The organism is Microcoleus sp. F4-D5, assembly GCF_036704885.1.
Taxonomy (GTDB): domain Bacteria; phylum Cyanobacteriota; class Cyanobacteriia; order Cyanobacteriales; family Microcoleaceae; genus Microcoleus.
The window spans coordinates 115,344-169,751 of the sequence record NZ_JAUBSX010000004.1; the positions used below are offsets into that span (position 1 = coordinate 115,344).

Below are 54,408 nucleotides of genomic sequence, written 5' to 3' on the forward strand. Positions count from 1 at the left end.
TGCTCGTTTGCGAGGATACCAGCCCGTATACTTGAGGTACGTGTAATTGATAGGCAAACAGTCTCAGATAAGGAGTGACAACACTCGGAATCTCTTCGGGCAGTTCCGGCAACTGTTCGGGTTGAGTATCGACAAGAAGTCGATCGCGCTTGACCAAGTAGCGACCAGCGATCAGATCGCCTGGCCTACACCCTTTGATCCCTTCACCTAAAGCCCATAAGTAGTGTTTTGCCACAGAGTTTTGCATAAGGGTTCCTGACGCCTTTGGGCAAGCGTGCTGATCTGAACTATTTTAGCGCTTGAACCTCGACGGGTTGATACGTGGCGATTATTTGACACCCCCGCTTTCTCAACAGACGGGGATTCTTAAGACTTCGCCGTCCTAATATCCTGATTTTTCAGGTTCCTAGGCTCACAACGTTTGCACTCTTGTGTGCGGAGTGATATCTCCTGACAATGTTTTAGGCGTGACTTTCCCCCAGTCCAGGGGTAGGTTTTAATGTCTTGTACTGACACAAACAGTTTACCATTTTGTTGACGGCCGGATGAATCTTGCGATGAGCTTTCAGGGTTAGACGATCGCGCGACGCCGAAGTCCTCGGCTTGAAAGCACCTTGTTTTCAGCATATTCATGATAGTGGCCATTTCCGAAGAAATCGCCGCTTGAGAGCGAATAGAGATTTTAGACTAACTATAATGGTAGGATGCAGGTACGTAGAAATCACCTCAGCCAGTAGGTATAAATAAATATCAATTCTCGGTTTTCTCGCGCAAGGCGATCCGTGCCTCGTACCCTAGTTTCGCAATAGAAGTTAAATTTAACCTTACCCAAAGACGGATACAAGCCCCCAGGTTCATCTGTGGAGTCAATCTACAATTTACAATCTAACCTCTAACATCTACTGACGGATGTCAGCCCCCGACACGAGTCGTGGAGAGCAAAAAAATTAGATATTAGTGCCAGCCCGCAGATTCATCTGTGGAGTCAATCTAAAATCTCAAATCTAAAATCGACTGACCGGCCTCTGCAAGCTGTTGAGTTTTTAACCATGCCCCCACATGAGTCCAGCGCCTTTCCTAAGAATTTGTCCGATCCGAAGCTGCTGCCTGGAGTTGAGGTAGACGAAATGCTGACTAGGATTAAGCATTCTCACGGTCATTACTACAAAATGATGAATCTGGAGGTTTGGGCGCTCGTGGAAACCTTGGATGGGCTGTTTCCCGGCGCTTGGGGTCAGTTTATGACTAACCGCCAAATAGCAGTCAAACAGTTTTTGGAGCGCGATCGCCATCCTACTAATTTTGCGGCGGTTGATAAAGGGGATGCGGGGGATGCGGGGGATGAGCAAGAAGGAGGAAGGCCCTTGGACTCCTTTCCCTTCGGCTACCGTCAGGGCGAGAGGCTAGGCTCATCACAAGTCGCTCAGGGTAAAAAGAACGAAGAAGCCACGAGTCAGGAGTCAGGGAATCAGGAGTCAGAAGTCAGAAATAAGCAGGAAGAAGAATAAAACCCGATTTTCTAGATTCTCCCGATTTTCCCCCTCTGAACCTTTCGTTGGTATCGAAGTCCAGAACCTTCTCAATTCCCCGGAAGACGGGAGAGGAAATAGAACACTCTTGTCCCCCCTTAATTAAGAGGGGGGCTAGGGGGGATCGAAACTCAGCTACAAGCGACATTTATGATGGGTTTCAATCTTAAGTTGACACAAATGCCGATCGCCCGATCGCCCTTACAGGTGAACTTTGGAATCAACTTGAGGCAATCCCATGCTGTAGTTAACAGCCCGGCCGTTGAGATTGTAGCTGATTTGGCCTTTTTGGAGGAGCGATCGTACCAAGTGCTCCAACTCCGAACCGATGCGGCGGAGGTTGTACTCGGTCAAATCTTCGCCCTCGTAAGCGTCTACGAGTTGGTCGAATTTGGCATATACCTGTTTGACTGACTCGTCGTTCCAGTTAAGTTCGTTATCTGGGTCAATGTCGAGGGTCAAAAGGTCGTTGCTGGGTACGAGTTCGTTATCTTCGAGGATGGCGGTGTATATACGAATATGGCGGGTTGTTGACTTAAGCTGCATGAGTTCTTATGTGTAAAGATTTTTTGCTGAATTAATTGTAATGGCTGGGAGATGCGCGGGGAGGGCGGGCGATCGTCAATTTCTCGGAAGCCCGAAATATTTTAGTTGTGCGGCCGTCCAATTTTTGTAATATTCAGTTTTCTCTAAAGCATCGGAAGCTGGCTTCAGCTTAGAATTTACTTGAACGGTGAAGCCCGGATACGGCATCCTCCTAGTATGAAGCCCGTCAATATTAAAATCTTCTTCGGGATGAGCGTGAAAAGCCAGCAAGCCCAACTCTGAAATCCGATCGTTCAGTTTGTCTGTCAATTCTTTAGTTTGTGGCGCACTAATTTCTGTTTTTTCTGGATGAATTACTACCATTATTTCAAATTCAGAATTGTAAAATTCATAAATTGATTTCATGATAGCAGAATCTCCATTAAACTCAGTCAGCGCTGAAAACCGCTCGATTTTGAATAAAATTTGATTGGCCAAGCGTGCTTTTTTAGTGAAGGGACAAATCGGTAAATCGCTGAAAACTGGATGCGGTAACTCCACAAAATCCGTCATCCATCTGAGGGTAGATTCTATAATTTCCGTGGTAGATTTATTCATCGAAAATCTATGTATTTGATATTTCACAGTAATCATACTCTATTTGTATGGAGGGCGATGAACACCATTGGTGTCAATTTAACGATATTTCCCTCAGTCCGGCAGGGGTTTAAACCCCTGCCTCATAGCAAAAGTCCTCGCTATGAGGACTGAAGAACTCATTAGTCCTCATAGCGAGGACTTTTGCTAAAAGCCCCCTGGAATTCATTCCCTGGCGGACTTTCGGTTAAATTCACACCAATACATTGCCCACCTTGCTTTTTAATATTGGCGATCGAATTTATTCGTGAATTGTGCCATCTGGCATAATTGCGCCTGCGAGTTTTGCATTGTCCAGATTTGCTCCAACCATATTAGCTTTTTTGAGGTTAGTTTTTTCTAAGTTTGCATAGCTCAAATTTGCACCACACAAGTTGCCAGAAGTTAAGTCTGCTTCACTTAAGTTTCCTCCATGTAGGTTAACCCCAGAGAGATTAAACCCACTCAAGTTTTGCCCGCTCAGATTAACGCTCTGTAAGTTTACCCCAATCAAATTTACCCCTGTGAGGTTAGCACCATCCAAGTTTGCTCCAGTCAAATTTGCCCCACTTAAGTTAACGCTACTTAAGTTAACACCACTGAGGTTTGCATAACTTAGATTTGTGCCAGTCAAATTTACCCCACTCAAATTCATGCCACTAAGGTTAACTCCTTGAAGGTTTACCCCAGTCAAACTTACCCCTGTTAAGTTTACGCCACTGAGGGTTGCACCCTGAAGGTTGACTTTAGTTACCTTCGCTTGACTCAAGTCGGCTCCTGTTAAGTTAGCGCCACCTAGACTTGCTTGAGTTAAGTTAGCTCTAGTGAGGTTTGCTACAGTCAAATTGGCCCGATCCAACTTTGCTTCGCTTAAGTTGGCTTGACTCAAATTAGCCTGAATTAATCTTGCATCATACAAGATTGTCTTGGTTAAGTTAGCTCCCCTTAAATTAACTTCTATCAAATCAGCGCTTTGCAAGTTTGTTGAGTTCAAATTTGCCTCTTGCAAGTTAGATCCAATCAAATTTACCCTAGTCAAGTTGGCATTCGCTAGATTGGCACTGCTCAGGTTTGCTTGACTTAGACTGACATTAGAGTCGAGAGTTTTGCCACTTAGATTGACTCCCGCTAGGTTAATCCCTGTAAAGTCGCGTTCTCCGTCTTCATACCGTTTCCAAAATTCCTCAGCAGTAACAGCGGCTTCTTGACTTTTTTGACTAGAATCATCAGTTATTTGGTCAGCATCAGATTCCGTAGTATCCGCATTTACAGGAGTAGCAGCAGGCTGTTCTACCGCTTCGGTAGATGCTGGAATCGGTGTCTCCTCGATCGCCTCTTCGCGCAATAACCGATCGACCCGATCGCTAAACCGCCTCACAACCTCAGCATCATCAACCTTCTCACCAGCATTCGAGCTTTTCAGGGTCGCATTCTCAACATAATACTTATCTACAAAACTTTGCAACCCAGCATTATATCCCTGTCCTACCGCTTGAAACCTCCATTCGCCATTCTTCTTATACAAGCGTCCAAATTCTAAAGCCGTTTCTTGAGAAAAAATCTGATTTAAATTGTACCGAACCAATTCGGTAAGATTATCTGAATTGTAAAGTCTAATAAAAGCATTTGTAACTTGACTAAAACTTTGATTCTTTTCCTGTCCCTCGTGAATAGTCACCACAAACACAATTTCCTGAATCGCCGAATTTATTTTACTCAAATCCAGATAAACAGTCTCATCATCTCCCTCAATTTTTCCATTCCTGCTGTCTCCCGAATGTCGCACCGCACCGTCCGGCGATGTCAGATTGTTGTAAAATACAAAATACTTTTCCTCGGGAATGCGACCGTCCGCCGCTAACATAAAAACAGATGCGTCAATGTCGCAGTTTTGTGCTGTCTGGCTGACTTCCCAACCCAGGGCGATCGCAATTTTACTAAAATTAGGAGTTTCTTTAGAAAGATTGAACCTTTCACCCTTAGTTAATTCGATACTCATATGCGATAATTTCCTTACCTCATAAATGGTATTAATTCTCTCATCTATGTTAACCCGATCGCAAATTGGATTTTATCTCGAAGATATCGAAACCCCCATTGGCAGAACCGTCAATTTAACTCTTACCGGACTCATTCTTTTATCTTCCGCCAGCTTCATCGCCGAAACTTACCCGATTTCGGAATCTGTTAGAATTAATTTCCAAACTCTCGATACTGTTCTTTTAATTATTTTTGCAGTTGAGTATTTATTGCGGCTGTGGTGTGCCGAAAATCGAGTAAAATTTATTTTTAGTTTTTTTTCTATTATTGATTTGCTGGCAATATTACCATTTTTACTGGGATTTGTCAACGTTAGTTTTATCCGAATTTTTCGCTGGTTTAGAATTCTCCGACTCGTCCGCTTTCTGGAATTGAAAATTTCTATTTTCCGCATCAGCAGCGAAGATGGGGCGATTTTTGCTCGGATTTTGTTTACTTTGCTGGCAATAATTTTTGTTTATTCTGGTTTGATTTATCAAGTCGAACATCCGACAAATCCCGAAAATTTTGGTACTTTTTTGGATGCTGTTTATTTCTCGGTTGTCACGATGACGACTGTGGGATTTGGCGATGTTACTCCGATTTCAGAATCCGGTCGTTTTCTGACTATTTTGATGATTTTGACGGGAATTGCTCTGATTCCTTGGCAATTGGGGGATTTGATTAAACAATTAGTTAAAAGTGCCAATCAAGTAGAAGCTGTTTGTAAAGGTTGCGGTTGGTCTGTACACGATGCTAATGCTAGATTTTGTAAAATGTGCGGCACTCAGTTAAATAATGGTTGAGTGTTGAGTGTTGAGTGTTGACTTTTTTAAGCTAAGGGTAACAAAATTTCAAATTCAGTGCCGCTGCCTAATTCCGATCGCATTCTGAATGCACCGCCGTGTTTGCCAGTCACGATTTGATAGCTAACTGCTAAACTGGTTTCTTTGAGGGCGCGTTTTTCGGTAGAGAATGATTCTATGATTTTTTTGTACTTGCTAGGTGACATTCCTGGCCCGTTATCTGATATGCAAATCGAAACCCAGCGAACATGAAGTTTGTCTAAATCGCTCGCAGGTTCGGGACAGCAGACTTTAGTTGTGATTTCAATTTGAGGCTGGCGATCGAAGTCTCTGAGTCCTCCACCTTTAAACTCTTTCGCCAATTCTTGACCGACGGCTTCGTTAATTAATGTATGAATAGCATTGGTCAAGATATTCATAAATACTTGGTTTAGTTGTCCTGCATAGCACGGCACTGGTGGCAGGTAGCCGTAGTTTTTCACTACTTTGATTTCCCTGGTCAAACGACTTTTGAGCAGCAAAAGTATGCTGTCTATGTTGGCGTGCAAGTCGCTGGGTTTGGGATAAATATCGTCGATGTGGCAGAAGTTTTGCAAACTGGTGGCCAACTTGCTCAAACGTTCGGCTCCCGATTTGATGCTGGCAACAGTTCGGAGGAAATCGCTTTGCAAAAAGTCATAGTCGATCTCTTCCTTGAGCCGTGCTATTTCCGGCGGGGGTTCGGTACAGTATGCGTCGTAAACTGAGAGCAACTCCATCAAGTTTTTGCTGTAGTCGCTTACGTAGGTTAAATTCCCCCAGATAAAGCCTACCGGATCTAAAATTTCGTGGGCTACTCCGTTGACTAAACGCCCTAAACTAGCCATTTTTTCGCTTTGAATCATTTGAGTTTGGGCTCTTTCGTAGCGGACTTGAGTTTCGATGCCGCGAATTTGCCAGTAGGCGATGTTTAGCGCGTGAGGGTCTAAGAGGCGGTAAGATTGGGAGTCTATTTGGACTACGATTGGTTCTGACTGCAATTCGGGCGATCGACGCAGAGCTTGTGGAGCTGCTGCCAAAATGGTTGTACTCTCTGGAACTAATAATATTTCGACGCGAGCATAACTGTAGAAAACTTTCAGCGGGAGGTGCAAAAATAGCTCGGGGCCTTGAGGTTTGAGCAAATATTCCAGCAGTTGCCTGCGGGATATCATGCCGGCAAACTCTCCTCCTTCCATCAAGACGACTCCCGGCACTAGGGGATGCTGTTCAAAAATTTCGGCAACTGCGATCGCCAAGCAGCTCGATTTAACCTGAAAGTCATACAGGGGCAAATCCCAGAGAGTAGACTCTAGGGAAAGGTCTTGATGGCTGCCTTCGGAGAGTGAAGGGCCAAGGAGTTTGGAACTGAATTTATGTGCCACTGGAACTTTTAGTTGCCGAAACGCTGAGAAAGTGAAACGATCGCGTACTACTAAGCTAGCCTATGATTTCACCGCAGGAGCCAACAGCCGAAAATATTTTTGAGTGAATCATGTTTTGGGAACTATTGGTAGGAGAATTTCAAATTCGGTGTTTTTACCGGGTTGCGATCGCAATGAAAGTTTGCCGCCGTGTTTTTCTGTGACGATTTGATGGCAGATAGCCAGCCCCATACCGCTGCCTTTACCTGCTGGTTTAGTGGTAAAAAAGGTGTCAAATATGTGCTGGTGATTTTCTGGGGGAATGCCGGGCCCGTTATCGGCAATCCAAATTGCAGCCCGCGTGCCGTCTTCGGTTTCTACGACTTTAGTGGTAATTTTGATTTGGGGCTGCCAGTTGTCCAGGCACTGGGTTTTTATTTCTCGATCGGCTGCGTACTCTGTCAGGGCGTCTAGAGCGTTAACTAACAAATTCAAAAAAACCTGACTCAACTGACCTGAGTAGCCGCTAACTAGCGGCAGTTCGCCGTAATTTTTTACAACTTCTATGCTATTTTTAAAGCGGTTTTTCAAAATTAACAGCGTCATCTCCACGCATTCGTGAATGTCTGTCTCCACTGGCTTGGTCTCGTCCATGTGAGAAAAGTGGTGCAGCCCGTTAACTATTTTTAGCAATTGCGAGGCTCCCAACTCCATCCCTTCTAAGGTGACAGGCAAATCTTCTTGTAAAAAATCAAATTCAATTTCTTCTTTGAAGGCATCTATTCGGGGACAAGGTTCTGAATATTCTTCTTCATAAACCGACATTAGCTGAAGCAAGTGTTCAAAATAGGAAAGCAGAAAAGTCAAATTTCCCCAAATACAGTTCAGCGGATTTCTAATTTCGTGGGCTACTTCGGCTACAATCCTCCCCAAACTCGCCATTTTTTCTGTTTGGATGAGTTTTGCTTGGGTTTGTTTTTGGAGCAACTTATTTGTTAATTGGTGAATTCTTGATTGAGCGACCATTAATTGGTGTACGTCTAACAGTTTGTAGATCTGGGGTGCTATTTCCACTACTACGGGTTCGTAAACTAATTCTGCTGACCTGTAAAGAGATTCCTGAGCTGCTTCTACTATTAATTTACTGCCGGGAACCACTAGCAGATCTTGTTTGGAAAACCTGTACAATACCTCTATCGGTCGCTTGAAAAACATTTCTAATCCGTAGCGACGGTTAATTTTTTCAAAAAATTGCCGCCTGGATATTATGCCGACAAAATTACCCCGATCGGTCAAAATGACGCCGGGCAGCATGGAATTTCCTTCAAAAGCCTGGGCTACTTCTTTTGCCTGTTGAGTTAATTCAATTTGGCAGGTGTAGAGTGGCAGGTCTAGGAGAGTTGATTCTAAGGAGATATTCCAAGTACAAATCTCAGGTATATGCAACACTGATAACTCCGAGCTAGTCTCACGCACAGCAAACATAGATGAAACCCCTGTTAAATGTTGTATTGATGGATAACTTAAGTTGCTATTAATTGGTAACGGGTAATTGCTAACGGGTAGTTGCTAATTTGTTAAATTACAACAGCACCCGATCGGAAAACCCGATCGCACTAGCATTGTCTCCTAAAAATTTTGTTTCTAAATCAATGTTAAACGATCTAAGCTTTTGTGGAACTTACGGAGCACCCGCTGTAAACTTTTTACCATCATATACCCTGCGATCGCCTGTTTGGGGAAAATTTTTAACATTGATCGGGGATTTTTGTAATCTATTATACCATTTTTCTGGTGTTAGAAGGGAATTGGAGAAGACCTCGCGGGTTTCAGTGAATATACGGGCCTGGTTCGAGGGTTCGACGGCCCGGATTGGCGATGGTCGAAGTGACTTGAGGCCCGAACGGTCATTCGATTTTAGATTTTAGATTTTAGATGCAAGGATTGACTTGCGCGAGATAAATTCGGGGGATGCAAGGATTTTAGATTTTAGATGCAAGGATTGACTTGCACGAGATAAATCACGTGGCGGGTACCACCTTTGAAATTCTTGGTCAAGACTGGCGCGGAGGCAAAAATCAGCAGATTGTACAGCAGAAGGAAGTTCGGCAACGGATTCGCAACGGCCGATGTAACGGATGGAAGGCTTTAGTTATCGTCGCCAGAGAAGGAAGAAACAATTTTCGGCAAGAGTTTGGGTCGTTAAAAACGTCTTAACCGTCGGGCGCGCTTGCTATACGACTCAAAAGAAATGCAGCTTTAGGCAACTTCCCAACCTCGATGGTCGTCAGTTTTTTGCAATCTGCAATCTGCAATCTCCAATCTCACATCTCAAATCGTCTTAGGGTTCCACCTCCGGCCAGAGACGTTCTAGCTGATACCGCCAAGCGGCGAGAGTCTGTTCGCGAGACTCTCGCCCGAGTTCCATTTCGCCCATCAATCCCTCTGCGTAGAAACGGTCTAAAGTCTGAAGGGTAGTTTCGACAGACTGTCCCTGCATCTTCGCAGCTTTGATAATTTGACGGATGCGGCTTTCTATCAAACCGCCGAAAAAGTCGGACAAACCTCGGTCTTGCAAAGCCAGCAGTCTGGCGATGGCGGCCGAGAAATCGGCGACGGCGAGTGTGGCACAACTGTGCTGAAATACTGCCCACAAAACGTTTTGATGTATGGCGTAGCGAGTTTCGAGGGTGGTGTCAAAGTTAGCTTCTAGCAGTTTATCGAAAAATGGTTGAGCTTCCTGGGCATCGGCGATCGGCAGCAAAATCCGCAGCCAAGTGCCGTCTTCTGAAAGGAGGACTAACAGGCGAAATTTGGGGGTTTCTACTTGCCAAGAAGTCGCAGCAGGCATCTCAACACTGTCACCAAATAAGTCTTTAAGGGTATTGCTAATTTCTTCTGGAGTCATGATGATTTTAGATTTTAGATTTTAGATTAGTCACCAGTCATTAGTCAGCAGTGCGATCTCAAATCTCAAATTGATTTATGGTAGCCAGCGGGGGTGATAGCCGGCAAAGGGAAGTTCTTCTGGCTGCAGTTTTGCGGGAGAACCGTCTGTGGGTATTTCTACTAAGGGTAGCAGCCAGAGGCGGCTGGTGGCGATCGACTGTCCGCCCGAGTTGCGGGGACTGTCTGCCGCTGAGGGTTTTGCTGCTGTGACTGATTGGTCGAAAATTAATGCCAGCCCGTCGGGAGATAAACTGATTTGGGTATCTAATTGGTTGGGCAAAACCAGCAGCGGTTTGATGGTTCCTACCAAACGAGTGCCGTCTTTTTTAAGGTCGATGGCGGCGATGAAAGGTTGTTCTTTGTAGGTTTCTGTGGTGAGGCGTTGGGTTAACAAACAGTAGAGACGCTGAACTTGGTTGTCTTTGTCTTTGCGGGGGTCAAAATAAACGCCGATAATGCTGCCGGGAATTCGCAATATTTCTTGTTCTGCACCTTGGTTGTCTAAGATGAAAAGCGATCGAGTAAAGTCGCTGTTGTATTTAACATATGCGGCGGCGGAGTTGTCGCGGGCCATGCCCAATACTTGTTCGTATTTTGGCAAAAATTCTACTGGGTCTGCTTCTGGTTTGAGGGGGACGATCGCTAATCCTTGTTTTTGAGATATTACCATCGATTTGCTGTCGGGGCGAATCAGAAAATCTCCACCTTGTTGATTTTCCAAGGGTCGGGGAGGCAATTTTTCTTCCAAAATCCAAGGACTGAAATCGCCGGGATTGCGGCGGTTGACGCGCTGGATAACTATGATTTTTCCGTCGGCTGAGAGGTCGAATTTGAGGTTTTGGTAATCTTTGGCATCTAATAGTTTGTCCAGCCTACCTGCTGGCTGGGGCGGCTGGGATTTTACTCCTGGAGATTGAGGGTTGAGACCGGTTGTGACGGTAAATAGTTCTTGATTTAGGGTGCCGCCACTGCGGGCGATCGATCGATCTGTGGCTGAGAATAAAATGCGATCGCTGTCGGGATACGGTTTAAAATCGGTAACGACTAAATCTTTGGGAGTCAGCGGTATCGGTTTTGAGTCGCTGCTGGTGAGATTTACGAGCATTAATCTGCTTTCTGTTTCCCCTTGGACGCCGATGTAAGCAAAAGCTCGATCGCGGCTGCGAAAGGAACTGCTAAACGGTTGAATTGGCGTTCCTTTATATTGGTTGTTTTCTCCGAAATACTTGTCGGTTGCTCCGGCGAGTTTTACAGTGTAGGTAACGCCGTAGGGTGCTGGATCTTTGAGGGTGTAAGCCATGCGCCTTCCAGCCCAACTAAATTTACCGGGGAGGGGGGGTTCTAGCTTTAAGTTTTCCTCGACGCTGGACTGGTTCATCGGTCGAAAGAAGGTGAGGATAAAGCCGGTATCTTGGGCGCCGATTTGTTTGTTTTCCCAGGTGAATTCTCGTACTCGGGGTGCTGTGCCATCGCCGCTCAGCAGCAGCAGCCCGATTAAGAAGCTCAGCACTAGCATGAGGGCGATCGCCGTGCGGTCGATCGGCTGTTTGAATGGCAGAATAGCTAAGGGTGAAGGATTAATTTTTTTGTTAAAAATACTCACAAATCTTTCTCTCCTACTTCTGCTGAAAATTAACTACCAAATTTTCCCTATTAAATTTTACAGTCCTGGAGGCACTCCCGACCCGAAGAACCCGTTTTTTTTACCGCAGAAAAGGACTGCAATGCGTCTTTTGGTAAAAAACCCGGTTTCTGAAAGTTGTGGTGCGTCCAGGACTGAATTAAAATCACTAGCTTAAATCGGTAGAGTCTGCTGAACGTCCAACAGCCTCCACCGATTTAAGATGTGAAATTTGAGATTTTAGCTTGTAGGGTGCCTCAGAGGTAAAAATTGCTCGAACGAGAGAGGTTTTGACGATCGTACAGCACCCTACCATTTTGCCAGTTGCATCCAGGAATGTTTGAGATTTAAGATTTTTAATCCCATCTCAAATTTCAAGTCGCCAATTCTTTCACAGGTTGACGGGTAACTCTTGCGCTCTACTCATCCTACCAATAATCATGACGACTGCTTAGCTGAGATACCTTCCACTAATCCTTGACGAAGAAATCTATAATGCGATTTTCTTGATAAAAAAACATCAGTTTAGTATACCTCGCGGTCACTCGCGATATTTCTTGTAACAGAGCCATTTGTAAAAAGATCAAGTGCATTACTTTTCTTCTGGTATTTTTTTACTTGACATATAGACAATCTCCTTTTTGTTTATTGAAACAGTGTATTGATTGGAATTAAATCCATGGGTGATATTTTATCGATTGGCAGACCAAAATCAAAAGCCACTCTACACCAAAGTAGAGTTGCCAGTACCCCTAAAAATAGCCCGGTTAATTGAATATCCTGCAAAAAACAAGTTAGTCCTTCTTTCCACAAACCGTAGTTAGTTACTGCATAGGTAGGAAGGTCGCCGAGAGCTACAGCAATCACGGCACCTAAATTACCTTTTAAGTGGTATCCCAGCGGAATACTTATACATAGATTCACAAAAGTCAGCAGATTGCCCATAGCTGCGTACTGAGACTTTCCTACGCCTAACAGACAAGAAGCCATCATATTGTGGAGAGTGGTGTGCCAGATACCTAAAGCCAAGATTGGCATCATCCAAGATGCAGCCCAATACTCTTCCCTGTACAGTATTAAAATTAACTGGTCTCCAAAGGCAACAAAAATTGCTAAACCTACGGCTAACGGTATTAGAATTAGCTTGCGGTTCTTGAGTATCTTCGCGCGCAACTCCTGTCGCGGCAACTCGGCCAGCATAGAAATCGAGGGAAAAATCACCCTGCCGCTAATGGCGATGATGACTTGGCGCGGCATATCGCCGAGAGTAAAAGCGATGCCGTAAATGCCCAACAGTGTTAAAGTAAATATTTTCCCGAGGATGAGTCTGTCGGTTTGAGAACACAAGAAAAACAAAGCCGTAGACAAAAATATCCATTTGCCATAAGAAAATATTTCTTTAGCTGCTTCTTTATCCCAAGCAAAGCGGTTTGACTTGCCGGGAATCAAAAAATGGCTCCATACTAACTCCATTACAGCTCCAGTCAAGCCGCCGGCGATGATGGCCGAGATGCTGCGATCGAACCAGGCCCAGACAATCATTACTATAGTAGAAACAATCTGTATGCCCAACTCAAAAATTACTACTTCCTTCACTGCCATTTTGCGTTCTAGGCTGGATGTGGCTGTGGATTTAAACCCTCCTATTAGGGAATTTATACCTATTACTGGAATCAACCACAGGAGACGGGGCTCTCGATAAAAACTAGCAACTGGCTGGGTAATTACAATCAAAAAAATCCAAATGAAAAAGCTGCGAATAACTTGCAGTGTCCAAGCGGTGTTGAGAAATTGAGGATCTTCCCCCCGTTTGTTCTGGATGATACTTGGGGCCAAACCTATGTCTGTAAATAAGTTGATCCCTGTTATAAAAACGTAGGTTAGACCTACTAGACCAAATAGTTCGGGCAAAAGCAGGCGCGTCAGGATTAGGTTGCTACCGAATCGGATAATTTGACTGCTTCCATAGCTGGCTATCGTCCAGATAGCACCTTTGATAGCTAATTTTTTTTCTGATGACATATAGTTAGAATTTATTTCCTAATTATGAGTGTAGTGGCTGAATTTGCTATTGGCAACTCCTACAGGATACTGCTGCAACTTTTATAGCTGACTGTACAGTATCTTAATTTGTATGCGGAGGACGGGTCTGGAGTCTCGATCTCGCAATCAAGGAAAAATTGAATCTCCTACTTGCTCCACATCTAATAATCATAAGGGTTTTTTGGTTCGGGAATTGGTTTGAGGGAGGATGCTTGAATGATTAATTTGCGCTTGCCTTGCAGTTCTTCTACGATCGTTTCTCCTTCTATTTCTAGCCAACTGTCTGGGACAAAGGCAGTGCGGCTTTGACCGATCGGTAATTTTACTGGCAACCCGATTGGATAGGCGTCGGCCGCGCAGCAGGTAATGATAAAACGCCCGATCCACAGATATTGTTCTGTTATGTTGGGGGGGTGAATTACAAATCCTTGAACTTTGATTTTTTGACCTCTGTATATATCGGGTTCGGGATTAAAATTTAACAGCCGCACCCATTCAACGAGCGATCGCTTTTCTGGTTTTGTAGTATTGCGAAATTCTTGTGGTTGCAGTCTGGTGATTGGCAGGGATTCGGTGAGGCCTCGTTCTAAAGCTGTCTGGCTGGTAAATGTGCGTGGCGTTGTTAGTAAACCGATTAATGCGACGCTCAACATTAAGGTGCTGCCGATACTGGGGGGAAACAAAGTAACGTGTTCAACTTCTGCGATTCTGGGAGAGTTATTTGCTGCTGATGTCCGCGATTTCTTTGCGGTGCGATCGAGTTTTACGAGTTCCCAAGTTTTTAACCCGCCAATAACCATTAAGCCGATTCCTCCGGCTACAGTCAAGCCAAAGTAATTGGGGTGAATGAGAATGCTTAATTTGCCCGCGATCCAATATTTGAGGAGCAGTATTCCCCACGCTAAGATAGCTAGGGCGTCCAGCCAGGGGCTAATTTTTTTAAGATTCATTTTTTAAGAGAGTCATTGAGAATGGGGAATGGGGAATCTATCGTTAGTTGTCTATTTGAGCTAATTTATTAACCTAAATGCAAGTTGACAGCGAGAGTCATTAAAAAGGTTAACTGAGCTGCCAAGACAATTAAGTAAACTACGGCTCGACCTTTAAAAATTGACAGCATTAAACCGATACCTTTGAGGTCTATCATCGGGCCGAAAACGAGAAAGGCTAACAGCGAACCGCTGGTAAATGTGGAAGCAAAAGACAGGGCAAAAAAGGCATCTACTGTAGAACAAATCGATACGACAGCGGCTAATAGCAGCATGGCGAGAATTGAGGAAACGGGGCCTTGGCCGAGGTTGAGAATTAGTTCGCGGGGTGCGCCAACTTGAATGATGGCTGCGATCGCACTTCCGATTACCAACACTCCTCCCAATTCGCGCAACTCCTGTACCATCGTGTTTAAAAGCAGGCGCAAACGCTCTTTAGAAACGCGGTGGAACATGGAGGAACGTTTTGAGGTTTTTTCTGTTTTGCCTGTTGGTAATGGCTTCCAGTCGTCTTGTAGCATAGATTCGATCGGCACCGCCCCCCCCGGCTGACCGAGCATAAATGTTCCCGACTGCAACAGCAGCGGAGTGTTGGCTGGGACGAATTCTTTTTCGGAAAACTCTGGTTTTGGCAGGGGAATCGCGCGGGCTACAGAGGTTTGCAGCAGAGGCCGCAAGTCTTTTTGGGCGCTGAACACCCAGCCGATAATTGTCGCTATAGACAGAGAAAATATCACCCGCAAAACTACAATTTCTGGCTGATCGCGAAATGCCGTCCAAGTTGCCCAAATTACCACGGGGTTGATGGTGGGGGCCGCAAGCAAAAAGCCGATCGCCGCTGGTGCGGGTACTCCCTGCATCAGTAACCTGCGGGCTACGGGCACGTTACCGCACTCGCACACGGGAAACAAAAAGCCGATCGAACTGCCCATCAAAGCCCCCAGCAGAGGGTTTCGCGGGATGCGCGATACGAGTTTGCGTTCGTCTACAAATCCCAGCAGCAAACCTGAAAATAAAACTCCGAGCAGCAGAAAAGGTATTGCCTCTACTAACAAGCTGAGAAAAAGGGTAAAAGCATTGTTTAACTGATTCGTTAGGCCGGGTTGCATCGATCACCTACTGGTAGATTGCTATTTAGTTATACGTCTTTGGTAGAACTCCGTGTAGATCATACCAAAGCATAGCACTAAGTTAAGATCCCGTTAATTTTTTTTTCTTTTTTGTGCGGGAATTTGTAGACCTTCTAATTTAATCAAGGCTGATGCCTTCAATTATTTGGACTGGTTAAACTTGTTTGAATTTGATTGAATTATTCATATCCGCCTCGTACAGCCAATCAATAATTGACCGAAATTATCCAGGATACAAGCCCCCGCATTCATCCGTCCAGAAATAAAAAACCTGTATCCGATGAAACTTGCCCCCCGACTCGATCCGTGGGGTCAATGCTTCAAATCTCAAATATAAAATCTCAAATATAAAATCTCAAATATAAAATCTCAAATCGATTGACTCTGCCAACCGTCGCAGATTTGATGGATATTGCGGTTAACAATGGTTGATTGTAGAACAACTGCTAAGGCAGATTTTGCCGATTGCGGGCGAGGTTTACTGTTTTATATAACGATCGCTATAAAATAGGTTTGTAGCGATGACTAAAGTCTTCACTACAAACCTATAAGGAACGCACTGGCGAGTGTGCCGCTGGCTGACCGTTACGGGGGGTTGCGAGTACCGGATCGGGGAGATGGGATGAAATCGCCTCAAATGCCTTAGCACGGGCGAGTACTCCGGGCCATCGCGCTTAGCTAGCTAAAACTCAGGGAAGCGACCCCCCGAATTTCTGCCTTTAACTTGTCTGCTGACGGGGTGCATAGCGTCGTGGGCGATCGGGCAATTCCGATTTTTCTCTATTGTCAAACAATTATATTTCTCAGTACAATAATTTATTAACAAAAAGTTAAGACGATAACTTAAGGTTAATGAATAGTTAAATAGTCGAACCAAACGTTAATACCGCTCAATTCAGTATAAAATAAAGTCAGGTATAATTACCAGGGCGCATTTATCTCGGTGATACTCAATCTTGCCTAATACTTTAAGTGGTAAAATTTTATTTACTACAGTCAGTTTTTTGTGTAATTTAAAATGCAGCTTGCCAGGAGGATGCCCGTCAAAGCACTCAGCAACTTACCCGCTGACCTTTGGTAGCTGAATGTCTGCTGGCAAATAGAACCCCAAAAAAGCGTGATGATGAATTTATGCTAAATACCTCTTGCGTAGAAAGACCAGCCCAAGCTATGTCCCAGGCTTCCATCGGAGAACTTTGTTTAGACTCTACTCTCCAACAATTGTCGCTTTACGATTTTCAGGTAGAAGCTACGGATTGGGGAATGCGAATTTCTCAGATGTTAGAAGCTAATCCGCTGTTACCGGGAGTCATTGTGACCCATCAAGGTGAATTTGCCGGCATGATTTCCCGCCGGAGATTTTTAGAATTTATCAGCCGTCCTTTTGGGCGAGAATTATTTTTAAAGCGACCAGTGAGGGCTTTGTACCGCTTTGCCGAAACAGAGAGTTTAATTTTTCCCAGCAATACTTTAATTGTGGATGCAGCCAGGAAGTCGCTGTTGCGATCGAAAGAACTGCTTTACGAACCGATTGTGGTGCAAGTGTCGCCTCAAACTTATACTTTGGTAGACGTGCACGAACTGTTAGTAGCCCAATCCAACATTCACGAACTAGCAACAAAATTGCTGAGGCAGCAAACTCAATCTCAACTAATTCAAACAGAAAAACTAGCGAGTTTGGGACAGATTGTAGCTGGAGTCGCCCACGAAGTTAGAAATCCCGTCACCTGCATCAGCGGAAATCTCGGCTTTTTGTCCAACTACTCGAAAGACCTCATGGAGTTGCTGTCTGCTTACGAACACATTGTCGGTGACAGCGAAAAAATTGACCAACTCAAAAAACACATAGAATTTGATTTCTTGCAAGAAGATTGGGTAGAAATTCTCAAAAGTATGAAAGTTTCATCACAGAGGCTGACCGAACTCGTTACCAGCCTGCACACCTTTTCTCACATGGACGAAACCCACTTGAAACAAGCTAACATCCACGAATGTATTGACTGTACGCTGCTAATTATGAAAAACCGTCTCAAGTACGGAATTGAAGTAGTTAAAAACTATGGTGATTTGCCTTTGGTCAAGTGTTACTCTGGTCAGTTGAGCCAGGTATTTATGAATATCGTCAGCAATGCGATCGACGCTTTGGAAGAGGTAAAAGCAGAAAAAGATTTTATGCCTGCGATTACTATTGAAACCGAGGTAATAGACAGTTCTGACGGAGACTGCGTGAATTCGGAATTAATTCAAAATTATGTTAGGGGCGATGGCGTCCCGCCCCGCAAGCTACGACAAAATGCAAAACAGCTATCATCCGCCAGCCAAAACGGCGACTTCAGCCCAGAAGCAGGCGAAAAAAATCAAAATAACGCTTGGATAGCCATCAGAATTGCCGATAACGGGCCGGGAATTCCTCCAGAAATTCAGCGGCGGATTTTTGAGACATTTTTCACCACTAAACCTGCGGGGAAAGGTACCGGTTTGGGGTTGGCAATTACCCATCAAATTGTTACGGAAAAGCATAAAGGCAAGTTGAATTTGCATTCTACGCCCGGTACGGGTACTGAATTTGAAATTTTGTTGCCATTGATTTGAAGCAATAAGTCATATCAAATCTATTAGCATTGGAATTATTCCTATTTCTCCGATATTTATCTGCGTGAATCTGAGTCAATCCCTTGTCATCTGCGGCCTGAAAAATTATCTTTTTTTTACCGCAGATGGGGGCAGATTAACACCGATTAACGCAGATGAATTTGAACGATTCCGGTTGCAGCATCGGTGACTGTTGACTGTTGATTGATGACTCTTTTTAAGCTCTTAGCTGCACAGGCATCACCAAGAATGTAGCATTGACGCCACCCAATGGCTGGAAAATTACTGGGGCTAAAGCACCGTTTAATTGCAGTTGAATTTCGGGGGATTGAGCCGTTTTCAAAATGTCAATTAAGTATTTCACGTTGAAAGCAATATCTATGCTGTCTCCAGAAATCTGTGCGGGCATTGACTCTTTGCCGCAGCCGACATCTTTAGCATCTACCGACAAAGTGATTTCCTGATTTTCCTCGTCGATGCTGCATTTGAGAATATTATTTTTTTGGTCTGCAAAAACGGCTATTCTTTCTACTGCGGCTAAGAACGATCGCCTTTCTAAGGTAATTTGCCGCTCAAAGGAGGGCGGAATCAACTGCCGGTATGCGGGATATTGCCCTTCCAAAGTGCGGGTTGTCAGGCGCTGGTCGGCCCATTCAAACACTACTTGACCGTGTTCAAAATGCAGGGTGACAGGTTCAGTCCACTGCCGCATCACCAGCATTCTTTCTACTTCCCGCAATGCTTTAGCGGGGACTGTCACCTCAAATTCTTCTTCGGTTTCTTCCGCTTCGGCTTTTTCATTGGCAGTTTGAACTACTGCCAATCTGTGGCCGTCTGTAGCTGCAAATTCCAGACAATCTTGCAATACCTTTAAATGCACGCCTGCAAGTACCTGTTTTGCTTCGTCGGGGCTAGTAGCAAATAAAGTTCCTTTGAGTCCTTCTATCAAGGCTTCCGGCGGCAATTTAAGGATTGTTCCGGCTTCGATTGCGGGCAATTCTGGGAATTCTTCCGGGCCCATGCCTCTAACTTGGTAGCTGCCAGAAGTGCAAGTGAGATAGGCTACGGTGTCCCCCGCTTCGTCTTCTAAAGTAATCTCTCCATCTGGGAGTCTCGAAACAATATCGTTAAGCAACTTAGCGGGTATGGTAAAACTGCCGCCGCCAGTAACTTCTGCTGCGAAGCTGGTACGAATGCCCAAACTGAGATCGAAAGCTGTCAAGCTAACCCGCTGATTTTCCTCATCCGCTACTAAGAGCACGTTGGCGAGTACCGGATGTGTCGGGCGGGAGGGAACGGCCCGACTCACCAACGAGAGGTTGGCGTTGAGGTCACTTTGGGTGCAAACCAATTTCATGGTAGGAAGGTTAATTAACCGGATTTGAAACAGAAACAAATCGTATCACAGAAAGCCGGCGGGTCTGTTTTTCTGCGTGTAGGGCTTAAGCATGGGGCTAGAAACCGGGTTTACAGGCAAAATTTTGCCTGTAAAAACGAGAAATCTTCGTAGAAACCGGGTTTCTGAGGTTAGCGGGCGTCGCGAACTATGTGTGTAGGGTGTGCAGGGATTGCCTGTTTTTTTAATTTATTGAATTCTTTTTGTGTCGATCGCCCTGTGGAAACTGTGGAAAAAAAAGCTAACTGCTTGCTGGGCATCACTTATAGGTAATAAATACCTGTGGAAAACTTGTGGAAAAGCTGGTGCGGTCGATCGCCCATTTTTGTGCAAAAACTATTTCGGGCGATCGAGTAAAGTTTTCCACAAACGGAGGGCAAATTTTCCACAGGTTTTTCCACAGGCAAGCTGCTACGCATAGAGATTGTCTGTTATCGGAGAGTTACCCCTTCGATGATGGGGATCTTGAAATCGCTGCATAGAGTCATTGGTGTGACAACTGACTGACAACTGACAACTGACAACTGACAACTGACTAATGACTTTTTCTCAAGTTTTGCGGCTGACAACATTAATTCGATCGCTCAACTGACGCAAAGTTTGAGCCAAATTCGGGTCAGTGTTCCGCAACTGAGCAATTTTGTCACAACTGTAAAGCACAGTCGTGTGATCTTTGCCGCCGAACACTTCGCCAACTTTCGGCAAACTCAAACCAGTATGCTGGCGAATTAAATACATCCCTATTTGACGGGCCAGACTAATTTCTCGCCTGCGGGAAATACCTTTCAAATCTTCAACAGAAACATCAAACGCCTCGGCCACAACTGCAATTACTGCATCTGGCGTCGCCTCTACGCTTTCAGTTTGCGGGTTCAAAACCGGGGTGATATTCTCCACAGTCATCGGCAAACCGGTAATTGAAAGATAAGCTACCGCCCGAATCAAAGCTCCTTCTAATTCCCGAACGTTGGAAGTGTAACTAGAAGCAATGTATTCAATCACATCTCGCGGCAGCCGCATATTTTCATACTCGGCTTTTTTCTGCAAAATTGCCATCCGAGTTTCCAAGTCTGGCAATTGAATGTCGGCAATTAATCCCATCGAAAATCGGGAACACAAACGCTCTTGCAGGCGGGGGATTTGCTGCGGCGGACGGTCAGAAGCTAAAACTACTTGGTTTCCGGATTCGTGCAAAGTATTAAAAGTGTGAAAGAATTCTTCTTGAGTGTATTCTTTGCCTTCAATAAATTGGATGTCATCTATTAATAAAACATCGGCAGCCCGATAATGGTCGCGGAAAGTTTGCATACTGTCTTTGCGAATGGCGGCAATTAAATCGTTAGTGAATTTCTCAGTAGAAACGTAAAAAATCTTGGCGTTGGGGTCAATTTCCAAGCGATAATGGCCGATCGCCTGCATTAAATGAGTTTTGCCCAAACCGACGCCACCGCACAAAAATAGGGGATTGAATTCTCGGCCCGGAGACTCGGCTACCGCGAGGGAAGCTGCGTGAGCCATGCGGTTGTTAGAACCGACGACAAAGCGGGAAAATACGTATTTCGGGTTTAAATTGGCGGGTTTGGGGGGGTGAAGCGAGTGGCTTTCGGGGACATCGGCGGCGATGGGGGAGGGCCAAATCATGGCCGAGTCGCTGCTGCCGGCTGTTTCGTTTCCCCCGGCAATTGTCAAGTAAATGTCTACGGGATAGCCGAGAATTTCTGCGACTGCATCGGCAAGGATTTCTCTGTAATATTTTTGCAACCAATTGCGAGCAAAGGGGTTGGGGGCGCTGACGATCAAACAGTTATTTTCGAGTTGTTCTGCCCTAGCAGTTTTGATCCACGTCTCAAAGCTAGGTCTGCTCAGTTGTACCTGGAGACGTTCAAGTATCTGATTCCACAGACTTTCGAGGGGAATGTCCACTGCTCACCTCTGCCGATCGGCATTCAAGATATTAATTCTACTCTAGAGAGTTTAGTCCTCAGATGCTAAAGTTTAAGGGAGTCTGCCGTAGCTTGCGGGGCGGGACGCCATCGCCCAAAAATTTGGCGGCTCTGCAGCCCAAACCAGGTATCGGGGAGCTGTTCAGCAAATATTTAGATTTGGCAGGAAAGCCTTAAAACATGGCCATGAAGAGTTCTACTGGCAAATTTTGGAAGCAACCGGCAATTTACATATTGCTGCTGGTAACGGGAGCCGGGGCCGCCATGTTGGGCGATCGTCTGACGGTTTCTCAATTTCGTGCAAATTCTGGCGATTCGGGACAAAGGGCGCTGGAACCGAAATTGCAACTGCCTCCCAATACAAAGGATCGAGTTAGCAAAGTCTTGCCGCCTGCTTCCTTGTCGGGCGACGCGACTAATGTGAATTTTATTGTGGCTGCCGTGGAAAAAGTTGGCCCGGCAGTGGTTCGGATCGATGCTTCGCGCCGGGTGAAACCGGGAAATAGAGGGCTGTCGCCGGAAGATTTTTTTGGCATAGAACCGAATTCGGGCGGCCGGGGCGGGATCGAACGGGGCACTGGTTCGGGTTTTGTCATCGGGGCCGACGGCGTGATTCTCACTAACGCTCACGTTGTAGAGGGAGCCGATACCGTAAATGTAACTCTCAAGGACGGCCGCAGCTTTCAGGGCCGGGTGTTGGGGGCGGATAAGGTGACGGATGTGGCTGTGGTGAAGATTGAGGCGAATAATCTGCCTGTGGTGACGATCGGCAATTCGGATAAGCTGTTGTCTGGGGAATGGGCGATCGCGATCGGCAATCCTTTGGGTTTGGACAATTCCGTAACTGCGGGGATTATTAGCGCTACGGGGCGATCGAGCTCTGATGTGGGCGTACCCGACAAGCGCATCGGTTTTATTCAAACAGACGCTGCAATTAATCCGGGGAATTCCGGGGGCCCGCTGCTGAATGCTTCGGGCCAAGTTATTGGCATGAATACGGCGATTATTCAAGGTGCTCAAGGATTGGGGTTTGCGATTCCCATTCAGGCGGCCCAAGAGGTAGCGAAGGAACTGGTTTCGACGGGGAAAGTCGAACACGCTTATTTGGGAATTGAAATGGCGACGCTGACTCCAGAGGTTAAGGAGCAAATTAACAGCAACGCTAACAGCAGCCTGCGAGTTGCGGTCGATCGGGGTGTGGCTATTGTTAGCGTTGTTCCTAATTCTCCCGCTGCGGCGGCAGGTTTGCGCGCTGGAGATGTGATTCAAAAAATTAACAATCAGCCGATTATTCAGTCGGAAGCTGTTCAGGATTTCGTGCAAAATGCTAAGGTTGGCGGGCTGTTGCAAATGGAAATCAACCGCAACGGGCAAATAGTTAATTTGACCGTTAAAACGGGAAGTTTGCCGGTTCAAAAAGTTGGATAATCTGTTGACTGTTGACGGGTTGACAGTTGTTACCAAATACCAAATACCAATTACCAATTAGCAAATATCAATTACTAATTAATATGGCAGAAATATTACAAATCTCACAATTAGGAAATCCTGTACTGCGCCGCCCGTCGCAAGTTGTCGAGAATATTCAGGACGATCGCATTCAAGAGTTGATTGACAGCTTAATCTCTACAGTACAACACGCGCACGGAGTAGGGATTGCCGCCCCTCAAGCGGCTCAGTCCGATCGCCTGTTCATCGTCGCATCTCGCCCCAATTTGCGGTATCCCCAAGCACCCCACATGGAACCCACAGCGATGATTAATCCCCGGATTGTGGCTGCATCAACAGAGACAGTCAAAGACTGGGAAGGCTGTTTGAGCATTCCGGGGATTCGGGGCTTGGTGCCCAGAAGTAGGGCGATCGAGATAGAATACACCAGTAGAGACGGCCAACTCCACCGACAAGAATTGACAGACTTTGTGGCCCGGATTTTTCAACACGAACACGACCATTTAGATGGAATCGTGTTTTTAGACAGGGTAGAAAGCACCAGAGAACTGATGGCAGAGGATGAGTACCAAAAGCAATTTGTTAATTTACTCCCTTGAACACAAATTTGTGAGCCGATTTGAGATTTACTCGTTATTACTCACTCGTTTTTTGTAGCGCTAAGTCATTGAATCTATTACAAACAGTATGAACAGCAATCAACAAGCTGCAAATCATCAGCCACAAATTATTATGATTACGGGGAACATGGCTGCTGGCAAATCAACTGCTGCCCAATCACTTGCCGAACGGTTGCCCAAAAGTGTTCACCTGCGCGGAGATATCTTTCGTCGCATGATTGTGAATGGGCAGGCGGAAATGGCGTTAAATTTGTCAGCAGAGGCATATCAGCAACTTCAACTGCGCTATCACCTGGCAGCAATGGCAGCGCGACAATATCTCCAGGCTGGCTTTACGGTTGTCTATCAAGACATCATCATTGGTTCGGCACTCAGTGAGGTGGTCGCCGCGTTTCATGATGTACCGTTGTCAGCGATCGTTCTGTGTCCCCAGGCAGAGGTTGTAGCGGCACGAGATGCAGCAAGATCCAAGACCGGATATGCCAACGAAACAATGGTTTATGCATTCGATCGCATCCTCCGCACCGAAACTCCTCGTCTCGGTTATTGGCTGGATTCAACCCATCTAACGGTTCAAGAAACGGTCGATCGGATTTTGGCAAATTTGCAAGATGAATGAGTGAAATAACAGCGCTATGTGCCTGAGCGCGATCGCTCCTAAATCAATCGTTTAAAGGGAAGACATCTTATACTTGACATTTAAAATTTGTGATATAACTGTTAACAATAATATCAAAGATGTTGCGAACAGGAGAGCAAATGTCTATCAATTTGGAAAAAGGCGGGAGAATCAATCTCTCTAAAGAAGCACCGGGGTTGAAAAATGCCGGAATTGGTTTGGGATGGGATCTCAACGCTACAGACACCGGCGCAGCGTTTGACTTAGATGCTTCCGTGTTTATGTTGGGGGCTACTGGCAAAATCCCCAGCGAAAAATACTTTGTTTTCTACAACAACAACCAATCGCCGGACAGTTCTGTAATACATCTGGGAGATAGCAGAACCGGAGAAGGATTTGGCGATGATGAAACCGTTACAGTCGATTTAACCAAAGTCGATCCGGCGGTGCAAGAAATTGTGTTTGTGGTAACTATCCACGAAGCAGAATCGAGAAGGCAAAACTTCGGTCAAGTGCGAAATGCTTTTATCAGGATTTACGACACTACTACGAACACAGAGGTAACGAAGTACGATTTGGACGAGGATTTTTCTAGGGAGACAGCGGTAGAGTTTGGCAGACTTTACAAGAAAGACGGCGAGTGGAGGTTCCAAGCTGTAGGACAAGGCTACAATTCAGGCTTGCAAAGCTTTGTAGACAAGTATGCCTGATAAAAGGTCGTTAGCGAAGCCCTCGAAGAGGATCGCTCTTATCTAAATAAATCGAGGGGAAATTCGGAAGCAGGAATGTTTCCCTCGATTTTAATCAATCAGACTCATGAGGTGATAAACCAGATGGGAATTCAATTAAAGAAGGGCGAAAGATTTAATCTTTCTAAAACATCTCCAAGTTTAACAAAAGTTGCGATCGCCCTGGGGTGGGAAATAGCAACTAAACTAAATTTATCCGACTCAAACCCGCAAAGCTGCGATATCGATGCCTCGGTTTTTGCGTTAGGTTCGGACGGAAAAATCCCCGATGAAAGATACTTTGTATTTTACAATAATTCGCAGTCGCCGGACGGAGCGATCGCCCATTCGGGAGATAATCAAACCGGTCAAACTCAAGGGGATGACGAGACAATTTATCTAGACTTAGAAAAGGTAACGGCTGCGGTTGAGGAAATGGTTTTTGTGGTCACGATTCACGACGCACAAGCTAAACATCAAAATTTCAGCCAAATCAGAAATGCTTTTATTCGATTGTACGATCGCGAAACCGACAGCGAACTAGCGCGCTATGATTTAACAGAAGCTTTTTCTGAAGAAACAGCAGTCGAGTTCGGACGGTTGTATAAAAAAGATGCAGCTTGGAGATTTCAGGCCGTAGGACAAGGATATAAAGCAGGGTTGCAGAGTTTTGTTGACAAATATCATTCAGAGATTAAACAGCAAGAAAAACCAGCAAAACGTACAGTAGAACTGCCTAAATTACCAGTTATTGAAGATAGCCACAAAAGTCAGAAAGCTATAGCATTAGACAAAAAGCTTGAGGAGAAAGCGCCGCACATTTTCAATCTCGCCAAGAAAGCCGATATCTCGCTAAAAAAGGCAAATCTCACAAATCACGATGCTCAAGTAGCGCTTTGCCTGGATATTTCGGCTTCCATGTCTTCCCTATACAGTTCAGGAAAAATTCAGCGTTTGGCAGAGAAGATTTTGGCTTTGGGATGTCGGTTTGATGACAACGGATCGATCGACATATTTCTGTTTGGAGTCAACCCCCACAATCCCGGTGAAATGTCGATCGACAATTTCTCAAACTTCATCCACCATATACTGCAACAGTATCCTTTAGAAGGAGGTACTTACTACGGTAAAGTGATGAAGGAAATTAGAAACTTCTATTTTCCTGACGGTCGCGGTAGCAGGCGGTACGCACCTATTAAAGCCGATCGACCTGTCTACGTGATGTTTGTCACGGATGGAGAAACTGCTGACGAATCGGAAAGCAAGCAGCAGCTACAATGGTCGTCCTATGAGCCGATATTTTGGCAGTTTATGGCGATCGGCAAGTCGCAGAAAGATGTCAAAAGTAAGGGAGTTCGCGGGTGGTTAGCAAGATCCATAGCCAGCGATTTTAGCTTTTTAGAGCAGCTTGACCAAATGGGCGATCGCTACCTAGACAACGCAGACTTCTTCAGTTTAGAAGACCCGGAACATATTGCCGATGAGGAATTATACGATTTGTTGACAGCAGAATATCCGCATTGGGTAAAATCAGCGCGGAGCAAAAATCTATTACCCTAGAAACAGCTTTATCGGCAAACAAAATGCTAGCTTAGGGCAATCATTCAACTTCACCAGAAACATTACAAAATCACAAAACTATGGCTATCAACTTGACAAAAGGACAATCGATCGTTCTCAGCAAAAGCGAATACGACTTGTCCAGACTGACAATGGGTTTGGGCTGGGATGTAGCGAAAGCTAAAAAAAGTATCTTTGGCAGAAGCAGCGGTGCAAATTTTGACTTAGATTCCTACGCCCTGCTGCTGGGAGACAATGGCAAAATAAAGAACTACAAAGAAGATGTAATTTATTACTCTCATTTGGAGTCAAAGGACAAAACAGTTGTTCACTCAGGCGACAATCTCACGGGCGAGGGAGAGGGAGACGACGAACAAATATTGGTGAAATTGAACTCTTTGCCAGCACAATATCACAAAATTATTTTGGGCGTGAATATTTACGATGGGAAAGAGAGAAAACAGCATTTTGGCATGGTAGAAAATGCTTTCGTGAGAGCTGTAGATGCCGCCGGGAAAGAAATAGCTCGCTATCGCTTGTCAAATGACCCATCTTATGAAGGAAAATTAAATATGTTGATGGGAGAAGTTTATCGAGAAGGCGGCGAGTGGAAGTTTAAGGCTTTGGGAAATCCTTTGGCTGAAGATTTGAACGGTGTTGTCGGTTCGTTTATGCGGTGATATGAAGGATGTTTTTTAACCGCAGATAAACGCGGATAAACGCCGATGTAATTTCATCTGCGTTTATCTGTGTTAATCCGCAGATATCTGCGGTTTAAAAATCCACTGGAATCAATCTTTGACCGGCCGCATTGTCGGGAACATGACGGCATCTCGGATGCTTTGAGTATTAGTTAAAAGCATCACCAATCTGTCTACGCCGATGCCCATGCCCGCACAATTAGGCATTCCCAAAGATAGCGCTTGAATAAAGTCTTCATCCATTGGATGCGCTTCGTCATCGCCGGCATTTTTCTGCGCTAACTGTTCCTCAAACCGCTTTCTTTGCTCTTTCGGATCGTTCAATTCTGAGAAGCCGTTCGAGTATTCTGTACCGTTGATAAATAGCTCGAAACGTTCTACAAATCCGGGCTTGCTGCGATGTCCTTTTGCTAAGGGACTGACTTCGACAGGGTAGTCGATGATGAATGTAGGTTGAATTAGTTTGGGAACAACTAATTTGTCAAAAACCGCATACAGCACGTAGCCTAAACTCTGTTGTTCTAACTTAGAGAGGTGCAATTCGAGTTTGGTTGCAGAGGCGATCGCACTTTCCAAGTCCAAACTGTCAAAATCCAGCCCAAACTCGTCTCTGACAGCTTCTACCATCGTTTTCACTTGCCAGTGTTTGCCGCTGAAACCGGGATATTTTTCGCTGTAGTCGAACTTGCGTTCTAAACTAATCGTTTCCCCCTGATTTTCAATTTCTTTGACATCCCCAAATACCGCCGCCGCTGCGAAACATATCACGTCTTCGACAACTGTTAAAATGTCGAAGACATCAGCATAAGCTTGGTAAACTTCTAAAGAGGTAAACTCTGGATTGTGGGTGCTGTCAATGCCCTCATTTCTAAATGCTTTCCCTAGTTCAAATACTCGCTCGAAACCGCCGCAAATTGCTCTTTTTAAGAATAATTCTGGAGCCACTCGCAAATACAAATCTACCTCTAAAGCATTGTGGTGAGTGATGAATGGCTTGGCAGCAGCACCACCGTAAATAGCTTGCAGTGTTGGCGTTTCTATTTCGTAAAAATTTGCTTGCCAGAGATAGGAACGGATGCTTTGAACGATGCGGCTGCGAAGCATAAAACGGTTGAGCGCATCTTGGTTGCTTGCCAAATCCATTTCGCGGTGACGGCGGCAAACTTCGGGGTCGTTAATTCCGTAATAAGTATCGGGAAATTGAATGGTAGCTTTTGATAAAAGCTTTAATTCCCTCACTAAAATAGAAAGTTCTCCCCTGGGGGTGCGGCAGCCGATACCTTCGACGCCGACAAAATCGCCGACATCGAGCAATTTTTTAATTTGTTCAAAGCTCAAACCGACTTCGCCGGTGACGATTGCTTTCTCGATTTTGAGTTGAATTTTGTCTGTGGCGTCTTTTAAATCGATGAAACCAATTTTGCCGCTGTCTCGCTTGGAAATAATGCGGCCGGCTAATCGCAGGGAAATTTCTTCGGGGTCGCTTTCTCCGTTTTGGAGTTCTTTTCCCGGCTGACTAAATATTTGGCGAACTTGCTTGGCTGTGTGCGATCGCGCGTAGGATTCACTGGGATACGGTTCTATGCCTTGCGATCGCAGTTCGTCTACTTTTTGACTGCGGACTTCGGCTTCACTGAGAGTCATTAGTTATTGCCTGATTAAAATTACAAATATCTGACATCTTGCACTATTCTGGCGATCGTGCGATCGGGCGTTGCTTTGAGCAACGCCCCACAAAAAAATTCACTTTTCGCTTCACAGGCATCTTGCCTGTTCGTGACAAAGCTGCAAGATATCAGAAACACCAAACTCTATCATAACAGGGTGGTTTTGAGAGCCAATTTGCTAAATAATTAAGTTAAACCCTCTCGTAGCCCGATCGCACAGACCCGCATTCGCCCCAGAAATATCTCCGATAACAATTTGCTATGACTGCACAAAGCGACCGAAACATTAAAAAATTAAGTTGTCTGTCGATCGCAACTGGTGAGATGATATGTAGTGCAGCCTCACGGCAGTTCCACAGAAACTGAACAGCAGAAACGCGAGCGATCGAACTCGGCTCATCGCACCTCTGTCAGAATCGACCACACACACTCTCTCTTAACATATAAAAACCAGAATTATGGCTGTTGCAACCCAATCACTCGAAGAACTCTGCATCAACTCTATCCGCTTTTTGGCCATCGATGCGGTAGAAAAAGCAAAATCAGGACACCCGGGACTGCCGATGGGCGCTGCCCCTATGGCCTTTGTGCTGTGGGATCGGTTCATGCGGTTCAACCCCAAAAACCCCAAGTGGTTTAACCGCGATCGCTTCGTCCTCTCCGCCGGCCACGGCTGTATGCTACAGTACGCCCTCCTGTACTTGACCGGCTACGATAGCGTCACCCTCGACGACATCAAGCAATTTCGCCAGTGGGAATCCAAAACCCCCGGACACCCCGAAAACTTCGTCACCGAAGGCGTAGAAGTTACCACTGGCCCCCTGGGACAAGGAATTGCTAATGCCGTCGGTTTGGCAATGGCAGAAGCTCACCTCGCTGCTAAGTTTAACAAGCCCGACCACACAATTGTTGACCACTACACCTATGTAATTTTGGGCGACGGCTGCCAAATGGAAGGCGTTTCTGGCGAAGCTTGTTCTTTGGCCGGACACCTGGGACTGGGGAAATTAATTGCCTTGTACGATGACAATCACATTTCTATTGAAGGCGACACAAGCTTGGCCTTTACTGAAGATGTGGGCAAGCGTTTTGAAGCTTACAACTGGCACGTTATTACAGTAGACAATACCGCTCTAGACGAAGATACTAACCTAGAAGCAGTTCACAAAGCTATTGAAGAAGCCAAAAAAGTCACGGACAAACCGTCCATGATTAAAGTCCGCACCATCATTGGTTACGGTTCTCCAAACAAGCGCAATTCCTACAGCGCTCACGGTGCTGCTTTGGGTCCCGATGAAGTGAAAGCAACTCGCGATTTCTTGAAGTGGGAACACGCACCGTTTGAGATTCCTGATGATGCTTTGGCTCACTTCCGCAAAGCAGTCGATCGCGGTGCTCAAGCTGAACAAGAATGGCAGAAAGCTTTTGATGCTTATAAAGCAGCATATCCTGCAGAAGCTGCAGAATACGAGCGCACAGTTGCAGGCAAACTTCCTGAAGGTTGGGATAAAGTTTTGCCGACATACAAGCCAGAAGATAAGGCAGATTCGACTCGGAATCATTCTGGAAAATGTTTGAATGCTTTGGCAGGTGTGCTACCTGAATTGATCGGCGGTTCCGCTGACTTGGCATCTTCTAACATGACTTTGCTCAAGGGTGAAAAAGACTTCCAAAAAGGTCAGTACGAAGGACGTAACCTGCGGTTTGGCGTGCGGGAGCACGGCATGGGTGCGATCGCCAACGGCTTGCTCCTCCACGGCGGTTTAATTCCTTACTGCGCTACTTTCTTGGTATTTGCTGACTATATGCGGGGCGCAATTCGCCTCTCTGCACTCTCGGAAGCTGGAGTTATTTATGTAATGACTCACGACTCCGTAGCCTTGGGCGAAGATGGCCCGACTCACCAACCGGTGGAAACTTTAGCTTCTCTGCGCGTAATTCCCGATTTGTTGGTAATGCGCCCTGCCGATGGTAACGAAACATCCGGCGCTTACAAAGTGGCAGTTGAAAGCCGCACTCGCCCAACTTTAATGGCTTTGTCGCGCCAAAATCTGCCCAACTTGGCTGGAAGTTCGATCGAAGGAACGGCCAAAGGCGCTTACATTTTGTCTGATGACGGCGGCACTCCCGACATCATTTTAATCGGCACCGGCGGCGAAACATACCTCTGCGTTGATGCCGCTGAAAAATTGCGCGCCGCAGGCAATAAAGTGCGGGTAGTTTCGATGCCTTGCTGGGAATTGTTCGACTTACAAGATGCGGCTTACCGCGAATCCGTACTGCCGAAAGCTGTTACTAAACGGTTGGCAGTTGAAGCAGCTTCTAGCTTCGGCTGGGGACGTTATTTGGGTGCTGAAGGCGATAGCGTCAGTATTGACAGATTCGGCGCTTCTGCACCGGGCCCCGTTGCTTTAGAAAAGTTTGGCTACACAGTTGATAATGTGGTAGCTAAGGCTCAGGCGCTGTTGGGCTAATAGCAGCAGCATAATTTTTGGTGGGGCGGGCTTCGGGCTCGCCCCATTTTTTATACGATTAAACAAGTTTAAACAAGAACGCAACTGTAGACAAGCTGCAAATCCATACATAATCAGTCATTCCCAATTATTTAATCTAAAACTTAAAATCTAAAATGTTATTAGTCACAGACGCACGCTTTCTGAAGAAACCCGGTTTTGTCAACGAGGCATCTACGAAGAAACCACGTTTGTAGCCCCCCGTGCGTCCAGCACTGTATATTTCAGAAATTTGAGATAAGTTATAAGTTATTGGGTTAAATTTCCCATTACCCCTTCCCCATTCCCAATTCTATTTATGATTTGGAACTTTTTAAATAAGCTGTTATTCACCGGGCATTATATTCCTCACGGCCACTGTTACCTTTGGCAGCGAGAGCTAGTCGCGATCCACATAGTATCAGACTCTATAATTGCCCTGGCTTACTATTCAATACCGCTATCGCTAATTTATATTATCACTCAGGGAAAAGACTTGCCCTTTCGCAACATCTTTTGGCTGTTCGCAGCCTTTATTATCTCCTGCGGCACTACTCATATAATGGAAATTTGGACGCTTTGGCATCCTGTTTATTGGGTTTCTGGCAGTCTGAAAATTATTACCGCCGCGATTTCTGCTTACACAGCTTTTTCATTAATTCCTTTAGTTCCCCAAGCATTAACTCTCGTCACTCCAACTCAATTAGGGATGCTCGCTCGAATACTGCAAAAAGAAATCATTGAACGCCGAAAAACAGAAGCTCGCTATCAAACTTTAACTGAAGCTTCGCCGGTAGGAATATTTTATGCAGACGCTTTAGGAGACTGCTTGTATGTCAACGAGCGCTGGTGTCAAATTTCGGGAATAGCCTGCGATAAAGCTTTGGGCAAAGGGTGGTGGCAAGCCATTCATCCAGACGACCGCCAGCGGGTTTTTGCTCAATGGTATAGCGCCGCGCAGGAGAAATTGCCGTTTAAATGTGAGTACCGCTTTCAAGGCATTAATCACCCTAAAATCAGTTGGGTATTCGGTCAAGCTGTCGGTATAATCGGAGAAAATGGGGAGGTTAAAAGTTATGTTGGTACTATTACTGATATTACAGAACTCAAGCAGGTAGAAGAGGAAAATCGACTGCTCCATGAAACTCTGGAACATCGAGTTGCTGAGCGCATTGCTCAAATCGAAATTTCTCACCACTTATTGCCACAAGAAATAGCCTACAGACAAAGAATTGCGATAACTTTGTTGGAATTGACGCAACTGCAAAATGCAATTCTTAACAGCGCTCACTACACAATTATTTCTACAGATCCAGACGGTACAATTAAAACATTTAATCGCGCAGCACAGAAACTTTTAGGCTATTCCCCCGAAGAAGTAGTGGGGAAAGTCACGCTAGCAATAATTCACGATCCTGTGGAGGTCGGTAAAAGAGCTGAAATTCTTTCTCAAGAATTGGGAGTAAAAATAGAGCCGGGAATGGAAGTTTTTGTTACTTTGCCACGCCGGGGAATAGCTGACGAAAATGAATGGACTTACATTCGCAAAGACGGTTCGCGGTTTCCGGTGCAATTGTCGGTGACTGCCTTATTCGATCCTGAAGGAAATATCACTGGTTTTTTGGGTATAGGTCAGGATATTAGCGATCGCAAACAAGCTGAAAAAGAGCTGCGCGACCTCACAGCAGCCATGCAAAATGCGATGGAAGGCATTTCGCGGCTAGATATTGAGGGACGCTACGTGAATGTTAACCGAGCTTACGCTCATAGATGCGGTTACGAACCAGAAGAAATGCTCGGCCTGCAATGGCAGCTCACCGTACATCCGGGCGATATTGAGATGATGCTCTCAGCTTATCAGGAAATGGTAATTTCTGGGAAAGTAGAAGTTGAAGCTAGAGGCGTCCGGAAAAATGGCTCGTTTTTTTACAACCAATTAACGATGGTAAAAGCTTGGGACGCACAAGGAATATTTAACGGCCACCACTGTTTTATGAAAGATATCACCGAGCGCAAACTAACGGAAAGAGCTTTGCAGGAAAGCGAATTTAAGTACAGACAAATAGTTGAATTAGCAGAAGAAGGTATTTGGGTAATTGACAGCAATTCCCTCACGACTTACGTGAACCACGCAATGGCACGAATGCTCGGCTATAGCGAATTAGAAATGTTCGGGCGGTCGCTTTTTGATTTCATGGACGAAGCGGAACAACAACAAGCTCTCGCTCTTGTCGAGCGGCGCAAGCAAGGTATTGGCGAACAACACGAATTTAAATTCAAAAGCAAGGACGGCAAAGATATTTGGACTGATATGTCTACCAGTCCAGTCATGGACTCCCAGGGGAATCTGCTGTCTTGTTGCGCCTTGGTTTACAACATTACAGACCGCAAACAAGCAGAGCAGCAAATGCTGCAACTTACAGAAGATTTGAAGCGTTCCAACGAGGAATTAGAACAATTTGCTTATGTGGCTTCCCACGATTTGCAAGAACCGCTCCGAGCCGTTACCAGTTACACTCAATTGCTGGCCCAGCGCTATCAAGGAAATTTGGACGATCGCGCAGATAAATATATTAATTATATTGTCGATGGTGCCACCAGAATGCAACAGTTAATTAACGATTTGTTGGCGTATTCGCGCCTGGGAACGAGGGGCCACGAGTTTGAGGAGGCGGACTGCAACGCTGCTGTCGAGAAAAGTTTGTGCAATTTGCAAATTGCGATCGCCGAAAGAAAAGCTGCAATCACCTGCGAGGCGATGCCAACCGTGATGGCAGATGAATCTCAACTGGTGCAATTATTCCAAAATTTGATCGGCAACGGCATCAAATTTTGCCGCCAAGATATCCCGTTGATTCATATCGCTGCCCGCAGGCAAGAGAGCGAATGGCTGTTCAGCGTCCGCGATAACGGCATTGGCATCGATCCGCAGTATGCCGATCGCATTTTTATCATTTTTGCGCGCCTGCACTCCCGCCGCCAATATTCCGGTACTGGCATAGGTTTGGCGATGTGCAAGCGAATTGTTGAACGTCACGGAGGGCGCATCTGGGTCGAATCTCAAGAGGGCAAAGGAGCGACTTTTTACTTCACTATTCCTATAATTAATACCTGAAGCCTCAAAGTTCAATTTTTTTTTATAATCAAAAGGATACCCCGGTTATGAGCGATCGAAGCACTGTCAGACCCATAGAGATTCTGCTGATTGAGGATTCTCCCAGCGATGCCGATTTAGCAATAGAAGTGATCAATCAGGGTAAAATATTGAATAACTTGCATTTTGTAGAGGATGGAGTTGAAGCAATCAAGTTTTTGCGCCGAAAAGAACCCTATCTCAGCGTACCCCGTCCCGATTTGATTTTGTTGGATTTGCACCTGCCGAAAAAAAGCGGTGTTGAAGTGCTAGAAGAAATTAAAACTGACCCGAAGTTAAAATTAATTCCTGTAGTGATTCTCAGCACTTCAGCAGCTCCCGAAGATATTTTTAAATCCTACTCGCTCCACGCCAACTGTTACATAACCAAGCCTGTTGACTTAGTACAATTTACTAAAGTAGTCAGGTTAATTGAAGAATTCTGGCTCGCAGTCGTCAAACTTCCTATAAATTAAACGAACAGATACTTTGCTTATGAGCGCTCTCAAAATTTTTAACCTATGGAAATTCTGCCGGTGGATGATTTGCTCAGGAAGGCTGAATGGACTTTATAAAAGCTGGCGACAAGCCAAATTTTAACAATTTGCCCAAGAGTAGAAGATAGGGTATCAGCAATTAATTTATTGAATCAAGCAGGCTTGTCTTTTCCTGTTCCCATCTCGATTTAATTCTGCTTGAGTTGATTGGGTATAAAAAAACGGTGGGTCAATATTAATCTAAATTAATTCAGCACCAAAGTTAAAAATGATTCCGGTGGTAATTATGACAACCTCAGCAGCCGATGAAGAGAGGCTCAAGTTTTATGCGCTGTCAGTCCGGTGCTACAACATTGCTAATCGTGTGGATTTTAGTCAAGTCGCTAAGTTGGTGATATGGATTGAGGATTGGTGGCTGGCGGTGGTGACAGTTCCCCAATAATAACTTTCAAGTGAAAAATGGTCAGGGAAAGCAAAAAAGTTTAACCTGAGATTGGTAGAGTGAAAATTTTACAGTCAAAAATGTCAAAGTTATGTGGATTAAGATTCTGTTAGTAGAAGACAATCCGGCTGATGCTGATTTGCTTGCAGAACTGTTAGAAGTATCTGTGGGAGTCCAGTGGGAATTAGTGTCTGCTGAGTTCCTGCATGAGGCGATCGCACAACTGTGCAAACAATCTTTTGATGTAGTTTTGCTCGACCTTTCTTTGCCGGACAGCCGCGGTTTGGAAACTTTAACTCGCCTGCGAGAAGTTGCCCCGGATACGGCAATGGTCGTAATGACGGGCTTGGATGATGAGGCGATCGCATTTGAATCAGTTCGCTTGGGAGCTCAAGACTATATTGTTAAAGGTCATATTACTACTCAATTATTAGTGCGGACGATCCGCTACGCGATCGAACGATCTCAAACATTTCAAATGCTCAGGGAAAGCGAGCGGCGCTTTCGGGCGATTTTTGACTCTTCGTTTCAGCTAACAAAACTGCTGACTCCCGAAGGAATCGTGCTGGAAGTGAACGAGACAGCCCTCGATTTTGCCGGATTGCGATCGGAGGATATTGTCGGCCGCCCGATTTGGGAAATGGCGGTTTGGGCCGAGTCGCTACAGGTTTCCGAACAATTGCAGTGCGCGATCGGCAAAGCAAGTCAGGGCGAGTTTTTCCGCAGCGAACTCGACTTGTTAGGCAAAAGCGGCCAAATTATGACAGTTGATTTCTCACTGAAACCTGTTAAAAATGAAACAGGACAAGTTTTGCTGCTGATTGCTGAAGCCCGTGATATTAGCGATCGCAAACGAGCAGAAGCGGAAATTCTCAAAGCCCTCGCGCGAGAAAAGGAACTTTCAGAACTGCGAGCTAAATTTGTGACAATGGTTTCTCACGAGTTCCGCACCCCCTTGACAACCATCCAATTTTCGGCTGGATTGCTGCAAGATTACAGTTCTCAGTGGCCCGAAGATAAAAAATCTACTCATTTTGTGCGGATTCAATTAGCAATTAAACGCATGACAGAGTTACTAGAAGATATCCTCGTAATTGGCAAAATCGAAGCAAATACCTTGCATTTTCAACCGGTTTCCTTAAACCTAGAAAAATTTTGCCGTCAACTGGTAGAAGAGCAGCAGCTAAACGACAGCAACCAACACCCGATCGCTTTTCTACATGAAGGGGGCAACTGCGACGCTCAAATGGATGAAAAACTGCTGCAGCAAATCTTGGGAAACGTCCTCTCCAATGCCCTAAAATATTCTCCCGCCGCCAGTACAGTTTCCTTGCAGCTCAAATGTCAAAACAAAGAAGCTGTTTTCCAAGTTCAAGATCGGGGTATCGGTATTCCTCAAGCCGATATAGAGCGGATATTAGAAACTTTTTACCGAGCTACAAATGTCGGCACTATTTCGGGAACAGGTCTCGGTTTAGCAATTGTCAAAAGGGCTGTGGAGCTTCACGGCGGCGAACTAGCGATCGACAGTCAAGAAGGAAGGGGCACAACTTTCACTATTACCTTGCCTTTAATTTGCGAACCCCGTCAATAACAACTGAATTATCAACTATATATCCGCAGATTAACGCTCAATAAAGCCTCTCAAACACACAATTATCAAGTGTACGAACTAGAAATTTTCTAACAAACTACTAACTACAATGAGGTATCACCGTGGCTAAGATTTTGGTAATAGAAGATGAAGAATCGATTAGAGAAAATATTTTAGATTTGCTGGAAGCCGAAAATTTTGAAGGAATGGGAGCGATTAACGGCAAAGTCGGCATCAAATTGGCGATCGAACAAATCCCGGATTTAATTTTGTGCGACATGATGATGCCGGAAGTGGACGGTCACGGCGTCATCAAAGCTTTGCGCTCCGAACCCTTGACTGCCACAATTCCGTTTATTTTCCTCACAGCCAAAGCCGACAAAATTGACGTTCGCACGGGCATGGAACTGGGAGCAGACGATTACATTACTAAACCTTGTACGCCGCAAGAATTGCTAAAAGCCATTGCTATTAGACTTGAAAAACAAAAAACAATTAGCAGGCAATCTCAAAAAACGCTAGACGAATTGCGCACTAATATTAGTATGTCGCTCCCCCACGAATTGCGGACTCCTTTGAATTCTATTCTGGGTTTTTCTGAGCTAATATTGTCAGAATATCAGGTTTTCGAGGAATCAGACATCTTAGAGATGATCGGTCAAATTCAAGATTCCGGTCATCGCTTGTATCGACTGATTCAGAACTTTTTGCTGTATGCAGAACTGGAGATAGCAGCCACAAATCCCGAACTGATCGAGGAGATGCGCAACAGCCAATTTAGCTGCGTAAAATCTTTGCTGACTGAAAAAGCCCGGCAGCAAGCAAAACACGCGAATAGAACAGACGATTTACACTTAAACTTGCAAGATGCATCCGTGGCTATTGATTCTGTCAGACTCACAAAAATTATTGAGGAACTGCTGGACAATGCCTTCAAATTTTCTTTAGAAGGAACGCCAGTTTTCTTAAGCACTTTGGTGGAAAATCAGACTTTTATTCTGTCTGTCAAAGACCGAGGCCGCGGCATGACTGCCGATCAGATTGGACAGCTAGAAGCTTACAGGCAGTTCGATCGCAAACTTTACCAACAAGCAGGTTTGGGATTGGGCTTGGCCATCGTTCAACGCCTTGCAGAATTGCACGGAGGAGAATTAAAAATAGTAAGTTTGCCGCAGCAAGAAACCATAGTTTGCGTTTCCCTGCCTGTCTAAACAATGATTGTACCAGCGGCCAAAAATAATGCAACTGTAGGCAAATTCCAAAGCGAGCATCTCATGTTTGTAAAAAAACTTCTTCTGGGTTTTTCCTTCTGACTCTTTCCTCTTGCCTCCTGCCTCGCAGCAAGAGAGCCTCAAAACTCCAATTTCTAGCTGGGCTGCTTTCATTGAGATGATCCCAACTCCAAACCCTTCTGGAATAAGCTGTTGCGGGATTTAAGTTGTCTGTCAAAAAACAATAAAACAATGAGTGGGGAGTAGGGGTTGGGCCAGAAAGCCCGCCCAGAACAGCCAATTTAAATGCGCGACAGCTTAAGTCATTCCCACTTCTCAAATCTCAACTCTAAAATGGTATTATGCAGAAGCGATCGCTCCTTTCAGGCACCGCTGCATATAAATTTGAGCTACCTTATCATTAGGGTTGATTTCCAAGCAGGCTGAAAACAATCTTATAGCTTCGCCACAGTTGTCACTATTGTAGAGTACCAAAGCTTGCTCGAAGATTGTCTTTGTCTCTAACTTTTTCTGTCGTAACTCTGGAGGATCGGCAGCAAATACTTCATAAACTGTTACCATTCGCGATTTGCCTTTAACTGTTACGCGATCGATCAACCTCAAATCATAAATATCGTTTAACTGTATAAAAGTATGGTGAGTAATTAACATCGAAACTTCATACTCTTTCGTCAAAGTTTCCACGCGGGAGGCTAAGTTTACCGCATCGCTAATCACCGTGCTGTCCATCCGACTTTGGCCGCCAACCGTGCCTAACATCAAAGAACCCGTATTGATCCCTATGCCAATTTGCAGCGGCGGGCGATCCGGTCCATTGCGACTAATATTATACTCGTTAAGCTGTTCTAGCATAGCAATTCCCGCTTTCACAGCATCGTCCGCACTGCCATTAAACAGTGCCATAATCGCATCGCCAATGTATTTATCAATAAAACCAAAATTGTCAGTAATTGCAGGTTCCATCCGCGACAAATAACCATTAATAAATTTGAAATTTTCTTCGGGATTCATCGTTTCAGAAAGAGCAGTGAAATCGCGAATATCTGAAAACAGCACCGACATTTCTTTCTGTACCTGATCGCCTAATTTGACTTCCAGAATACTTTCATATCCCAGAAAGTGGAGAAATTCGTGCGGCACAAACCGCCCGTAAGCATCTGTTAATTTTTCTTCCGCTGCTAAAGCTTTTTCCAACTCGTCTGTGAATTGACGGCGCTCGGTTTCTACCTCTTGACGTTCTGTGATGTCTTGAAAGGCGGCGATCGCGTAAACGATGTTTTTCCTTTCGTCGTAGATTGGAGTCGCCCAAACCTCGATCGGCACAATCCGATCCGAGCCATGAATTTCTATATCATCCATACGCACAAATTCTCCCCCCAACGCCCGAACAATCGGTTGCCGATCCCTCGGATACAATTGATTAGTTCCAGCGTCGTAAAAATGATAAGCTTCAGGAAATTTGTCAGTACCCACATCCGAAATTAAATCTTGGGCTAGTATCCTTTCGCCCCAAGAATTCATGTAAAAAAGTTTACCCTGACCATCTACAACAACTATTCCTACCGGCATTGCTTCCAGGAATTGAGTTAATCGGCTTTCGTTTTCTGACAGGGCTTGATTTAACTTTTCTTCTGCTGCCAAAGCTTTTTCTAAATCATTAGTAAACTTGATTCGTTCCACTTCCACCTGTCTTTGCAAAGTAATATCCTTAGCAAAACCCTGATAGTAAAGGACTTCACCGTTAGCATCATAAACTGTGCGCGCATACTCAGAAATCCAGATAATGCTGCCATCTCGACAGTAAACCTGAGACTCAAACTCACACAGAGTACCGTGCTGTTTCATCAGCGCCAGAAACTCTTGACGGCGGTTCGGTTCCACGTACAATTGCTGCTGAATATCATTAATACTTTCTATCAATTCTGACGGGGAATCGTAGCCGTAAATTTCTGCCAGAGCAGGATTTGCACTGATAAAATGTCCGTCCGGCGTCGTCTGAAAAATACCTTCTAGAGCATTTTCAAATATCCCGCGATACTTCTCTTCAGCTTGAATTAGCGCCACTTCAGCTTGTTTGCGTTCAGTTATGTCAGTAAAAGCAATAATCGCATAGGAAATGTCGCCTGTAGAATCATAAATTGGAGTCGCCCAACTCTCTACAGGAATAATCTTATTAGCTGTACGAATTTCTACATCCTCAGTCCGCACATTTTCGCCCCGAAGCGCCCGCATAATTGGCAATTCTTCCACGGGGCATCTCTGATTAGTTCCCGCTTTATAAAATTGATAAATTGCTGCTTTTTGCTCAGAATTAATATGCGGCACAGTGCCTTTGCCAAATACCTCCCGCGCCTTCTGATTTGCGTAAAAAGATTGACCGTTCGCATCAAGCACGCACACCCCTAACGGCATAGCTTCCAGGTATTGCGTCAACCGACTTTCGTTTTCGTGGAGTTGGGCAATCAGCATTGCCTGCTTGCGGTTTAATTTTACCAACTCCTGATTCATCTGCTGAAGTTCTATTTGTTTTTCAGCTAATTGTTTATCTTGAAAGTATCTGTATATTGCTTCAGTAACAGTTAATTTTAAGTCATCACATTGCCAAGGTTTAGGTATGTATCGGTACAATTTAGCATAGTTAATAGCATTGGCTACCGCCTCCAAATCTGCCTGCCCGGTCAGCATAATCTTGAGAGAGTTAGGTGAGATACCATGAACGCTCCTTAATAGCTCGTCTCCTTTCATATTAGGCATGATATGATCGGAAATAACCAAAGGAACTTCATAATCTTCAGCTAAAAGTTCTAACAGCAACTCTAAAGCTTCTTCGCCACTTTGGGCAGTTTCAATTAAATATTTTTCTTCAAATGCTTTTAGCAGGTCTATTTCCAGACTATCGAGTATAGTCTGCTCATCATCGACACAAATAATGACTGGTTTTTTCATAAATTTTCTAGACCAGACTTGATGGCTTCAATTAATTCTTGATTGTGCCAAGGTTTTGGTATTAAAGCATGAAGATTTGCTTGAATTTTTGTTTGTTCGATTGCTTGTTTATCTGCTTGCCCCGTCAGCATCACTGTCACAATTTGCGGATATTTTTGATGAATTTTAATCAGCAATTCATCTCCTTTCATCCCGGGCATCAACCAATCAGAGACAATCACTAAAATATTAACCTCTGCGTCACATAGCTCTTCAATAATCTCTAGGGCTTCGGCAGCACTTTCAGCAAATTCCCAAAGATATTTACCGTTAAATGCCTGTTGCAGTTCAATTTCCAGACTTTCCAACACCGCTACTTCATCGTCAACACACAAAATTGCTGGTTTAGACATCGCTAGTTTCCTTCTTTAGTGTGGCAGGATCAACTCTATAGGTAAGCACACCGTTTTCCAAATTCTACATTCTGCGCGGTTAGACTGCAAATTTTTAGCCTCAGACTTCAGTCTCCGGCGCTTTACCTACTCAGTTAAATTAATCGGCAAATACACTGTAAATTCAGTTTGACCGGGCACAGACTCCACATCAACTTTACCCTGATGTTTCTCAATTATTTTTTTGACAATATCCAATCCCAATCCGCTGCCTTCTCCCGCAGGTTTCGTAGTAAAAAACGGCTCAAAAATTTTCATAAAAATCTCCGGTGGAATCCCCTTACCGCTGTCACTAATTTTTACCATAATGCTGGTATCTTGCTGTACCGCGTCAATTGTTAAAGTTCCTTGATTGTCCATCGCTTGTAAGGCATTGTGAATTAAATTTGTCCAAACTTGATTGAGTTCGTCGGGATAACACAGTACCGCCGGCAATTGAGCTTGATAGTTTCTGACGACTTCCACACCCTGCTTGATCTGGTTCTGATAAAGAGTTAATACAGTTTCAATTCCATCGGTAATATTAACCTGTATTTTTTCCCCCTTTACATCGTAACGCGCATAATTTTTTAGGGCAAATACGACTTTTGCTGCCCGTTCAGTAGCGGTAGCGATCGTTCGCGCGCTTCTATGAATGCTAGCAAATTGGTAGGCTGTTTTTATAATATTTTGGCTGTCTGGATCATTGAGCAACGGCAAGAATTCTTGCAGATTTCCCTGCAATCCGATATTGACTAAAATACTAGCAAGGCTGTCAGCATTGTCAACTCCTTGCGACTCTAGTTGCTGCTTGACGCATTTTTTAAATTCCCGTTTTTCTCGGGTTGATAAAGAGTAATTTTGTTGACTAGAAGTGTACATCAAACGCAAGAAATCTTGCTGGCGTTCGGCTGACAGTTCTTTAAAAAAAACTGGCAAACTTTCGAGATTTTTATCCAAAAAGCTGGTAATATTTCCAATAGACGATCGAATCGCCCCCAGCGGCGTATTAATTTCGTGAGCAATGCCCGCAATCAGTTGCCCTAAAGCGGCCATTTTTTCCGATTGCACTAATTGATTCTGAGTAGCTTGCAGTTGCTCTAAAGTGAGGGTCAGTTCATCGTTTTTTTGTTGGAGCTTTTTTTGCAACTGGCACATTGCTAAATGGGTTTCTACCCTAACTAGAACCTCTTCCACCTGAAATGGCTTGGTAATATAATCAACCCCGCCCACAGCAAAGGCTTTGACCTTATCGAGTACGTCATTGATCGCGCTAATAAAAATTACCGGAATGTCGCGAGTGCGTTCATCAGCTTTGATTTTTTCGCAAACTTCGTACCCATTCATTTCGGGCATCATAATATCCAGCAAAATCAAATCGGGAGGCATACCTTTTGCCGCCGAAAGTGCTAACTCCCCGCTAGGTACGGGGCGGACTTTATAGCCCTTGCCATTCAAAATTCCGGCTAGCAGCCGCAAATTAGCTGGGGTGTCGTCAACTACTAAAATATTACCGCGATCGGTGCTGAGAAGGTCATTATTCATTTGATATTGTTTGAGATATTAACTTTAAAACTTTGTCGTACTCGAAATTTTCTATACAATTCGCGATCGCACCTGCCGTTACTGCATCCTTTAATAGAATTTGCTCGATCGATCTATCAATTACATCCATATCTGCATTCAGTATCGCCAGCCTTAAATCAGCTATCAGCGACTCAGGCAATTTCACGAAATCAGCCGCAGTCATTTCCCGATCGCCCTCTTTGATTGCCGATAAATTAGCTTGACCCGGATCTTCATAAATATAGCGCACTCCGATATGTTTGTGCAGAGTATCAAAAATATCCGCTTCCCGGAAAGGCTTCCTCATAAAAGCATCGCATCCCGCCGATAAAATAACTGCCCGTTCTTCCTCCAAAACGCTCGCAGTCAGCGCAATAATCGCAGTAGCTTGACCTTTAATAGTGCTTTTAATGTATTGCGTAGCTTCGTACCCGTCCATCACGGGCATTCTCATGTCCATCCAAATTAAATGCGGTTCCCAACTATCCCAAATCTCAATAGCTTCTTGACCGTTAGTAGCTTCTTTCAGTTCAAAACCCAGAGGATGGAGGATTTTAATTAACAGTTGGCGGTTGAGCGGTTTATCGTCTACTATCAAAATGCGATAGGTGTGTTGGTTGGGAACCAGGGCAATAACATTCCGGCTCGGTTTTGGGCTTTCAATATCAGCTGCATCGACCGCAATAACTTGAATGTCAAACTTAAAATTAGTTCCCTTACCAACAGCAGAACAGACGCTCATTTCGCCGCCCATTAATTCCACAAATTTGCGGCTGATTGGCAATCCCAAGCCAGTACCTTCTTGGGAATCTTTGCCTGTCTGAGTTTGCACGAAAGCTTCAAAAAGATCGTCTAATTCATTGGTAGCAATACCGGGGCCAGTATCTTCTACTTCAAAATGAAGGAAGAAGGAAGAGGCAGAAGCTGCCTCGTCATTTTGGGGTGCAAAAATATGATTTTCCGACTGATTAAGTTGAGATATCTTAATACCATTACTTGGGGTAATTTCTGTATTTGTTGAGGGTTCAAGGCAATCATTTTTTTCCCCTTCTGCCTGCTGATTTATGCCGGACGACAGTTTGCTAACTCTGACCGATACACCGCCATCATCAGTAAATTTAAGAGCGTTATTGAGCAGATTAATTAAGATTTGCCGCAATTTTAAATCGTCAGTTTTTACGTATTGTGGCACGTCTGGGCTGCGCTCAAAAACTAACTGCAATTGCTTGTCATCTGCTTTGAGTTGAAACATATCTTCCAAGTCGTTTAGCAGGCGATAGAGGTCGAATTTTTGGGGATTGAGGGTAGTGCGCCCCGATTCAATTTTAGATAAATCCAGCACGTTATTAATCAGGGTGAGCAGGTGTTCTCCGCTGCTGCTAATTATGCTAATATTTTCTTGATTTTCTGGGGATAGAGTTTGGCTGCGAGTCATCAGTTGGGAAAAGCCGAGAATTGCATTGAGAGGCGATCGCAATTCGTGGCTCATGTTAGCAAGAAAGGTGCTTTTAGCTTGATTCGCTACTTCCGCTTTGTCTTTAGCTACAGCCAATTGTGCCGTCCGCTCTTGCACTCGCTGTTCTAAAGTTTCAAAAGATTGTTGCAGTTGTTGAGCCATGCTGTTAAATGACTTGGCTAATTCCCCCAATTCATCCGAGCGTTCGCTTTCTACTGTTTTGTCCCATTCACCTTTAGCAATATTTTTGGCTGCTGCATTTAAGCTCAAAATAGGATTTGTCACCCACCGAGAAGTCAGAATGCCGATCGCCACAGCTACTCCTAAAGCTGCAAAACAAAGCAAAACCGCTGTGCGGGTATTGGCATCGATTTCTTTGGTGAAATCTGCTTCGGGAACAACTACGACAATCAGCCAGTCTAAACCTTTGCCGTCTTGGAACGGCAAGACTTTTAAAAATTGTCGCTTCCCATCTATTTCAAATTTCAATAACTCTGAATTTTGAATTTGGTTGAATTGGTTAAAATGTGCATTCAAATATTTAGCTGTAGCTTGAGTAAAATGGTTGCTGCTTTCTTCCACTTTAAACAATTGTTTTTCATTATTTTTGGTGCGAAAGGGTTTTTCGCTGGTGGAAGTTGCTAACAAAGTACCCTGGCGATCGGTAATAAATGTTTGACCGGATTTACCAACTTTGAGACTGTTGAGAAATATCCCAAGATGGTCGAGACGCAAGGCAGTAGATAATACTCCTTCTAGCTGATTTTTTTCGCTGTATGCGGGTTGGAGAGCGCTGATAATTAATGTCGGTTCTAGTAAGGAAACATAAACCGAACTCCAAGTGGGCTTGCCTGCTTTTACTGCACTTTTGTACGCAGGATGCTGTCGGTTATTAAAGTTTTTGACAATGGTGGCAACTGTAGTGCGATCGCCTCGCTCGTTTGTATTGTAAGAATAAAAATTTAACCCAGTAGATTTCTCTATCACATTCATCGTTCGGGAGCCGTTAGACATTTGTTCACCGGATCGATAATCTCCCTTCTCGTTGCTAACGGAGGTATAATTGATATAGGGATATAATTGTACTTGCCGCCAAAGATATTTCTCCCAAGCTGATAAGTTGTCCATCTTTAACAACCCGAGCTTGACAGCATCCAGCTTGGTTTGATTAATTTGATGGGGAGTTGTCAGGTAAACTTGCAGGTTTTGCTCGACACGCAAACTCACCTCGCTCATTAACTGATTGGCAAGGTTATTAACTGCTGTTTGTCCGTTTCTAAAAGACAGATATCCTACGAGTCCCACAGCTCCCACGATTTGCAGTACAAATGGAACTATGAGAACAGTTCGCAGCGGTAATTTGTCTGACATTTTAGAAACCATAAGATTCAGAGGTTTGGTGAACTCAGCCTAGAACCGTCCTTGCAGAGCCAGTCTTAACAGTAGCGCCATTTGCTGCCGACTAGCTAGAGGGAATTCATGGGGGCTATATTAGCCGTGGTAGATGCTCAACCCCGATCGAATGTGAACCTAATTTTTGCTAGATTAAAGGCTGTTATTTTACCCCATTGTCGTATTATTTTGATAATTTAGGTAGAATTTTTAGTCCCCGGCTTCGAGAACTACCTAATAAACGCGATCGCGCGGGCGAGTTCAACCCCGGTAGGCCAAGCGATTTGGAGGCCGGCCAGGAAATTTGCGATCGGCACTCGCCATTTTCCGGAAGACGTGTTATACTCTGAAAAGTTGAGGGCACGTAGCTCAGTGGATAGAGCATCAGGTTCCGGTCCTGAGGGTCGGGGGTTCAAATCCCTCCGTGCTCATTTTATATTTGTTTTGCGCGACAAGGGTTTCAGGTTAATTGTATTACCTTGCGTCCTATTTTCCGCTCAAATTTCGCTCCCATCTCTTCCAATTATCTCCAAAACCAGCTCCATGTCTGCCAAGTTTGCCCCGGACTTTTTGCACCGGGCTTTCAACATTCCTGGGGTTTTTGTCGGAATCAAACTTTTTAGCTTTTTCCTGTTTTCCCATAGTTTTCCAAGCTTCCTTTAACCGCTCAAGCTGAATAAAAGTCTCTGCCATCCGCTCGTGTTCAGCATCTTGCATTTCCTGCAACTGCTTCAGCAAAATCCCTTGCCTGCTGCTGTCGGTACTGGGGTGGCAGATGTCGGCTTTGTGTTTAATGAGATACGCTTGGGCATTGGGCATCGATCGGATTGCAGCTCACTTCCTTAATAACCGCTATAACAGTCACAAAATCACTAACTGGGAAAAATTCCGTGTTATTTTGTGCAAAACAATCAAAAATTTGGGTTGAGCAGCCTCACCCTACCTACTTTGAATCAAGAATCACTGCTAACTCAAATATCTTCATCCTCTTCACCTTGCACCCCCTGAAGAATCCGCGATAGCTCACTCTTCTCATTAACCGTAATCCGAGTGGGAGAACCGCTGATAATCCGTTCGTAACCGCGGAACGAATCTTTAATTTGCGGCCCTCTTTCAGTAATCGTGTATTCCCGAATTCCTTTGTCGTGCCAGGAACCGCGCATCTTAAACACATTAATTGCGCGCGACATTTCGCCTCGAATCTCTACATATTGAAGCATGATAATCGTGTCAGTAATCGTAGAAATATGCGAGTCCGTAATCGAATGAGAACCCATAAACTGGTCGCTTGTATTCGTGAAAAAGCCGGTTATTTCTTCCTGCTTTGCAAAACCCGTTACTCCGATCACAAATTGCCTGAAAGCATTATTGCTGACACCCCTAGCTAAAGCCGACAGCGAGTCTATTGCAATTCGAGAAGGTTTGAACTCAGCAATTTCTGATTTAATAGTCTGCAAGTGGTCTTCCAAACCCGCAGATTCCGGGTAAGTACACAGCAGCTTCAGCATTCCTTTCTGTTCCATTTCCTCAAAATCAATACCCCAAGAATAAGCATTGCGGAACAACTGAGCTCGCGACTCTTCATAGGCAAACAACAGCGCCCGATTCCCGTTCATACAAGCATTCTGCAAGAACTTGCTCACCAACAGCGTTTTCCCGGTTCCCGTCGCACCCGTAGCCAAAATAATCGAGTCTTTAAAGAAACCGCCACCGCACATCTCGTCGAGAGTTTTATCGCCGGAAGAAACCCGCACGTTAGAAGACTTTTGAGTTAATCGCATCGCCCCCAAGGGGAAAATATTAATTCCCTCATTAGTCATAGTAAAGGGATATTCGCCCTTCATGTGAGTTGTACCCCGCAACTTCAAAATTTCCATGGTGCGGCGGCGGCGTTCTCCTTCCAAAACGTTCCGAACAATCACTACATTATCCGACACAAACTCTTCCACCCCAAATCGCGCCACCGGGCCGTATTCTTCGAGCCGTTCGGTAGTCATAACTGTAGTTGCTCCTACTTGTTTGAGGCGCGCAACTAAGCGAAAAATTTCTCGGCGTACTACCGATGCAGCGTCGTACTGCTGAAATACGGCCGTCACGGAATCTATAGAAACGCGCTTGGCTTTGTACTTGCGAATTGCGTACTGAATCCGCTCGATTAAGGCAGATAAGTCAAAATTTCCCACGATGTCCTGACCTTCGGGATCGGGGGAAGCGTCCAAAATAAATAGCTTGCCTTCCTCGATCAACTGTGCCAAATCCCAACCGAAACTGCAAGCATTTTTAATAATATCTGTTGGAGATTCTTCAAAAGTTACGAGCACTCCAGGTTCGTCAAAATGGGTGATTCCGTTATAGATAAATTGTACTGCAAATAAAGTTTTTCCCGTTCCTGAGGTGCCGCTGACGAGCGTGGTTCTGCCGATTGGCATTCCGCCGTGACTGATGTCGTCGAAACCCTCAATCATCGTGCGAATTTTTTGAACTCCTGCCGTTACCAATTTTTCTGGTTGCACCGTTTGACTAATTTCATTCATGTCGATTTTTGTCAACTCTCAGTATTCTTTAATTGTCACTCATTAACCGCAGCTCATGAGTCTTTGTACCCAGCTTTTAGTTTGGACTTTTGCTCAATAACTCATGACTGCTGACTGCTGACTAATGACTGTCATCTGATTATCTTATGAATTTAGGTCTTCTTCGCGAAGTTCTTCATAGAGCAAGTCTAATCCTATCAGAACTTTCTCGCGATCGGACAAATCGCCAATAATTTTTCGCACCGGCGGCGGCAGGATTTTGGCCAGCGTCGGGGTTGCCAATATTTTGTCCTCTTCTGCTAGCTGAGGATTTTTGAGAACGTCTATGACTTTCAGTGCGTAGACTCCTTGAAATTCTTGTTCTAGGATGTCCTTTAGGGTTTTCAAAGCTCGCACTGAGTTGGGAGTATTTCCCGCAACATACAGCTTCAGAACGTAGGTTTTCTTCAGAGCACTCATGAACTTGTTTAAAGATTGAGTATTAGTTGTCAGATGTTAGTTGTAGTTGTTATTTGTCTTAAATCCGCTGTTCTTTGTTATTTTATAATAATTTCAGCCTCGCGATGCCGCGGCCGAATGTCTTCTCCTTTCTGCTTTGTTAAATTTTATCTTCTACCTTCTTTTTTCTTAAATTCAGCAGAATCGCTTCTACCTTTTACCTTGAGATGCCTCTTTCGGAATCGATCGCCTGTACATCTCGCACATATGAGCGATCGCGTCAATTAGAGTCAAGCGGTAATCGAGCAATATTTCCTCGCTGCGCCCTTCTAATTTTAGCTGTTTGGCGAACTCGTCCATCAATTCCATGTGAATTTCCACAATTTGAGTCACAGGCACATCAGCAAAAAAAGCCAAATTCACAAATTCATCTATTTGATTGTTGACTGCAGGATCTTGAGAAAAATAATTCAAAACGATTTCGCGATAGCTGGACTTCAGTTGCTCCAAAAACTTTTGCTTCTCTGGCCCTGACAGATTTCGCAAAAAAATCTGGGAATTTCTTTTATAATACACACCTAAGTATCCTAATCGTTCCCGTAATTTTTCGGCAAGTCGGCGCTGTTGTCGGCTTAGCAAACTTTGAGCAGTCAATTGGGTCGTGGCATCGACCATTGCCGATGGGTCATCGACAGGAACCGGAGTTGAAAGTTTCAAAAATTGTGCGATCGCCCGATCTATAGCCGCAGCTATTTCGCTCGATCGAGCGGTTGCTAGTTGCACCTCAGCAGGATGGTAAAAAAAAGCACAGCTTTGCCCACTTCTGTTCTCGGCGGTACTGGCTGCAGCCTCAAAAGCATCTGAACCTGGTGCAATCGGCCTTCCATCCTCCCCCGGCTGAGGCGAAAAAATTACCGCAGGCAAAAAGAGCGATCGTTCTTGCAGCTTGCTCAGAAGCGATCGCAGATCCGGATTGTCCTCAAAAACCAAACAATCAAGGTGGTAATTTTGTTTCAGGAATCCCAAAAACTCCACCGCAGACTTAATGTGCGTTAAAGCATAGCGTTCGCCCTTCAAAAGCTCGATCGCAGACCCTGCGATATCATCAGAGCGGACAAAAATACCAATAGAAAGTTGCGGAAGCAAAGCTGTAGGTGAACTACCTAAGTTGCCCGAAAGTGCTGGATCGCTCAGAGTTGATATCTCCTTTACAAAAAACTTAACATTTTCACAATCATCTCAACATTTATTTTAACCAATCTTAACCGCAAAATAGGCGATAAGCTTGTAGCACAGTAATAATCAAATTGTACTTCTTGGTTGTTATGTCAAGCACCCTGAGCGTGATTTCTGCAATTAAGCTTAAGCCTTAGAATACTTGCTAGTCGCCTCAAATCAGGTGCAGGCATCGAACTGGTAGGTTTCGCAGCAGATCCCGGGCCCTTGAGCGTACTGATATAAAACAAATAAGATACAAAAATTCGCAGCTACATTGGGTATCAAAAATATTACTGCTATAGATAGCAGACTCTCAGGTTTGTTATGTCAACCACCAGCCCCAGTCTCAAAAATTTTATCGAGCTAGTGCCGCTGTGCCGACTGACGGCGGCGCTAGAATCACTGCGGTCAATTTTCAGCTCCTGCAACTGCGATCGAGTCGCAATAGTCAACGAACAGCTACAGCCCCTGGGATTAGTTTACCTCCGCAGCCTTTGGGCCCGCGCGGACGATCGAACAGACGACGGGCAGGAACCTTTGTCAGAAAGCCCGATCGCGATCGAAGCAATCAGGGCAGTACCCGCGGCTCTGAGCGTCAGCGAATTCTGGCAGTACCTGCAAACAGAGGGACTGAACACCCCAGCCCGGCCAAACAACGAAACTGCCTGCAGCTCCTCAAACAGCCCGATCGCCCTCACAGATGCCAGCGGTCAATTTTTAGGAATGCTAGACAGCCTGAGCCTGCTGCAATTCGCCGCACTCAACAGCAGCTCGACCGGCAGCCTCACAGACCAGACAACAGCCGTCAAAGAAATAGAATTAAGGCCAGTTTCCGAAGCCATCGCCACGGCCCTAGACGCTCAAATGCGCTTTCTAGAAGCAGGATTGAAACCTTCGGAAAACCTCAACTCCCTAGTCCAACTGTTGGAAAAACTGCCCCTGCCCCTGAGATTGCAAACCCCTACCGCACAAATAGTCAGCCAAAACGCAGCGTGGCGGATTTTGCTGGGAGCAGGCCCAGAACCAGTTCCAGAACCAGCAGCAAATTTGGGCAAACACTCGCCCCGCAAACCTAGCCATTTAACAAGCGAATACCAGAGCGTGCAGTTAGAGGCTATCACCAAAGAATGCAGGAGCCTAGTAGGAGCACGTAGTTCGGGCGATCGCGATTCAACAGCAGCCACCAGTTGCCCGCTGCCCTTGTACGCCGCCGCCTCCCCCTCAACCTTAACCGCTCCAGCTTGGTGCCCCACCGCCGGCAAACCAGATACCTATATTTGCGACTGCCCCATACAAAAAGGCCAAGAACGGATCTGGCAATTTGTCAAACAACCGCTTTCAGAGCAGCTAATTTTAGTAATGGGACAAGATGTCACCGAAGAACATTTAGTCGCCAAAGAACTAGCAGCGAAAAACGCAGATTTAATCCACCTCAACCGGCTCAAAGACGAATTTTTATCCTGTATCAGCCACGAACTAAAAACCCCGCTCACCGCCGTCCTCGGTTTGTCCAGCCTCCTCAAAGATAAATTGATCGGAGAACTCAACGACCGCCAAACACGCTACGCCAAACTAATCCATAAAAGCGGGCGGCACTTGATGACCATAGTTAACGACATTTTAGACTTGACCCGGATGGAAACCGGGCAGCTAGAACTAATTCCCGAAGCAGTCGAAATAGCATCAACTTGCCAAAGAGCCTTTGAACAAGCAAAACAACAGCAACAGCAAGAAGAAAAAAACCCTCCCATTCCGAGCAAAACGGACGGTACAGCAAACCCAGAACCCTCCGCCCAAATAGAATTTACACTCGAAATAGAACCGGGATTGAGCCAATTAATTGCCGACGAACTGCGGCTGCGGCAAATGCTGGTTAACCTCCTTTCCAATGCCCTAAAATTCACCGAACTCGGCGGCAAAATCGGATTAAAAGTAAATGTTTGGGAAGGCTGGATTGCATTCACAGTGTGGGACACTGGCATCGGCATCCCCGCCGACAAACAGCATCTGATCTTTCAGAAATTCCAACAGCTAGAAAGCCCCCTCACCCGCCGCTTTCAAGGAACCGGACTAGGACTGGTACTGACTCAACGCCTAGCTCGGCTCCACGGCGGCGACGTTTCGTTTATTTCCTCAGAAAATCAAGGCTCTCAATTTACCCTGCTGCTGCCGCCAAATCCTCCGGGAAACAGCGAAGAAGTCCCGGCATCTGGAGCCGACGAGGAAGAATTATTAAAACCCCAATATCACACTCCGATCGCCAATTCTCGCTCTCGTTTAGTATTAATAGTCGAAGCAGTTCCCAAATATATCGAAGACTTAACCAACGTCCTCTCAGGTTTGGGCTACCAAGTAATAGTCGCCCGTTCCGGCACCGAAGCCCTGGAAAAAGCCCGCAGGTTTAGTCCCGAAGCGATTTTCCTCAACCCGCTGCTGCCCCTGCTGTCGGGTTGGGACGTGCTGACGCTGCTCAAGAGCGACCCGGATACCCGATCGATTCCGGCGATTGTCACGGCCACCAGAGGCGAAAAAGAACGGGCCAGTGTCAACAGGGCCGAAGGCTTTTTGAGCTTGCCGGTGGAAGAACCCGCTTTGCGGCGGCTGCTGGCAGACTTGATCGGTCACAGTAATTCTAGTAGCGCCAAAGTCAGGAGTTCTTTAACCGTGTTGTGGCTCAGCCCGCAAAACAGTTCGTCTCAAGGTTCCGCTTTACTGCTCAACCCCAACTACTGCCGGGTTTTAGAAGCAGACGACCTCGGCCAAGCAGAACTCGTGGCCAGAATTTGGCGGCCCGACGCGATCGTCTTAGACGGTACGAGTCAACTGCAAAACCCCTTAGCTTTTCTCGAACAGTTAAGTCGGTCTCGAAATTTGGGTTCTCTCCCCTTGGTGACTTTAGACCCTCCAACTACGCAACTGGCAAATCAAGTCAAAGGATTGTCGGTATTTCCCTGTTTAGCCACTAGCAGTCCAGACGACTGTGAAACTTCACCAACCGGGTTAATGCCCAGTGCTTTGTGGCAAGTAATTCAAGTGGCTGCGGGCATGAGTTGGAAGCCCAGCATTTTATTTGCCGACATTTCGACTTTACCAGATTTGCACCGAACTTCTGGGGGGGACCCGACGGAAGAATTGGAACATTGCGATCGATCGACCGCATCCGAGATTCCCCTGCCTAATTCCCAGTTTTCTACTCCCAACCTTCAAGCTTTGATTCAGTACATCCAAACAGCAGGATTTCGAGGGTCGATCGCTCCCTGCTGGACAGAAGTTTTGCAGCAGTTGCAATATCAAAGCGTTGACCTAGTTTTGCTGTGCTTGCGAGATGCCCCCTCAGAATCAACCGCTATGCTGCAAGCGCTATCAAACTTGCGCCAAATGGCAGTCAAACTGCCAATTTTAGTCTGGGATTATCGGTCTGCTGTAAATTCCGAATCCGAGGCGATCGACTTTCTACTGCAAGAAGTATCTGCCAAAATTTTGCCTTCTTCCTTGTCTGCAGCACAATTGTTAGACAAAATTCAACAGGCTTTATTAACTCACTCAAGTTCTTGAAAATGAAGGATTTATCAGGTTGGTAGTGCGGAATTAACTCGTTTATAAGTCAGTAAAGATCGACTATTATTTATGAGTTAAAACAGAATTTTGTAGAGCTTTAACTGACAACCGCAAAGCCTTATTTATTAACTGATTCAAGTTTATAATAGCTCATAACTTTGCTTGTTTGTAGTGAGGTGATCGGTCGTCTATAAAACAGTGAATAAAAACGGCCATCCTGAATGTAAACATAATTTGAGAAGTATTGAACTGAAAACCCAGAAGTGTTGCGAGTCAAGAGGCCATATCAAAACTCAACTAAAACAGCAGGAGTCCCGCACTCTAACGGTACCCCGTTGAGTGTCGGAAGGAATGCACGTGAGGCTCAAGAGCTGAACAAATTATCTATAAACGCAGACAGAATCTCTTCAATACCTGATACAATCTTGTCATGAAACAAGTCCTGACAGTATCTTGCAAACTCCAAGTAGCGCCTGAGCAGTCCATCAAAATTGATGCAACCCTTCAGGCGTTCGCTAATGCTTGTGAATACGTGACTCAAACTGTGCCGCCAACTCTGACAAATGAATTGGCGATGCAATCCTTGGTAGATCGCG

At 45.1% G+C, this 54,408-nt stretch carries 41 protein-coding genes and 1 tRNA gene (1 of these 42 cut by a window edge); 18 read left to right on the forward strand and 24 right to left on the reverse strand.

Annotated elements, in window-relative coordinates; translation table 11 throughout:
• A protein-coding gene (locus tag QUA80_RS03545; protein WP_333421460.1) for a protein phosphatase 2C domain-containing protein crosses the window boundary here: on the reverse strand, positions 1-235 show its beginning. It extends 2,060 nt beyond the left edge of the window; only the first 235 of its 2,295 coding nucleotides appear in the window; it begins with the start codon at positions 233-235; its stop codon lies beyond the left edge, outside the window.
• 814 nt (positions 236-1,049) lie between these two features.
• Between QUA80_RS03545 and QUA80_RS03550 the strand changes: the two genes are divergently transcribed.
• A complete protein-coding gene (locus tag QUA80_RS03550; protein ID WP_333421462.1) occupies positions 1,050-1,508 on the forward strand; it encodes a hypothetical protein in 459 nt (152 codons plus the stop codon).
• A gap of 222 nt (positions 1,509-1,730) precedes the next feature.
• On the opposite strand, the gene QUA80_RS03555 is transcribed toward QUA80_RS03550, so the two are convergent.
• From QUA80_RS03555 to QUA80_RS03565, 3 genes are all read right to left on the reverse strand, one after another.
• Positions 1,731-2,075, reverse strand: coding sequence for an NAD(P)H-quinone oxidoreductase subunit M (locus tag QUA80_RS03555; RefSeq protein ID WP_332954908.1), 345 nt, complete (start codon positions 2,073-2,075; stop codon positions 1,731-1,733).
• 75 nt (positions 2,076-2,150) lie between these two features.
• Complete coding sequence (locus QUA80_RS03560) at positions 2,151-2,672, reverse strand: hypothetical protein (protein ID WP_333421464.1); 522 nt, start codon at positions 2,670-2,672, stop codon at positions 2,151-2,153.
• Positions 2,673-2,952: 280 nt separating this feature from the next.
• On the reverse strand, positions 2,953-4,689 hold the full coding sequence (locus tag QUA80_RS03565; protein WP_333421466.1) for a pentapeptide repeat-containing protein: 1,737 nt from the start codon (positions 4,687-4,689) through the stop codon (positions 2,953-2,955).
• Between the two features lie 25 nt (positions 4,690-4,714).
• Between QUA80_RS03565 and QUA80_RS03570 the strand changes: the two genes are divergently transcribed.
• Positions 4,715-5,515, forward strand: coding sequence for an ion transporter (locus QUA80_RS03570; protein ID WP_333421468.1), 801 nt, complete (start codon positions 4,715-4,717; stop codon positions 5,513-5,515).
• 26 nt (positions 5,516-5,541) lie between these two features.
• Here the strand turns inward: QUA80_RS03570 and QUA80_RS03575 are convergent, their stop codons facing one another.
• On the reverse strand, positions 5,542-6,918 hold the full coding sequence (locus QUA80_RS03575) for a HAMP domain-containing sensor histidine kinase (protein ID WP_333421470.1): 1,377 nt from the start codon (positions 6,916-6,918) through the stop codon (positions 5,542-5,544).
• A gap of 108 nt (positions 6,919-7,026) precedes the next feature.
• A complete protein-coding gene (locus QUA80_RS03580) occupies positions 7,027-8,382 on the reverse strand; it encodes a sensor histidine kinase (RefSeq protein WP_445302197.1) in 1,356 nt (451 codons plus the stop codon).
• 540 nt (positions 8,383-8,922) lie between these two features.
• On the opposite strand from QUA80_RS03580, the gene QUA80_RS03585 reads away from it, so the two are divergent.
• Positions 8,923-9,114, forward strand: a complete 192-nt coding sequence (locus tag QUA80_RS03585) for a hypothetical protein (protein WP_333421474.1) — start codon at positions 8,923-8,925, stop codon at positions 9,112-9,114.
• A 124-nt stretch (positions 9,115-9,238) separates the two neighbouring features.
• Here QUA80_RS03585 and QUA80_RS03590 read toward each other — a convergent pair whose 3' ends face one another.
• The 5 genes from QUA80_RS03590 to QUA80_RS03610 all read right to left on the reverse strand — a co-directional run bounded on the left by QUA80_RS03590 (position 9,239) and on the right by QUA80_RS03610 (position 15,608).
• Positions 9,239-9,805, reverse strand: a complete 567-nt coding sequence (locus tag QUA80_RS03590; RefSeq protein ID WP_333421476.1) for a hypothetical protein — start codon at positions 9,803-9,805, stop codon at positions 9,239-9,241.
• A gap of 75 nt (positions 9,806-9,880) precedes the next feature.
• Positions 9,881-11,449, reverse strand: coding sequence for a hypothetical protein (locus tag QUA80_RS03595; RefSeq protein ID WP_333421478.1), 1,569 nt, complete (start codon positions 11,447-11,449; stop codon positions 9,881-9,883).
• A 663-nt stretch (positions 11,450-12,112) separates the two neighbouring features.
• Positions 12,113-13,489 carry an oligosaccharide flippase family protein gene (locus tag QUA80_RS03600; RefSeq protein WP_333421480.1) on the reverse strand — a complete coding sequence of 459 codons (1,377 nt, stop codon included), beginning with the start codon at positions 13,487-13,489 and terminating at the stop codon, positions 12,113-12,115.
• A 182-nt stretch (positions 13,490-13,671) separates the two neighbouring features.
• Positions 13,672-14,460: a TIGR03943 family putative permease subunit gene (locus tag QUA80_RS03605; protein ID WP_333421482.1), complete on the reverse strand. Its 789-nt coding sequence runs from the start codon at positions 14,458-14,460 to the stop codon at positions 13,672-13,674.
• Positions 14,461-14,528: 68 nt separating this feature from the next.
• Positions 14,529-15,608 (reverse strand): permease, encoded by a 1,080-nt coding sequence (locus tag QUA80_RS03610; RefSeq protein ID WP_333421484.1) that lies wholly within the window; start codon positions 15,606-15,608, stop codon positions 14,529-14,531.
• A 1,152-nt stretch (positions 15,609-16,760) separates the two neighbouring features.
• Between QUA80_RS03610 and QUA80_RS03615 the strand changes: the two genes are divergently transcribed.
• Entirely contained in the window at positions 16,761-18,221 is a 1,461-nt protein-coding gene (locus tag QUA80_RS03615; protein ID WP_333421486.1) for a HAMP domain-containing sensor histidine kinase, read from the forward strand.
• Positions 18,222-18,438: 217 nt separating this feature from the next.
• On the opposite strand, the gene dnaN is transcribed toward QUA80_RS03615, so the two are convergent.
• From dnaN to dnaA, 3 genes are all read right to left on the reverse strand, one after another.
• On the reverse strand, positions 18,439-19,578 hold the full coding sequence (gene dnaN / locus QUA80_RS03620) for a DNA polymerase III subunit beta (RefSeq protein WP_333421488.1): 1,140 nt from the start codon (positions 19,576-19,578) through the stop codon (positions 18,439-18,441).
• A gap of 302 nt (positions 19,579-19,880) precedes the next feature.
• On the reverse strand, positions 19,881-20,036 hold the full coding sequence (locus QUA80_RS03625; protein ID WP_333421490.1) for a hypothetical protein: 156 nt from the start codon (positions 20,034-20,036) through the stop codon (positions 19,881-19,883).
• A 130-nt stretch (positions 20,037-20,166) separates the two neighbouring features.
• Positions 20,167-21,540, reverse strand: coding sequence for a chromosomal replication initiator protein DnaA (gene dnaA / locus QUA80_RS03630; protein WP_333421492.1), 1,374 nt, complete (start codon positions 21,538-21,540; stop codon positions 20,167-20,169).
• 206 nt (positions 21,541-21,746) lie between these two features.
• Here dnaA and QUA80_RS03635 point away from each other — a divergent pair, with 206 nt between their 5' ends.
• From QUA80_RS03635 to QUA80_RS03660, 6 genes are all read left to right on the forward strand, one after another.
• Complete coding sequence (locus QUA80_RS03635) at positions 21,747-22,988, forward strand: HhoA/HhoB/HtrA family serine endopeptidase (RefSeq protein ID WP_333421494.1); 1,242 nt, start codon at positions 21,747-21,749, stop codon at positions 22,986-22,988.
• 83 nt (positions 22,989-23,071) lie between these two features.
• Entirely contained in the window at positions 23,072-23,608 is a 537-nt protein-coding gene (gene def / locus QUA80_RS03640) for a peptide deformylase (RefSeq protein WP_333421496.1), read from the forward strand.
• An 88-nt stretch (positions 23,609-23,696) separates the two neighbouring features.
• The gene (locus tag QUA80_RS03645) at positions 23,697-24,248 is read left to right on the forward strand and encodes an AAA family ATPase (RefSeq protein ID WP_333421498.1); all 552 of its coding nucleotides are present in this window, start codon (positions 23,697-23,699) and stop codon (positions 24,246-24,248) included.
• 140 nt (positions 24,249-24,388) lie between these two features.
• The gene (locus QUA80_RS03650; RefSeq protein WP_333421500.1) at positions 24,389-24,958 is read left to right on the forward strand and encodes a TerD family protein; all 570 of its coding nucleotides are present in this window, start codon (positions 24,389-24,391) and stop codon (positions 24,956-24,958) included.
• A gap of 123 nt (positions 24,959-25,081) precedes the next feature.
• A complete protein-coding gene (locus tag QUA80_RS03655) occupies positions 25,082-26,536 on the forward strand; it encodes a TerD family protein (protein ID WP_333421503.1) in 1,455 nt (484 codons plus the stop codon).
• An 80-nt stretch (positions 26,537-26,616) separates the two neighbouring features.
• On the forward strand, positions 26,617-27,216 hold the full coding sequence (locus QUA80_RS03660; protein WP_333421505.1) for a TerD family protein: 600 nt from the start codon (positions 26,617-26,619) through the stop codon (positions 27,214-27,216).
• A gap of 111 nt (positions 27,217-27,327) precedes the next feature.
• Here QUA80_RS03660 and lysS read toward each other — a convergent pair whose 3' ends face one another.
• Both lysS and QUA80_RS03670 read right to left on the reverse strand, forming a co-directional pair.
• The gene (gene lysS / locus QUA80_RS03665; protein WP_333421507.1) at positions 27,328-28,881 is read right to left on the reverse strand and encodes a lysine--tRNA ligase; all 1,554 of its coding nucleotides are present in this window, start codon (positions 28,879-28,881) and stop codon (positions 27,328-27,330) included.
• 309 nt (positions 28,882-29,190) lie between these two features.
• Positions 29,191-29,328, reverse strand: a complete 138-nt coding sequence (locus QUA80_RS03670) for a hypothetical protein (RefSeq protein WP_190274302.1) — start codon at positions 29,326-29,328, stop codon at positions 29,191-29,193.
• 34 nt (positions 29,329-29,362) lie between these two features.
• Between QUA80_RS03670 and tkt the strand changes: the two genes are divergently transcribed.
• The 6 genes from tkt (at position 29,363) to QUA80_RS03700 (ending at position 38,273) form a co-directional block, all read left to right on the forward strand.
• Positions 29,363-31,378: a transketolase gene (tkt, locus tag QUA80_RS03675; RefSeq protein ID WP_333421510.1), complete on the forward strand. Its 2,016-nt coding sequence runs from the start codon at positions 29,363-29,365 to the stop codon at positions 31,376-31,378.
• A gap of 337 nt (positions 31,379-31,715) precedes the next feature.
• The gene (locus tag QUA80_RS03680) at positions 31,716-34,511 is read left to right on the forward strand and encodes a PAS domain S-box protein (RefSeq protein WP_333421512.1); all 2,796 of its coding nucleotides are present in this window, start codon (positions 31,716-31,718) and stop codon (positions 34,509-34,511) included.
• Between the two features lie 47 nt (positions 34,512-34,558).
• On the forward strand, positions 34,559-35,005 hold the full coding sequence (locus QUA80_RS03685) for a response regulator (RefSeq protein WP_333421514.1): 447 nt from the start codon (positions 34,559-34,561) through the stop codon (positions 35,003-35,005).
• A gap of 307 nt (positions 35,006-35,312) precedes the next feature.
• Positions 35,313-35,468, forward strand: coding sequence for a hypothetical protein (locus QUA80_RS03690; protein WP_333421516.1), 156 nt, complete (start codon positions 35,313-35,315; stop codon positions 35,466-35,468).
• Positions 35,469-35,559: 91 nt separating this feature from the next.
• A complete protein-coding gene (locus QUA80_RS03695) occupies positions 35,560-37,062 on the forward strand; it encodes an ATP-binding protein (RefSeq protein ID WP_333421518.1) in 1,503 nt (500 codons plus the stop codon).
• 122 nt (positions 37,063-37,184) lie between these two features.
• On the forward strand, positions 37,185-38,273 hold the full coding sequence (locus QUA80_RS03700) for a response regulator (RefSeq protein WP_333421520.1): 1,089 nt from the start codon (positions 37,185-37,187) through the stop codon (positions 38,271-38,273).
• 360 nt (positions 38,274-38,633) lie between these two features.
• Here the strand turns inward: QUA80_RS03700 and QUA80_RS03705 are convergent, their stop codons facing one another.
• From QUA80_RS03705 to QUA80_RS03720, 4 genes are all read right to left on the reverse strand, one after another.
• Positions 38,634-41,240 (reverse strand): PAS domain S-box protein, encoded by a 2,607-nt coding sequence (locus tag QUA80_RS03705; RefSeq protein WP_333421522.1) that lies wholly within the window; start codon positions 41,238-41,240, stop codon positions 38,634-38,636.
• The gene (locus QUA80_RS03710; RefSeq protein ID WP_333421524.1) at positions 41,237-41,632 is read right to left on the reverse strand and encodes a response regulator; all 396 of its coding nucleotides are present in this window, start codon (positions 41,630-41,632) and stop codon (positions 41,237-41,239) included. The genes QUA80_RS03705 and QUA80_RS03710 overlap by 4 nt, the downstream gene beginning before the upstream one ends.
• Before the next feature lie 126 nt (positions 41,633-41,758).
• On the reverse strand, positions 41,759-43,195 hold the full coding sequence (locus QUA80_RS03715) for a response regulator (protein ID WP_333421526.1): 1,437 nt from the start codon (positions 43,193-43,195) through the stop codon (positions 41,759-41,761).
• Positions 43,188-46,055: an ATP-binding protein gene (locus QUA80_RS03720; RefSeq protein WP_333421528.1), complete on the reverse strand. Its 2,868-nt coding sequence runs from the start codon at positions 46,053-46,055 to the stop codon at positions 43,188-43,190. The genes QUA80_RS03715 and QUA80_RS03720 overlap by 8 nt, the downstream gene beginning before the upstream one ends.
• Before the next feature lie 367 nt (positions 46,056-46,422).
• On the opposite strand from QUA80_RS03720, the gene QUA80_RS03725 reads away from it, so the two are divergent.
• Positions 46,423-46,495: transfer RNA gene (locus QUA80_RS03725), tRNA-Arg, on the forward strand.
• A 55-nt stretch (positions 46,496-46,550) separates the two neighbouring features.
• On the opposite strand, the gene QUA80_RS03730 is transcribed toward QUA80_RS03725, so the two are convergent.
• The 4 genes from QUA80_RS03730 to QUA80_RS03745 form a co-directional block, all read right to left on the reverse strand.
• Positions 46,551-46,883 (reverse strand): hypothetical protein, encoded by a 333-nt coding sequence (locus QUA80_RS03730; RefSeq protein ID WP_333421530.1) that lies wholly within the window; start codon positions 46,881-46,883, stop codon positions 46,551-46,553.
• A 152-nt stretch (positions 46,884-47,035) separates the two neighbouring features.
• Positions 47,036-48,598, reverse strand: a complete 1,563-nt coding sequence (gene kaiC, locus QUA80_RS03735; RefSeq protein WP_333236704.1) for a circadian clock protein KaiC — start codon at positions 48,596-48,598, stop codon at positions 47,036-47,038.
• Positions 48,599-48,742: 144 nt separating this feature from the next.
• Positions 48,743-49,057: a circadian clock protein KaiB gene (gene kaiB, locus QUA80_RS03740; protein WP_333236707.1), complete on the reverse strand. Its 315-nt coding sequence runs from the start codon at positions 49,055-49,057 to the stop codon at positions 48,743-48,745.
• Between the two features lie 189 nt (positions 49,058-49,246).
• The gene (locus tag QUA80_RS03745) at positions 49,247-50,182 is read right to left on the reverse strand and encodes a circadian clock protein KaiA (RefSeq protein WP_333421532.1); all 936 of its coding nucleotides are present in this window, start codon (positions 50,180-50,182) and stop codon (positions 49,247-49,249) included.
• A gap of 396 nt (positions 50,183-50,578) precedes the next feature.
• Between QUA80_RS03745 and QUA80_RS03750 the strand changes: the two genes are divergently transcribed.
• Positions 50,579-53,809, forward strand: coding sequence for an ATP-binding protein (locus QUA80_RS03750; RefSeq protein ID WP_333421534.1), 3,231 nt, complete (start codon positions 50,579-50,581; stop codon positions 53,807-53,809).
• The last annotated feature ends 599 nt before the right edge of the window (positions 53,810-54,408 follow it).

Coding starts and splice junctions, on each gene's coding strand:
- QUA80_RS03550 (WP_333421462.1), top strand. CDS start 1,050: ATGCCCCCACATGAGTCCAGCGCCTTTCCTAAGAATTTGTCCGATCCG.
- QUA80_RS03555 (WP_332954908.1), bottom strand. CDS start 2,075: ATGCAGCTTAAGTCAACAACCCGCCATATTCGTATATACACCGCCATC.
- QUA80_RS03560 (WP_333421464.1), bottom strand. CDS start 2,672: ATGAATAAATCTACCACGGAAATTATAGAATCTACCCTCAGATGGATG.
- QUA80_RS03565 (WP_333421466.1), bottom strand. CDS start 4,689: ATGAGTATCGAATTAACTAAGGGTGAAAGGTTCAATCTTTCTAAAGAA.
- QUA80_RS03570 (WP_333421468.1), top strand. CDS start 4,715: ATGGTATTAATTCTCTCATCTATGTTAACCCGATCGCAAATTGGATTT.
- QUA80_RS03580 (WP_445302197.1), bottom strand. CDS start 8,382: ATGTTTGCTGTGCGTGAGACTAGCTCGGAGTTATCAGTGTTGCATATA.
- QUA80_RS03590 (WP_333421476.1), bottom strand. CDS start 9,805: ATGACTCCAGAAGAAATTAGCAATACCCTTAAAGACTTATTTGGTGAC.
- QUA80_RS03600 (WP_333421480.1), bottom strand. CDS start 13,489: ATGTCATCAGAAAAAAAATTAGCTATCAAAGGTGCTATCTGGACGATA.
- QUA80_RS03605 (WP_333421482.1), bottom strand. CDS start 14,460: ATGAATCTTAAAAAAATTAGCCCCTGGCTGGACGCCCTAGCTATCTTA.
- QUA80_RS03610 (WP_333421484.1), bottom strand. CDS start 15,608: ATGCAACCCGGCCTAACGAATCAGTTAAACAATGCTTTTACCCTTTTT.
- QUA80_RS03615 (WP_333421486.1), top strand. CDS start 16,761: ATGCTAAATACCTCTTGCGTAGAAAGACCAGCCCAAGCTATGTCCCAG.
- dnaN (WP_333421488.1), bottom strand. CDS start 19,578: ATGAAATTGGTTTGCACCCAAAGTGACCTCAACGCCAACCTCTCGTTG.
- QUA80_RS03625 (WP_333421490.1), bottom strand. CDS start 20,036: ATGCGTAGCAGCTTGCCTGTGGAAAAACCTGTGGAAAATTTGCCCTCC.
- QUA80_RS03635 (WP_333421494.1), top strand. CDS start 21,747: ATGAAGAGTTCTACTGGCAAATTTTGGAAGCAACCGGCAATTTACATA.
- def (WP_333421496.1), top strand. CDS start 23,072: ATGGCAGAAATATTACAAATCTCACAATTAGGAAATCCTGTACTGCGC.
- QUA80_RS03645 (WP_333421498.1), top strand. CDS start 23,697: ATGAACAGCAATCAACAAGCTGCAAATCATCAGCCACAAATTATTATG.
- QUA80_RS03650 (WP_333421500.1), top strand. CDS start 24,389: ATGTCTATCAATTTGGAAAAAGGCGGGAGAATCAATCTCTCTAAAGAA.
- QUA80_RS03655 (WP_333421503.1), top strand. CDS start 25,082: ATGGGAATTCAATTAAAGAAGGGCGAAAGATTTAATCTTTCTAAAACA.
- QUA80_RS03660 (WP_333421505.1), top strand. CDS start 26,617: ATGGCTATCAACTTGACAAAAGGACAATCGATCGTTCTCAGCAAAAGC.
- lysS (WP_333421507.1), bottom strand. CDS start 28,881: ATGACTCTCAGTGAAGCCGAAGTCCGCAGTCAAAAAGTAGACGAACTG.
- tkt (WP_333421510.1), top strand. CDS start 29,363: ATGGCTGTTGCAACCCAATCACTCGAAGAACTCTGCATCAACTCTATC.
- QUA80_RS03680 (WP_333421512.1), top strand. CDS start 31,716: ATGATTTGGAACTTTTTAAATAAGCTGTTATTCACCGGGCATTATATT.
- QUA80_RS03685 (WP_333421514.1), top strand. CDS start 34,559: ATGAGCGATCGAAGCACTGTCAGACCCATAGAGATTCTGCTGATTGAG.
- QUA80_RS03690 (WP_333421516.1), top strand. CDS start 35,313: ATGACAACCTCAGCAGCCGATGAAGAGAGGCTCAAGTTTTATGCGCTG.
- QUA80_RS03695 (WP_333421518.1), top strand. CDS start 35,560: ATGTGGATTAAGATTCTGTTAGTAGAAGACAATCCGGCTGATGCTGAT.
- QUA80_RS03705 (WP_333421522.1), bottom strand. CDS start 41,240: ATGAAAAAACCAGTCATTATTTGTGTCGATGATGAGCAGACTATACTC.
- QUA80_RS03710 (WP_333421524.1), bottom strand. CDS start 41,632: ATGTCTAAACCAGCAATTTTGTGTGTTGACGATGAAGTAGCGGTGTTG.
- QUA80_RS03715 (WP_333421526.1), bottom strand. CDS start 43,195: ATGAATAATGACCTTCTCAGCACCGATCGCGGTAATATTTTAGTAGTT.
- QUA80_RS03720 (WP_333421528.1), bottom strand. CDS start 46,055: ATGGTTTCTAAAATGTCAGACAAATTACCGCTGCGAACTGTTCTCATA.
- QUA80_RS03730 (WP_333421530.1), bottom strand. CDS start 46,883: ATGCCCAATGCCCAAGCGTATCTCATTAAACACAAAGCCGACATCTGC.
- kaiC (WP_333236704.1), bottom strand. CDS start 48,598: ATGAATGAAATTAGTCAAACGGTGCAACCAGAAAAATTGGTAACGGCA.
- kaiB (WP_333236707.1), bottom strand. CDS start 49,057: ATGAGTGCTCTGAAGAAAACCTACGTTCTGAAGCTGTATGTTGCGGGA.
- QUA80_RS03750 (WP_333421534.1), top strand. CDS start 50,579: ATGTCAACCACCAGCCCCAGTCTCAAAAATTTTATCGAGCTAGTGCCG.